Genomic DNA, 51996 nt, shown 5'->3' on the forward strand with positions numbered 1-51996 from the left:
TTTTACATACCTAGCCATACCAAGCAGCCATACTGAACATACTGGGCATTATTTTCAGTATAGTCCAGCATATCATTGACTAGAGTCATGCTCTCCTACGGCAGGTGGTTTTTACGGGGAAGAGGAGTCTTTTGCCAGTTCCGGCTGCAGCGGCTGGGGATCGGCAATGTTGGGCAGCTCCAGACAGTAGCCCGCCCCGTAGACAGTTTTGATGTACTGGGGGTGGCGCGGATCCGGCTCCAGCTTGGTGCGCAGATGGCGGATGTGGACGCGAATGGTCTCGATGTCGTCGTCGGGCTCGTAGCCCCACACTTCCTGCAGGATTTCGCTGGGGGAGACTGTCTGGCCGTGCCGCTGCATCAGGCAGTGGAGCAGGTCAAACTCCAGGTGGGTGAGCTTAATGGTTTTGCCAAACCACACCGCCTCGAAGCGCTCTGGCACCAGGGTGAGGGGGCCATAGGTGAGGATCTCGCCGTGTTTGGCCGTCTGGGGAATGCGATCGGCACGTCGCAGCAGGGCCCGCACCCGCACCAGCAGCTCCTGCACCTCAAAGGGTTTGGTCAGGTAGTCGTCGGCGCCAGCGTTGAAGCCCTCAATCTTGTCTTGGGTTTGGCCGAGGGCGGTGAGCATCAGGATCGGGATCTCGCTGGTGCGCTCCTCCCGCCGCAAGCGCTGGCAAACCGTCAGGCCGTCCACCTGGGGCAGCATCAGGTCGAGAATGATGAGATCCGGAAGAACCTGCAGAGCCAGTGCTTGTCCGCGTACCCCATCGGTGGCCTTCACGACCTCATAGCCCGCCAACTCCAGATTGATACGCAGAATATCCAGAATTGAAGGGTCGTCCTCAATGATGAGTATGCGAGCCATATCCGGTTGCAGTCCAAACTGCGGATAAAACGTTTTGTTAAATCAGCTAACAAGAGTCCAAAGCTTTACGACTCAAAGTTTACTTAATTCTAGCCTCATTGCAAATCTGGCCGGGAGGCGGGTGGGCGCGGCTCCAGGGGAGACCCTTCATCCGGCTTGGCGGGCACGCTTTTTCGGATCCCCTTTGGGAATGGCGGCGATGAGGCGGCGGGTATAGTCCTGCTGCGGGTTCCGGTAGATCTGAGCGGCAGGGCCAATTTCTTCGATGCGGCCTCGGTTCATGACCAGAATGCGGTCGCTCATGAACTTGACCACGCTTAGGTCGTGGGAGATGAACAGATAGGTCAGTCCCAGCTCCTCCTGCAGATCCTTGAGCAAGTTCAGCACCTGGGCCTGTACGGAGACATCCAGGGAAGACACTGCCTCGTCGCAGACGAGCAGGCGCGGCTCCGAAGCCAGGGCGCGGGCAATGCAAATCCGCTGCCGCTGCCCGCCGGAAAACTGGTGGGGCAGACGATCCAGCGCCTCGGGATCCAACCCGACTCGTTCAAACAGGCGTTGGGCTCGTGCTCGCCGCTCGGCGGCGTTTCTCCCCATCCCGTGCAGCACCATCGGCTCCATGACGCTGGCTCCCACACTCATGCGCGGATCCAAAGAGGCTGCCGGATCCTGAAAGATAAGCTGGATCTCGCGGCGCAAGCGGCGCAGGCGCCGAGGCGGCAGGCGGAGCCAGTCTTCTCCGTCGTAGATTACCTGGCCGGAACTGGCGCGGATTAGACGCAACAGGGTTCGCCCCAGGGTGGTTTTGCCGCAGCCGGACTCGCCCACCACCCCCAGGGTTTCGCCTGGATACAGGTCGAAGCTGATCCCGTCCACAGCTCGGATCTCGCCCACCTGGCGGCCCAATGGCCCGCGACGGACGGCATAGTGGGTGCGCAACTCCCGCACCTGCAACAGAGGGGGCTGGCTGCATATCTGGCGCAGCCGTTCTTCCTCTTCGGCGGCTGGGATCTCCAGTTGCTGCCACCGCTCCTCGAGGGATCCCCCCTTTTCCTGGAAATCCTGGACGGTGGGCAGCCGCCGCAACCGCCGCTCCAACGGTGGGCGACAGGCCAGCAGGCCGCGGGTGTAGGGGTGCTGGGGATCCCAAAAGATCTGTTTCACCGATCCTTGTTCCACGGCTTGGCCCCGGCACATCACCACCACCTGATCCGCCAATTCCGCCACCAAATTGAGGTCGTGGGTGATGAAGAGGATCGCCATCTGTCGCTGCTGCTGCAGATCCCGGAGCAGGCGCAAGATCTCGGCTTGCACCGTTACATCCAAGGCGGTAGTCGGCTCATCAGCAATCAACAGCTTGGGGTTAGAGGCGATGGCACAGGCGATGGCCGCCCGCTGGATCTGGCCGCCGGAGAGCTGATGGGGATAGCGCTCCAGCATCTGGGGAGAAAGCTGCACTTCCTCAAACAGGCGGATGGCTTGGGCGCGGAGCTCCGCTGGGGGGAGGGAGCTGTGGGCCCTCAGGGTTTCCCGCAACTGCTGGCCACAGGTGTAGAGGGGGTTGAGGGCGGTGCTCGGCTCTTGGAAGATCATGGCGATCTGGGAGCCGCGGTAGCGCCGCCGTTGCCGGGGATCCAGCCGCAGCCAGTCCACTGTTCCCTGGGGGCCCTGAAAGAGAATGGTGCCTTCCACCCGAGCGGAGCTGGGCAGCAAGTCCATCAGCGTCAGGGCGGTTATGGTCTTGCCGGATCCGGATTCCCCCACTAAGCCCAGGACTTGTCCGGCCCCCAGTTGAAAGGACAGCCCATCCACCACCGGGGATCCCAAGCATTCTGCCTGGCTGCCGGCAGTGCGGCTGGGCAAGAAAACCCGCAACCCCTGAACAGTCAGAAGGGCAGAAGTGACAACCGGAGCGACATCGGCCATGGCTGAGGGCGGCGATCGAGGGATTGGCAGGATTATAGACCACCGCTCCAGCTTCCCTTCTTTCCCCGCTGGGGCATCTCCAGGACTTCGGCAGCGTCGCTGAGGGAGTCTGGGTCTCAGCTACAAACTCAGCTCAGGATTGCCAAAACCTTAGCGGGCGGGCCGGAAGATCCCAAAGCAGGAGGTGTAGCCGTGCAAAAAGGTGGATCCCCCCACCGGGCCGATCTCGCCGTTGCAAAAAAAGCCCCCCAGGGGTAGCTCTCCCAGCAATTCCCGAAACCGTTGCGAGTCAAAGTTGGGGGTACCGTACAGCCCCTTGCCTCGTCCCAGGCAGGAGAACATCAGCGCCCCACAGGGATCCGGCTTGGGTTGAGAGGAGCGTTCTGCGGGGTAGCTTTGCTGTAGGTTGCGCTCGGCACAATAGCGGCTGAGGGCCCACCGCAGATCTTCCGCCGAAGTCTGGGCATCGCGCAGATGAAACTGCACCGTCTGGCCGGGGCGCACCCGATCCCCGATGGCGATCGCCCCCACCCGTGGATCGATGCCCAGGATCACGCGAATGAGAAAATCTCCCGACGTCGGCTCGGATTTGAACTCGTCCATCAGCAGGCCGATGAAGAGAGCTTGGCGGGCCAAGCGTTGATCCGATGGGCTGAGCCGTTCGGCCAAATCCTGTAAGACCGCCAAAGGAGGACGCCCCTCCAAGCTGAGGATCACATTCCCCTCCGCTTCGGTGACGCGCAAGGGATCCCCAATCGGGCGACATCCCTGAGCCACCACCGCATCTAGCACCACGTTGCCGGAGAGGGCCAGCCCCACCGTGCCTTCCCGATACAGCTCCCGCCGGGGTGTGGGGGTACGCGCATCCAGCAAAAACAGAGCATTGCCGCGAGGGCCGCGGCCGCCACTGGCCAATCCCCCCACCTTGACCGCCCCCGGATAGGCAAAATCCAGCCCTTGCAACAGCTCAGAGATTCGAGAGGAAAATCCATCCGCCAAGAGCAGAAAATGGGGCTTGCTCTGCGGCAAAACTCCAACCAAGTCTATCCAGGCCGAAGGAGGTGCATCCAAGTCGGGCAATTGGTTTCCCCGCAAATAAAAAGGGTGCAAGGCCACATCCGGCAGCACCGCCAAAGACAGCGACAGGGCCGGCCCCTCCTCAATTTCATGCCCCCCACCCACGATCCCGCCGCCGGAGCAGCCGATCAAAACGTCCACCTCCAACAGCTCCGACAACAGGGGCAGCACGCGAATGTACTCGCTGGCAAAGGCCGCCGACACAAACAGGATCCCCAAGTTGGGCCGCAGCGGCTGAGAGGGGACGTACCCGGTGAGCAGCCCCGGCAGGCTGCCGGATCCCACCGCCTGCACCTGTCGCGTCAGGGCGCTCTTCAGTTGGGCTACCTGGAGCTTAGCCTTAGCTTCCTCCACCACCTGCCGCAGAGCCGCTTCCAGAGAAGGGAGCTGGGAGAGCGCGTTCACCCACTGCATCGGCGTGTTCCTACGGTCTGGAGTTTGCTTTTTTAGGCTAGCAATTTATGCCCGGGACTGGCTGTTCTGCGCAGCCTCTTGTTTGAAACGTGTTTAGGGCAGATAGGGCCGCGGATCCACAGGCGCGCCCCCGCCGGGGCGGACTTCAAAGTGCAAGTGTGGCCCTGTGCTGCGGCCCGTATTGCCCCGGCTCATGATTACCTGGCCCTGCTGCACATACTGGCCCTTGGACACATAGATCCGGTGACCGTGGGCGTAGCGGGTAACGATCCCGTTGGGATGGCGAATATCGACGCGATTGCCGTAGCCATCCCCGGCATTGCCGGCAAAAATGACCTCCCCCTCCTGAACGGCTACAATGGGGGATCCCACCGGGCCGGGAATATCGACCCCCGCATGGAAGCGACCGCGACGGTAGCCAAAGCCGGAGGTGATTTGCCCCGCAACCGGCCAGATGAAGCCACTGCTGCGGGCCGGAGGAAGAGCTGGAGGAGGAGCTGCCGGCGCTGGCCGAGCTTGGGATTGGCTCCGGGCTCGTCGCCCGGGGGCCGGCGGGGCGGGCTGCGTGCCAGGCGCCGGAATTGTCAGGCGTTGGCCAATGCGTAGCCAGTGGGGATTGCGCAAGTGGTTAGCCTGGATGATCGACCGCTGCGTCACCCCATAGCGAGCGGCAATCCGCTCGATGGTGTCGCCAGCTCCCACCGTGTGGACCAGCGAGCCACCGGCCAAGAGGGCCTGTCGTTCTTGCTGCATCTGCTGGGCCTGGCGTTGCTGCTCGGCCTGTAATCGAGCTTGTTCCTGGGCTTCCTCTTCCTGGCGGCGGCGTTCTTCTGCCTCGCGGCGGGCGAGCATCTCGTTCTCGCGCCGGATCAGCTCGCCCACATCGCCGGGGATGAGCAGTCGTTGGCCAATGCGCAGATACTCAGGCCGATCCAGGGGAGTTGCCTCGATGATCCGCTGCTGCGGAACCCGGTAGCGGTTGGCAATGTCTTCCAGTGTATCTCCCGGCTTGACGCTGTAGATCAATCCCGGCTGGCTGGGGATCAGCAGCTTCTGCCCTGGCCGCAGCGGCGTACTGGCTTGAATGCCGTTGGAGACAGTGATGGCGGCGGCATCGAGCTGGTACATCTGGGTCAGATGCCAGAGGGTTTCCCCCGGCTGCACCTCATGCTCGAGAATGCCTCGGGGCCCTTCCCCAGTCGGGATCTGGCCCGCCTCGAAGGCTTGCCGCAGTTGGGCTTTTTTTTGCTCGTAGTTCTGCTGCAGGGCGCCGGACAGCGTGTGCACCGAGGGCGGAATCGGCTCCGCTAGCCGGGATCCCCAAGGGTGACGAGAAAGCTGGCGTTGATGCAGCGTGGCCACCCCCGCCAAGCCCAGCATGAGCAAGAGGCCGGTGGCCCACCTCGGGTAGCCCCGTCGCGCCGGAGCCAAGGTCGAGGGATCTGGATTTTCTAGCTCGGCTGGCTCATCGGAGGGGGCCGGCCCCGACTCTTCCAGGGCATCGGCGTGGGGATCGGCCTCCAGCTTCAGGAGCCACACCAGGCCCGTTAAGCTGAGAGAAAGGGCTAAGCCAGCCCACCGGAGTCTTGACGGGGCAGACAGAAGTGCCGGCTCTCCCCCCTCGGCAGCCCGCTCCTGAGCGGTCGGGATCCCTGCCGGATCCTTGGGCGGAGAAAGGGTGCTCACGGCAGCGCTATGGATGTCCAGCTCCCTCCCCTGGGCATCTGAGAACGTCAATCTTTGGGGCATCCTCACACCAACAGGCTGACACTAGAGTGAAAGAGAAGATGTCAAAATTGAGGCCAGCGGCCCCTTGCTGCAAGCTCCACCGAGGCCGGTGAAGCCCAAGCGCAGTTCGATAATGAATACGTTGGTTCGCACTCAGGTTAGAGTACCGTAGTTAATAAATCTAGACAAGTCTTTGCAGGTAACTTCAGCTAAAATGCTTGTCCCACAATGATTTCAGCCTTCGGCCTGTTGAGATTTTGTCGAGCCTTATCCGATGTAGAACAGAGTGTGCCACCGTGCCGATCTGGAAGATAAAGCCCGCTTTGCTGTAGCTGAAACTACAAACCAGGATTCTCCATGACTTTGGTTGTCTACAACACCTTGACTCGCCGTAAGGAAGTGTTTCAACCCTTCGGTGGCTCTGAGTCCATTTCTGCCGACGAGGCGGCGGGCGGGGAGAAGCCGCTGGTGCGGATGTACGTCTGCGGCGTCACGGTTTACGACCTCTGCCATCTCGGCCACGCGCGCACCTATGTGGTGTGGGATATGGTGCGTCGTTACCTGGAGTGCCGCGGCTACCGGGTGAAGTATGTGCAGAACTTTACCGACGTGGACGACAAGATCCTCAAGCGGGCCTTAGAGCGGGGCGAGTCGATGCAGGCGGTGGCGGAACGCTTCATCGCCGAGTATTTCCAAGATATGGATCGCCTCAACATCAAGCGGGCCGATCTCTACCCCAGGGCAACCCGATCGCTGCGGGCCATGTTCGAGCTGATCCAATCGCTGGAGCTCAAGGGCTTTGCCTACCGGGTACGGGATCCCCTCGCCCCTCAGGGGGAGACTCCTGCTTACGATGTCTACTATGCCGTCCGTAAGTTCCCGGATTACGGCCAGCTCTCCGGTCGCAAGCTGGAGGAGCTGGAGGCAGGGGCCAGCGGCCGGGTGGGAGAAGAGGGCGCTGGCAAACGGGATCCCTTTGACTTTGCCCTTTGGAAGGCGGCCCCCCCTTCCGAGCCGGGGTTTGAGTCCCCTTGGGGTTGGGGGCGACCGGGCTGGCACATCGAGTGTTCGGCCATGGTGCGAGAGACTCTGGGGGATCACATCGACATTCACGCTGGTGGGGCAGACCTCATTTTTCCCCACCACGAGAACGAGCTGGCCCAATCCGAGCCAATTACCGGCAAGCCGCTGGCCAAGTACTGGCTGCACAACGGCTTTGTCAACGTCAACGGCCAGAAGATGTCCAAATCTTTGGGCAACTTCACCACCCTACGACAGGCCCTTGCCCTCTATCACCCCATGGCCCTGCGGCTGTTCCTGCTGCAGACCCATTACCGCAGCCCGATTGACCTCACTGAAGCAGCAATGGAGGCGGCCAGCCACGGCTGGGAGACTCTCCAAAAAGGGATCCACTGCGCCCAGCAGTTTGGCCAAGGGGGATCCCCCGATTCCGAGGCGATGAGGGCTTTCCAGACGGCCATGGACGACGACTTCGGCACCCCTGGGGCGCTGGCTCTTGCCTTTGAGCTGGCCAAGGAACTGATCCGCGAGCACAACCTCTTGACCCACCAGGGCCACACCCACCTGCAGCCGCACTTGCTGAGGCAGAAGGGCGCCGCCCTGCTGGAGATCTTGGCCACGCTGGGCTTCTGCTGGCCCCAGCCTGCCCAGGGATCCGAGAAAGCTGCCGCCAACGGGGAACTGGCCAAGCTTCCACCCCTTGAAGACGCGCGGATTGAAGAGCTGGTGGCCCAACGCACGGCGGCCCGCAAGGCGAAAAACTTTGCCGAAGCCGATCGCATTCGGGAGCAGTTAAAGGCTCTGGGGATCACCCTTATCGACCAAAAAGACGGCACCACCCGTTGGCTGCGGCAGTAGGCAGGCGGGGTTGGGATTGCCCATCACGCAGGGATCCCCGAGCTGGAAACGGCCTTTCGGTAAAACTCAGCCATTTCGGCAAACCACTCGGCCCGCGAGGGATCCCAGGTGTAGAACATGTGGCCGCCGCGGTAGTGGCGCAGGGTGAGGTTGGCCTTGAGGCGGGGATCCAGCTTCATCAAATCCACCAGGTGGTTGGAGGCAAAGTAAGGGGTGACCAGGTCGTAGAAGCCGTGGTGAATGCTCACCCGCATGTGGGGGTTGAGGGCCATGCTGCTGCGCAGCTCGTCCATGGCGCCGATGAACCCTTGCTTGAGCTCCCCCTTGGGGGCGAAGCGCCAGGACTTGAACACCTCTAGGTTCAGGAGGTGATAGGTCAGCTCCGTGTCCACCTGCAGGGTCTCCCGCAGGTGGCTGTTGATGGCGGCAGTAAACAGGCGATCTACCCCATCTAAGGTGGGATCGGATCCCTCGAAGGTAGGCCGATCCGGAAAGGGATCCACGGTGGCTACAGAGGCGTCGTAGAGCCCCAGCACCAGCCGCTGGGAGCGCAACAGCTCGCGGGCAAAGCTGGCCGGGTCGATCCGCCCCCCCTTGTGGGCCACATACTCCGGCGAGAGTCCGATCCCTGCCGCCATCTCCGCGTAGATGGCCTGCCGCTCCGCTTCTGGCATCGCCTCTCCCATGGCCAAGAGGGGCAACAGCCGCTGGCGGGCAAAGCCTTCTGCTTTGGGCAGCAGGATCTGCAAATCCTCCCCCCAGCCACACCGCCCATGATAGGCTGCTGTGGCGACATAGGAGGGGAAAAGCATTGCCCAGGTGCTGAGGTTGTAATCGGTGGTCTCCAGCAGCCCGAACTCGATGGCCGGCGAGATGAGAATAGCCCCCGACAGGCCCACGCCAAACTTGGCTTGCAGCTCCTTGGCCAGCCGCGCCACCCGAAAGCCCCCGTAGCTCTCGCCGGCAATGAAAATGGGAGAGAGCCAGCGCTTGTAGCGCGAGAGGAAGCCCTGGATAAACTCGCCCAAGGATTGCAAATCCCGCTCCACGTCCCAAAAGGGAGCCTCCTTGGGGGGCTCGTCTTCCTTTTCCTCCGCCTGGGTGGGCTTGGCCGCCGGATCGGATTTTTCCTGAGAACTTTTGACGTCTTGAGACTCCTTGGGCAGGGCGCGGCTGAACCCCGTCCCCACCGGATCGACAAAGACCAAATCAGAAAACAGCAGCCAACTTTCGCCGTTATCCACCAGTTGCACTGGCGAGGGCGGCAAGCTGCCGTTGGGCCCAAAGCGGAGGCGTCTCGGCCCCAGGGATCCCATGTGCAAATAGGCAGAGGCCGCCCCCGGCCCGCCGTTGAAGACGAAGGTGAGAGGCCGCTGTCGGGAGTCAACCTCCTGCCTCAGATAGGCGACGTGGAAGATCTCGGCTACCGGCTTTTCCCGCCGGAAGAGGGTCTGCCAGCCGGCCACCGCCCTGTAGGGGAAGGACTTTCCCCCGGCGTTGAACGTGTGCTCCGTGGTGTGCAGGACAGGAGTGGACTTGGATTCTGCAGGCATAGAGACACGGGATCCACAACTTGCTGATCCAGTGAATCACAAGTTGCCGGATCTCCACCCCTGCCTTGGAACAGAAGCCGGGGATTACAGGGTGAGCGGCGCTTCCAAAGTCAGATTAAACGACTGGCCGGGGCGCAGCACCACCACCTGGGGAGCGGTTACATTGCCCACCACCACGCCAGCCACTGCCCCGCCTAGAACATTGCCCGCCGAGACGCCGCCGCTGATGGCTCCCAAAAGGGTGCCTGCGACTGCCCCGATGGCTGCATCCTGGGCGATGGCCTCAGCCGAATACTGGCGGGGATCCTTCTCGTCGTGGAGGATGCCGGAAGAGGCCTGCAGGCTATAGGTGCGACCGCCGAGGACGATGGAGGTGGCAACAAAGCGGGATCCGCCCGGTGCCGGTTCCATTTGCCCAAAAACGCGGCTGCCCGCCGGGATCACCAAACGCCCCTGGTTGTCGAAAATGTTTTGCGTGACGGCCACCTCCAGCGGGTAGATGGTGTCGGGGTAAAAGTATTGCGGCCCTTCGCTGCTGAGGCTGCCGACGGGAATAATCGTCCCCTGCTCAAGGCGGTAGGCACCCAATTGGAAAAGCGGCTGGGCCTCTCCTGGCAAGGGGGCCAGCAGAGGGATCCCTGCCAAACCGATCGCGGCTGCTGCTAAGATAGCTTTCATCCAGAAGTCTCCAATTCTCCGAAGTTCTGCACGTGCCCGCGGCCTTTTCGGGCCGAGGTTTGTCCTTTTGCGGTTTTCTCTACACTTCCAGGTTACCCAATCCCAGTTCCGGTTTCCTTTCCGACTCGAGTAGCTTGGTTTTCAACTTTGGGCAGTTTTGAGCGGCCTAGGTGGCCAGTGAGTTTTTCAGACAGGCTCAAAAGTGCTGGAAGGCCTGCTGGCGGCTGAGGATTTGCCCGTCCTGCAACCGCACCGTCCCCTGCGGATCCCAGCCGGTTACTTCCCCAATCCAGGCGGCTCCTGGCAACTTTTCCAACAGATGCTTGGCCACCGACACCTCGGCACTGAGAAGCAGCTCAAAGTCTTCGCCCCCATAAAGCGCCCACTCCAAAGCTTGGGCCGGGAACGCCTGGCGCAAAGCCACCGAAATCGGGATCCGCTCCGCCGCGATCCGCGCCGCTACCCCACTGCTCTGGCACACCTGCACCAGGGCGTCCGCCAAGCCATCGCTGGTGTCCATGCCGGCCAGGCGCAGAGGACCGGGGAGCGCTTCCAAAAGGGACAGAACATCCAAGCGCGGGCGCGGGTATTGGTGGGCTCTGATCAACTGCTGCCGCTGTGCTGCCGTGGCTGAGGATCCCTGTTCGGGATGGAGCAGCAGCTCCAGGCCGGCCCGCGCGTCGCCGTGGGGCCCTGTGACCACCAGCCAATCGCCCGGCTGAGCCCGTCTGCGCTCAATCGCCCGCCCCGGCTGCACCGATCCCAGGGCCGTGATCGCCACAAACCGCTGCGGCGACCGACACAGATCCCCCCCCACCAATTCTGCTCCCCAACGGGCACAGCAGGCCCGCATCCCTTCGTAGAGCTCCTCTACCCAAGCCACCGGCGTGGATCCCGGCAGGCCCAAGCCCACCACCAACGCCTGCGGACGGGATCCCATCGCTGCCAGATCCGAGAGATTGGCCGCCACCGCCCGCCAGCCCACCGCGTGGGCCGGGGTTGTCACGTCGCTAAAGTGAACCCCCTCCACCAAGACATCGGTGCTCACCACCAACTGCCCCTCAGGAGCGGGCAACACCGCCCCGTCGTCTCCCACCACCTGGGCAGGACAGTAGCGCTGCACGATCTGCAACAGCCCCGCCTCGCCGATGGCCGAGATGGGCGTGGGAGAAGAGCTGCTCTTGGGTTGAGGGAAAAAGTCGGGAAGATCGCTGAACAAAGGAGCCCCTGGCGGATGCACGCAGCCAAAAACCTATGGTTGCAAAATGTTAGGGGCAGTTGGCGCCGGTCAAGCCCAAGCCCCTACTCGTCCAAAGATTGGACATTTTGCACAATTCGAGAGAGCTCGTTCTTCTCATCCACATTGATGCGGGTCGGGGATCCGCTGATAATCCGCTCGTAGCCGCGGAAGGAATCGCGAATTTGAATCCCCGAATCCGAGATGAGGTACTCGCGGATGCCCTTGTCATGCCAGGATCCCCGCATTTTAAAGACGTTGAGCGCCCGTGCCATCTCGCCGCGAATCTCCACATACTGCAGCAGAATGATTGTGTCGGTGATGGTGGAGATGTGCGACTCGGTAATGGAATGGGATCCCATGAATTGATCGGTGGTGTTGGTGAAAAAGCCGGTGATCTCCTCCTGCTTGGCCAGGCCGGTTACGCCGATAACAAACTGTCGAAAAGCATTTTGGCTCACACCCCGCGCCAGCGCCGACAGCGAGTCGATGGCCATGCGGGAGGGCTTGAAGGCCATCATCTCGGTTTTGATCTTCTGCAGGTGGTCTTCCAGGCCGGCGGACTCGGGGTAGGCGCAGATGATCTTAAGGAGGCCTTGCCGCTCAAACTCCTCAAAGTCGATGCCCCAGGAAGAGGCATTGCGGGCAAGCTGGGCCCGCGACTCTTCGTAGGCAAACAGGATGCAGCGCTCCCCATTTAGGCAGCCTCGCTCGAGGAACTTGCTCACCAGCGAGGTCTTGCCTGTGCCGGTGGCGCCGGTAGCCAAGATAATCGAGTCTTTGAAAAAGCCACCGCCGCACATCTCGTCCAGCTTCTCGATGCCGGAAGAGACGCGCACGTTGGAAGAGCGCTGCGTCAGTTGCATCGCTCCCAGCGGGAAGATGTTGATCCCCTCGTTGGTGATGGTGAAGGGATATTCCCCCTTCATGTGGGTGGTGCCCCGCAGCTTCAGGATCTCGATGGTACGCCGCCGCTTCTCCCCCTCCAGGATGTTGCGCAGGATCACCACGTTGTCGGAGACGAACTCCTCCACCCCATAGCGGGCGATGGGGCCGTACTCCTCAGTGCGCTCGGTGGTCATGACCGTGGTGACGTTGGCCTGCTTGAGGCGGGCTGTCAGGCGAAACAGCTCCCGCCGCACCACGCCCGCCGGCTCATACTGCTGAAAGATGGCCGTTACCGAGTCGATGGCCACCCGCTTGGCTTTGTATTTGCGAATGGCATATTGGATGCGCTCGATGAGGGCCGACAAATCGAAATTGCCGCTTACCTCGTAGCCCTCCGGATCCGGCGAAGCATCCAGAATAAAGAGCTGCCCCTTGTCGATGAGGGCCTGCAGATCCCAGCCGAAGCTGGCGGCGTTGCGAATGATGTCGGCAGGGGTCTCCTCAAAAGTAACAAAGATCCCTGGCTCCTGGTACTTGACAATGCCGTTGTAGAGAAACTGCAGGGCAAACAGAGTTTTGCCGGTGCCGGAGGTACCGCTGACCAAGGTGGTGCGGCCCAGGGGCAGCCCGCCGTGGCTGATGTCTTCAAAACCCTCGATACCCGTCTGTTTTTTCGGGATCCCCCGCGGCTCGGGCCCGCCCAGGAAGTAGGTCGATGGGATCCCCTCCGCGGCGTTACCTTGCAGCTTTTCTGACTCAGAAGGTTCCAATGGTTGGTTCATGCCCCTCTCTCCCCTAAAACCTGTCCTAAGCCTCTTCGTCCAATTCTTCGTAGAGCAGATCTAGGCCGATGAGCACCTTCTCTCGGTTGGACAGATCGCCGATAATCTTCCGCACCGGCGGCGGCAGGATTTTGGCCAGGGTCGGTGTTGCCAGGATCTTATCTTCCTCTGCCAGTTGCGGATTTTTCAAGACGTCGATGACTTTCAGGCTGTACACGCCGCGGAACTCTTTTTCCAGAATGTCTTGCAAGGTGCTGAGGGCGCGCAGAGAATTGGGGGTATTGCCCGCCACGTAGAGCTTGAGGACATAGGCTTTGCGAGTGGACATAACCTAGGGATCCCTTGGGGCAGATTTGGGAATGGAGCGGCGGTACATTTCGCTCAGGTGGGCCATCACGTCGATGAGAGTGAGGCGGTAATCCAGCAGGATCTCTTCGCTGCGACCCTCCAGTTTTAGTTGTTTGGCAAAATCCTCCATTAGGTTCATGTGCAGCTCCAACAGTTGGGCGGCGCCGATGTCGGCAAAAAAGGCAAGGGCCACCAGCTCGTCGATGCGGGCATTGACGGTCTCAGGAGATTGAAAATACTCCAGGACAATAGCCTGGTAAAGGTTACGCAGCCGCCGCATGAGGGCCTGCTGCTCGTCGGGGGGCAGGTGGCGGTAGAACAGCTCCGGATCCCGATGGTAGTACACGCCGGCGTAGCCGAGGCGTTCCCGCAGCTTTTCCGCCAGCCGCCGCTGCTGCTGGTGCGTGTAGAGCAGGTAGGGCTGATCCTTGGGGTGAGGGTTTGCTGCAGGCAGGCTGCAGGTGGGGGAAATCTGGAGAAACAGGGCAATGGCTCGGTTGATCAGCAGCTCCAAGGGAGAAGCAGAAGGAGTGGCCTGGGATCCCTTTGGCGGCAACAGCTCTGACGGCGAGACGAGGCGAACCAGAGTGGCGTTGTGGTAGAAAAACCGCTCCCGCTTGAGCAGAGCTCTCGCCCCCGGAGGAACAGGGGGGGAGGACGCTTCGCCGGAGCGGCTGGCGCCGCCTTCCGGTTTGAGCTCTTCCGACACAATGGCCACCACTGTCGGCAGCAACAGTCCCTGCTTGCAAAGCTGACAGCCCAACGCCTCCAGCTTGTCCAGCCGCGTCGCTTCCACCAGCAGCACCAGGCAGTCCGGATGGTTTTCCTCCCCTCGCAGAGCCTCCAGAAAGGCTTCCGGATCCTGGAAGACCTCAGCCACAAAGCGTTCTGGCGACAACAAAGCCTCTGCCGCCAGCGGCTCTCCAGCAGGCGGCTCCCAGTCGAGCAAAAGGCTGATGTGCAGTGGGTGGGTGTCGGGCTTCAATAAGGATAGAAAACGATAAGAACCGCCTTCGATCTTAAATCTTCTTAAACCTGACCGGAATCTGCCTTGGCCTTCAGAGTCAGCCAAGGGAGACTCAAAGAGAGCATGACTCTAGTCAATAATAAGCTCAACTATACTGAAAATAATGTATAATATGTTCAGTACGGATTACTACCAGTTGATCTTTCTGTTTACTTTCGAGTCTGCCAACATGGTAGCCAAAGCAAAGCAGAAAATTGGTAGTAAGACGACACGGAAACTGCGCTTTGGGTATTCTACTCAAAGCTTTGCGGGATACCGCCATTCTGTTTGGACTCCGTCCCGCTAACGCGAATGGAAACAAGCAGAATGCTATCGCTGCATAGTTGAACAGTGATGTTCAGCAGTGTTCAGCGTAAATGTATCAGCGTGCCATTGCCGCCTACACTAGGGGTGAAAGGCCTCTGGGAGCCCTATGGTGCCCCTGATCATCGATTGCGACCCCGGCCAAGACGACGCGGTGGCCCTGCTCCTGGCGATGGCTTCGCCGGAGCTAGAGGTGCTGGGCATTACCACGGTGGCCGGCAATGTCTCTGTGGAAAAAACCAGCCGCAACGCCCGGCAGATCTGCGAGCTGGCCGGCTGCCCGCAGATGGCAGTCTATGCCGGCTGTCCCCGCCCGCTGTTGCGCCCGCTGCAGACTGCCGAAGAGGTGCATGGCAAAAGCGGGATCGACGGGGCCAACTTGCCGGAGCCCCAGATGCCGCTGGGATCCCTGCACGCCGTGCAGTACCTGATCGAGACCTTGATGGCGGCGCAGGAGCCGGTTACCCTGGCGCTGCTGGGCCCGATGACCAACTTGGCAGTAGCCCTGGTGCAGCAGCCCCGCATCGTGGAGCGCATCCGACGTCTGGTGTTCATGGGGGGATCTGCCTTTGAGGGAAACACCACCCCGGCCGCCGAGTTCAACATCTTCACCGATCCCCATGCTGCTCAGATCGTGCTCAGCGCCGGGATCCCCGAGGTGGTGATGCTGGGCCTGAACGTTACCCAGCAAGTCCTCAGTACGCCGGAGCGGATCGAGCGGATCCGCGCCCTCGGCACGCGGGTAGGCCAGACGGTGGCCGACATGCTCGCCTTCTACGGCAAGTTCGACATCCGGCGCTACGGCCTGCCGGGGGGGCCGCTGCACGATCCCTGTGTAGTCGCCTACCTGCTGCAGCCGCAGTTGTTCGAGCTCAAGCCCTGCTACGTGGAGGTGGAGACGGCTAGCCCCCTCAATCTGGGCCGGACGGTGGTGGATCGCTGGGGGCTGAGTGGCCGCCCCGCCAATGTGCAGGTAGCTTTTGGGGTGGATGCCGAGGAGTTTTACCGCCTGCTCACCGAGCGCTTAGGCCGCTATCGGTAGTCGAGGTCGTCAAGGAGGTCGAGGTGAACCCTACCAGCCCAGTCCTAGTTCCCAAGCCGGCGTGGCTCAACCTGCCCACCGCCATCACCTTGCTGCGCCTTGGAGGGATCCCTTTGATTCTGCTGGGGCTGGGCCTGGGATCCCCGCTGGGGCAAGGGCTGGCTTTCTGGGCGTTTTTGCTGGCGGCGGCAACTGATTGGCTGGACGGCCACTTGGCCCGCCGCTATGGGCTGGTGACCGATGTGGGCAAGGTTCTGGATCCCCTGGTGGACAAGCTGCTGGTGCTGGCCCCGCTGCTGAGCCTGCTGGAGCTGGGGCGGATCCCCGCTTGGGGAGTGTTTTTGTTGGTGGGGCGAGAGCTGGCCATCGCCGGCTGGCGGGCCAACCAAAGCCAAATCCGCGGCGCCAATCTCTGGGGCAAAGCCAAGACGGTCGCCCAAATCCTGGCCATTGCCCTGCTGATCCTGAACTGGCCTATCGGGATCCCCTGTTTTTGGGTGGCGGTGGCCCTCACTCTGATCTCGGGGTTGACCTATTTGTACACCGACCATGCCACGCCGGACGCCTCTGCCGGCAAGGAGAGACCCCCTGCCTGATCGCGTCAGCGGGACGGAGTCCTCTCGCGTCAGCGGGACGGAGTCCTCTCGCGTCAGCGGGACGGAGTCCTCTCGCGTCAGCGGGACGGAGTCCTCAGACCCCACCCCTGAGCAGCGTATCCTCGGCCTCGACCCGGGGTTGGGGACGGTGGGTTTTGGCTGCATCCTGGCAGGTGCCGGCGGACTTCGCTCCCTGGACTACGGAGTCATCAGCACCCCTGGGGAGCAATCAATCCCGGAACGGCTGCAAACCCTCTACGAGGATCTAAAGGAGCTGCTGCGCCAGTTTCAGCCCCATCAGGTGGGGTTGGAAAAGCTCTTCTTCTACAAAATGGGCAACACCATCCCCATCGCCCAGGCGCGGGGGGTGATCCTACTCGTCCTGGCCCAGTATCATCTGGTGCCGGTGGAGTTCACCCCTGCCCAGGTGAAGCAAAGCCTGACGGGCTACGGGCGCGCTGACAAACAGGCCGTGCAAGCCGCCGTGGCCCGCGAGCTCAATCTGCCCAGCCTGCCCCGCCCCGACGATGCTGCCGATGCCCTGGCCATCGCCATCACCCTTTGGCACCACCGCTTTGCTTAGGAATCGGTCGGTGTGGCTCCGTCGAGATCGCTAAACTAGACTCAGTAGCGCAAAAAGCAAAGCCTTATGCCTTCCTCTTCTGTGGACGTACGTGAGCTACCCCTGTTTCCCCTGCCAGAGGTGGTGTTGTTTCCGGGCCGCCCCCTGCCGCTGCACATTTTCGAGTACCGCTATCGCATGATGATCAACACCATCCTGGAGACGGATCGCCGTTTCGGGGTGCTGATGTTCGATCCCCAGACGGGATCCCCGGTGCGGGTGGGCTGTTGTGCCGAGGTGTTGCAGGTACAGCGGTTGCCGGATGACCGCATGGACATTTTGACCTTGGGGCAGCAGCGCTTCCGGGTGTTGAACTACGTGCGGGAAAAGCCCTTCCGGGTGGGGCTGGTGGAGTGGATTGAGGATGAGCCGACCACTGCGGATTTGCAGGGCTTGGTGCAGCAGGTTTCCACCCTACTTCAGGATGTGGTGCGCCTCTCCGGCAAGCTAATGGAGCGGGAGACGGAGCTGCCGGAGCGACTGCCCACTACCCCGATAGAGTTATCCTACTGGGTTGCCAGCCACTTTCACGGGGCTCCCCGGGAGCAGCAAGCGCTGCTGGAAATGGTCAGCACCGAAAATCGCCTGCGGCGGGAAGCCGAGATCCTCGAGTCCACCCGCAAGCACTTGGCCGCCCGCACTGCCCTCAAGGATTTGTTCTCCGAAATCTCCTAAAATTTCTTGGGATCGCTTGAAAGACGCAGGCCACGGGGGAGTTGTCAGCCGTTCTGGCGCTCGCGTTGCCACCCGTCTCAACGGCGGCTGCAAAAGCCGGCTGAGGTTCAGTGATTGTCCAGGGATCCGATGTCCTACCCTCGCCGTTATCTGCGCTTTGCCTCCCGGGTTCTGGGCCGAGAAATGGAGATGCTCCACTTTGGGCATCGCGGCTACCCGCTCATCTGCCTGCCCACCAGCAATGGGCGTTTTTTCGATCTGGAAGATCGCGGCATTATCGCCAGCCTCGGCCATCACTTGGAGCAGGGCTATTTGCAGGCCTTTTGCGTGGAAACCCTCGATTGGGAGGCCTTGTTCAACCGCGAGCTGGACGTGCCCCAGCGGCGGGATCGCTGGCTGTTGTTGGAGCAACACTGGGTAGAAGAGCTGATCCCCTACGCCAAAGCAGAAGCGCAAAATGACTTTCTGGTGGTGGCAGGCTTCTCTCTGGGGGCCACCCACGCCGTCAACCTCACCTGCCGGCACCCTGGCCTGGTGCGCCGTTGTCTGGCGCTGGGGGGGCCCTACGATGTGGCGGCCCTCGGCTCCGTCACCGGCTGGGATCCCCAACAGGCGGAACAGGAGCTGTATTTCATCAACCCCTTGGCCTACCTGTCCAACATGAGCCGACAACTCTGGGATCAGCTGGGCGGGCGCAACACCGAGCTAAAACTGCTCACCGCCCACCGCGACCACTGCCTCAACGACAATCTGCGCCTGGCAGAAGTCCTCCGCCGCAACGACATCCCCCATCACCTGGAGGTATGGGAAGGGGATCACGACTGGCCCACCTGGCAAGCGCAAATCCGCGCCTTCGCCTAGGATCCCTTGCAGAGGAGTCAGAGAGCTTTTGATGAGAGAGCCTGGATGATCGAAGACTACTGGGTTGGCAGCCTGCACTTCAGCGAGCCTTTTGGGGACGACACCCTGGCCCGTCTCAACGCCCTTCCCCCCATTCAAGCCCGCAACGGCCAAGCCTACAAGATCCGGGCGGAACATGTCACCATTCACGAGGTGAACCTGGATTACCGCACCAAGTACCGCCTCATCCTAGACCGCTTCAGCTACCTTTACCCCCAGGCCATCGGCCTGTTCATGGGCTTTGCCTTCAGGGGGGTGTACATCATCAACAACCCCTTCAGCTTTTACTACTACCTGCGCAACAAAGATGCCGCCTACATGGTGGTCAAAGAGCTGGGGATCTCCATCCCCAAAACTTACATTCTGCCCCCCAAGGAGGCCCCAGCTTTGAAAGCCGAAGATTTTAAGTATCACAAGTTCTTCGATTGGCAGGGGATGGCAGAAGATCTCGGCTGGCCAATCGTGATCAAGCCGGCAGAGGGACGGGAGGCCATCGGAGTCGAAATCGCCTACAACATGGAGCAGCTTCTCTACTTTTACGACCGCTCCGGATCCCAGGTGATGATGCTCCAGGAGAAGGTTAAAAGTCCTTATCCCTGGCAGATTCGCGCTCTCTGTATTGGCCGAAAGATCATCCCAATTAAATACATCTTTCGCAAGTTCGATGCCAGCGAATATCTGTTCGATCCAGAGTTTCTCACGCCGGAGATGGGCAAAAAAGTTATCGACACCTGCCGGATCATCAATCGGGCGTTGGGCTATGAAATGAACTCGGTGGAGCTGTTTATCGACGAACAAGGGGAGCTACAGGCCATTGACTTTAACAATCCGGTGCCCGATGGCCGCCTCAAGGCTTTGGGAGAAATTTTTTACAACGATTACCAGCAGGCCCTTTGCGATTTGGTCGTAGATATTGTGCGGGAACAGCGTCCTTTCGACTTCTTGCCCCCAGACGTCAACCGCTTTGCCCAGATCGCCCGGCGAGCCGACCTCACCCGTGAGCAGAAGTTTCAGATGGCTCTCGAGCTGGCCAACCGCTACTACGAGCCCAGGGATCCCGAATAAAATAACTTAACAAAAGCACGGTCTAGCGCTGGGAAAGCTTTGGGCTGGGCAAAGAGCAGTTGCCTGGCTTTCGTCTATGGGACCCTTGAGGCGCAGGGATTCCATCCTAGGTTGAGCTTAGAGGGGGGATCCCCTCCCAGCCGCGGCAGGGCAAGTTGGTCTATCCGGACAGGCAAATGTCAACCGGTTTGAAATTGCGCTGGTGCCACGATATTCGCGGGATCCCAGCATCTGCCTGGCAAGCGCTGCAGACGGAGCGCACCTCTCCTTTTTTGGAGTACGAGTGGCTGCACAGCCTAGAAGCCTCCGGCTGTGCCAGCCGCAACACGGGGTGGTTGCCCTGTCACCTGTTGGTGGAGTCGGATGGGCAACTCATCGCCGCTGCCCCCTTGTATTTGAAAAGCCATAGCCAGGGCGAATTTGTCTTCGACCAAGAGTGGGCTGCGGTTGCCAACCAACTGGGAGAACGCTACTACCCCAAGCTGATCGGCATGGCCCCTTTTACGCCGGCCACCGGCTATCGCATTCTCGTCCATCCCGACTACTCGGAAGCAGAGGTGTGGCCGTCGATGCTGGCTGCTATCGATCGCTTCTGCCAGGACAATGATATTTCGCTGTTCAGCCTGCTCTATGTGGACTTAGACTGGCGGGCCCAACTGGAGGCCGATGGATTGACTCCCCGAATTACCCACAACTACCAGTGGCACAATCCCGGCTATCGCTCTTACGAAGACTTTTTGAGCCAGTTCAACGCCAACCAGCGGCGCAACATCAAGCGAGAGCGGGCCGCCATGGAAAAAAGCGGCATAGAACTCAAGATCTACACCGGAGAGGAGATCACGCCGCGCCTTCTCTCTCTCATGTACGACTTTTACAGCAACACCTGCGCCCAATTTTGGAACTGGAGCAAATATCTCAACCGCCGCTTTTTCGAATCTCTCTATCCCAACTACCGGCAGCGGCTGGTGCTGGTGGCCGGGGAACGAAATACAGAAATTGTGGGGATGTCTTTTTGCGTCCGCAAAGGGGATCGCCTCTTTGGGCGCTACTGGGGCTGCCGAGAAGAGGTGAAGTTCTTGCACTTTAATGTGTGCTACTACGAGCCGATTGCCCTAGCCATCCGCGAAGGGATCCGCAACTTTGATCCCGGAGCTGGAGGATCCCACAAGATTCGGCGGGGATTTCCAGCCACTCCCGTGTATAGCTACCACCGTTTCTACCGCCCCAGGCTAAAGCAGGTGCTAATCCCCTATCTGAATCGCGTCAACCCTCTCATGTTGGCTGAGCTGGAGAGGGTAAATCAAAACGAGGTTCCCTTTCGAGAAGATATTCTACCCTCTCTGTCTACTCTTACGCGAGGTTAAATGAACTACCACTGGATAAGCTTTTTCTGAACGGCTGCCATACACATGGCAACGCGAGCGTTGATCTCATCTTCAGAGCCAAAGATATCCAGTTTCTCTTTGAGCCTTTGAATACAGTTTTGTACGGTTTTTTTGCTCGTGTGAATGCGGTCGGCGATGGCCTGGTCGGTGAGGGCCTCTTTGCAGAGCAGGTTCAAGACCTCGATTTCCCGCTCCGTCAGCTTTGTTAAGCCGCGCAACTCTCGCGGCATGCGCAATTCCCCATTGAGGGCACTTTTGGCTCCTTCCAAGAAGACACTGCGCCGCTCCATTTTGTTGACGGCGGCAAATCCGCCCTGGTGCTTGCTGATTAGGCCCACCAGGGGAGTTAGCAGCAGCGGCTCGCTGGAATAAACCATCACGTTCAGGGTGGGGTAGTTCTCGAAAATATGGCGCAAGAACTCTAGGCCCGGCTCGGCAGACTGTTCGCCGCTGGTTTGGCCGTAGAGCAAGTCGGCTACTACCAAGTCCGGCTGTTCCCGCTGCAGGCGCAGGATGGCGTCCATCGGGTTGGAGACTGCGATGCACTGAGCATCGGCTGCAAGCCGTTGCAGCCATTCGCAATTGTTTTGGGCGACCTCGGGATGATCCTCGACAATCAAGAACTTGAGCGGGGCAGTTCGGCTCTCGACCTCAAACATCGATCCACTCCTCCAAATCCAGCGTCGGCTGCGGGGGGACGGCCAAAACCCCTTTGCAGTTTAGGGATCCCACCGACAAACTACCCTAGTGTAGCCCCAAGTTGGGCCTGAGAAGGCGCAGCAGGGTAGGCTAGAGGGTGATGTTAACCGGATCCCGACTGTGGTACCCCTGCAAGATCGCAACCCAACCACCCGCACTGCCTACGTTACCTATGCTTTGGTGCTTATCAACATCCTGGTTTTTGTGTATGAGCTTACCCTATCACCGCAAGAGCTGGCGGCTTTCTTCCGAGAGTGGGCAGTGGTGCCAGCGGAACTGACGGCCAGCTTTCGGGGGGAGGCCACCTCTTCGCTGCGCCCCGAATGGGTAACGCTATTTACCTCGCAATTTTTGCACGGGGGCTTTTTGCATCTTGGCGGCAACATGCTCTTTTTGTGGGTTTTCGGCAACAATGTTGAGGATCGCTTGGGGCATGTGCGCTACCTCATTTTTTACCTGACTTGTGGAGCCTTGGCCGCCCTAACCCAGTGGTTTTTCGATATGGAATCCACCATTCCTTCGCTGGGGGCAAGTGGGGCCATTGCCGGGGTGTTGGGAGCTTATATCTTGCGTTTCCCGCGAGCTGAGATCCTGACTTTGGTACCCCTGGGCATTTTTATCACAACCGTCTACGTTCCCGCCTGGGTGTTTTTGGGTTTTTGGTTTGTACAGCAGGCGTTTTACGGCATCGCCAGCCTGCAGACGCCCACCAACATCGGCATGCAGGGGGGAGGGATCGCCTACTGGGCCCACGCGGGCGGCTTTGTGTTTGGGGCCATCTTGGGGCCGCTGATGGGGTTATTTTCTGGCAAAAGCCCTTATGACCGCCAAGCCGCTTGGCGACAGCCCGACAGGGACCTGTTCTGATTGAACCTCAATCCTTTTTGTGTCAGAGACCAACTTGAGAGGAGGAAATCATGGTTCGTCTGTCTGCCAAGCCCCTAACCCTGGAAGAGTTTCTGCAGCAGCCAGAAGCTCAACCCGCCAGTGAATTCATCGAGGGAGAGATCATCCAGAAGCCCATGCCACAGGGAAAGCACAGCCTACTCCAGGGGGAGCTAACTTCTTTTATCAACGCAAACCTCAAACCCAAACGCCTCGGGTGGGCATTTCCAGAGTTGCGCTGCACTTTTGCCGGCTATGCGATTGTGCCCGATATTTCTGTGATCGCCTGGGATCGGATCCCTGTGGATGAAGATGGCACCATTCAAAATCTCATTCCCTTTTGCCCAGATTGGATGATCGAGATTCTCTGTCCCGATCAAAATCAAATGAAGCTGGTCAAGAAAATTTTGATCGGCTTGGCCCACGGCTGCCAGATGGGGTGGATCGTAGCTCCCGAAGAAAGGCTCGTTTTCGCCTACCCTGCCGGACAGCAGCCAACCGTGCATGAGGATCCGCAAGAGCTGATCCCCGTTCCCGCGTTTGCCCAAGGGATCCAACTGACGGTCGAAACGTTGTTTGGTTGGATGCGGGTTCGAGCTGACGAGAGCGGCAAGCACAGCGGAGATACACAGGCGGGGCACTCGCCTAACCCCAGCCCTTCCGGTGCCCAGTGAGAAAAAAGCCGAGACCGGCTGGACCAGTGGCACGCCTTGCTGACAAGCTGCCCCAGCCTCCCTCGCCTCCATTTCAGTCGGCGCTGTAGAGAGCAGGAGCTTGGGCAACCGTCGCTCCAATAGAGGAGAGTTCTTGGCGCAGCAGCGCCACCAGGGCATTGGTGGACTGGTCGTAGAGGCTAGTGACCAGCTTGGGATAGAGCCCAATGCCGATGATGGGGATCAGCAGGCAGGCGATGATGAACACCTCCCGCGGCTCGGCATCCACCAGTTCCTCGTGTTCGGTCAGCTCTTTGTTTTCCGGGCCAAAGAAGATCTGCCGCAACATCGACAGCAGGTAGATAGGAGTCAGGATCACCCCAACCGCCGCCAGAAAGACCACCACCAGCCGGAAGGGGAGGGAGTAGGCATCGGTGGTGGCCATGCCGATGAACACCATCAGCTCCGCCACAAAGCCGCTCATCCCCGGCAGAGCCAGAGAGGCCAGCGAGCAAGCGGTGAACATGGAGAAAATCTTGGGCATCTTCAGGCCGACGCCGCCCATTTCCTCCAGCTCCAGCGTGTGGGTGCGGTCGTAGGTGGCCCCCACCAAGAAGAACAGGCTGGCCCCGATCAGCCCGTGGGAGATCATCTGCAGCATGGCGCCGCTCATGCCGATTTCGGTCAGGGATCCGATCCCGATGAGGACAAAGCCCATGTGGCTGATGGAAGAGTAGGCGATCTTGCGCTTGAGGTTGCGCTGGGCAAAGGAGGTGAGGGCGGCAAAGATGATGTTCACCACCCCCAGCACGATCAGCACCGGCGCAAAGTAGAGGTGGGCATCCGGCAGCATGCCCACATTCATGCGCATCAGGGCATAGCCCCCCATCTTAAGCAAGATCCCGGCCAGCAACATGTGAACCGGCGCCGTGGCTTCGCCGTGGGCATCGGGCAGCCAGGTGTGCAAAGGGAAGACGGGCAGCTTCACCCCGTAGGCGATGAGGAAGGCCCCATACAGCAGCAATTGGAAGCTCAGCGGATAGGCCTTGTGGGCCAGATCCGTCATGTCAAAGCTGATGGGATCCCCGTAGAAGGCCATGGCCAGGCCCGCCACCAGGATAAACAGGGAGCTGAGGGCGGTGTAGAGAATGAACTTGGTGGCCGCATAGAGGCGGTTGTACCCCCCCCAAATGGAGAGGAGCAAATACACCGGGATCAGCTCCAGCTCCCACATCAGGAAGAAGAGCAACATGTCCTGCACGGCGAACACCCCGATCTGCCCGCCGTACATGGCCAACATCAGAAAATAAAACAGGCGCGGCTTGAGGGTGACCGGCCAGGCGGCCAAGATGGCAAGCGTGGTCACAAAAGCCGTGAGCAGGATCAGCGGCATGGAAAGGCCATCGGCCCCCACCGACCAGCTCAGCCCCACCTGCGGCACCCAGGTGTAGCGCTCCAGCAGTTGTAAGCTTGTCTGGCTGGGGTCATAGCCGACATAGAAGCCAGCCAGCAAAATGAGCAGGTCGGTAACCGCGATGAAGAGGGCAAACCAGCGAACCCGTTCTGCCAACTTTTGCGCGTAGACGCGGGTAGTGGGATCCCCAGCGGGCGCCGGGATCAAGGGGATGAAGAGGGCGGCCACCACCGGATAGACGATGACCGTGGTCAGCCAGGGAAACTCGTGCAAGCTGGGCAGCGCCATGAAGATAACCTCGTTACGCTAAGTTCATACCACACCCTTCCAGGGGGATTGCCGTCGGCTACAGCCAACAGCCTTTTACCAGAATCGCTCCTGAGTATCTCTGCTCAGCAAACCTCCAGAACTATCTTAAGGCTCTTTACCTAGTTTGCCGGGATCCCTGGCCGGGCTCGACCAGGACTCAAGCATTGACCTGGTCATCAAACCTGGCTATTAGAAACCTCATCACCTGGCCCCCGGCTAGCCGACCCTGCGCAATTGCGCCTGGACAGGACTGCCGCTGTTGGATAACAGTAGAAATAGTACTTAACAACCAAGCCAGGTCCGCCCTTGGCGGGCGGTGAGGGGAGCCTCTGGGGGAAGCTTTGAAGTATGGCACTGCATGCGGAGTTACACCGCCACCTAGGCGGTTCGGTCGTTCCTAGGATTTTGTGGCGCTACCTGCATCGCCAGGGATCCCCTCTGGCAGCACGCTTTCCTGACTACGCCGAGTTTGAGGAGTTCTACACCCGCCCGCGCAACACCCTTGAAGATTACTTGGAGCTGCACACGCTAGTGGAACAGGTGCAAACCCTGGAAAGCTTACCTTATTTCATCTACCGTCTGCTGCGGGGGGCCTATGTTTTTGAGGATTTGGCCTATCTAGAGATTCGCTACACCCCCTATCTGCGCACAGATCCCAGCTTGGACGAGGCGGATCGCCTCAAGCAGATGCGCCAAGTTATCGAAACGGTAGGGCAAGCCAGCCAGCAGCGGGAATATCCCATCGTCACCACCCAGATTGTGTGTTTGCACTCTCGCCTGCCCAGCCATATCAACCGCGCCATGGTGGAGGCCGCCGCCGAGTCCGAATACGTGTCTGCCATCGACCTGGCGGGGGGAGATAAGGCCTACGGCGAACGCATGGACGAGTGGATTGAGCTGTTCAAATATGCCCTGGCCCGTGGCCTCAAAACCACTGCCCATCTCTATGAGACTTTGGATGGCTGTTACCCAGAGCTGCTGCCCTATGTCTCGCGGATTGGCCACGGGATCCAGATCCCTCTCCACTACCCAGAGCTGCTGCCAGAGCTGGCGCGGCGCGGCCAATGCCTGGAGGTCTGTCCCACCACTTACCTGAAGACGGGGACGCTGCCCAGCTTGGAGCCCCTCAAAATCGTCTTCGACCGCTGCTTTGACGCGGGGGTAGATATCGCCATCTGCACCGACAACGCCGGCCTGCACAACGTGCGCCTGCCGTTTGAGTACGAAAACTTGCTCACGCACGACATTATCGATTTCGACCAGCTCAAGCGCTGTCAGGAGGCGGCTTTTCGTCACGCTTTTGCCTGGCCCTACAAGGAGCACCCCGCCTCGTTGCTGTCGGAGCTGCAGCAGTCAGCCTCGAAGTCCCTAGTTCCCCTCTGAGAGGGGCAAACAGGACTTTGCTTGACATTTCCGCCGCCAGACTTGGTCGCGCTTGCCCGGCGAGGGCTGGCGCAGGTCAAAACGACATCCCCCTGAGTCGGACAGCGGCCTCCTGTAGGCTGCTCTCGGAGAGGTCAGGCAGCTCAAGGCGAGCGCGGATACGGTTAAAGTGTTGCTGCAGGCCGTGGCGATAGGTGGGATCGTAGTGCTGCTGCAGTAGCTCCCGCACAAATTGCGGCCAGTCTTGGGCGTCGATGAGCTCAAACCAGCGCTGCAAACAGGCCTGGCCGTAGCGGGACTTCAAAGACAGCAATTTTTCCTTTAGCGCCTGGGGGTGGGCTATCCAGTGGGGATAGTGGGCGATCAACCCCTTCACCCGTTCTTCTAGAGGCAACTGCACCTCTACGCAGTCGGCTTGGGTGATGGCCTGCCAAAGAGCAGGGGGCAAATGAAGCTGGCCCACTTTGGCACTCTCAGCCTCCACCCAGACTGGCTTGGCGGGATCCCACCGGAGAAAAACCTGCACCAGTTGACTCTCAAAGCTCTTCTGGCTGGGCTGTGGCACCCCCCACTCGGCCCCCAGGAGGGATCCCCGGTGACAGGCCAGCTTTTCCAGATCGAGAACTTGGGATCCCTGTTGGCGCAGATGGTGAAGCAACTGGGTTTTGCCGCTCCCTGTTGGTCCGCAGAGCACTCGGTAGGTAAATTCCTGGGGCAAGATCTGCAGCTGTCGGCGCACCCAGGCCCGGTAGGTTTTGTAGCCACCTTGCAAAACCGTAACCTGCCAGCCCACCTGGGACAACACCAACGCCAAGCTGGCAGAGCGCTGCCCTCCCCGCCAGCAGTAGATTAGGGGCCGGTAATCGCGATCTTTATCGGCAAAATGGGTTTGCAAGTGGCGACTGATGTTCTGGGCCACCAGGCTGGCCCCCCGCTTGCGGGCTGTAAAGGGATCCACTTGCCTGTAGAGGGTGCCCACCTCTGCCCGTTCTGCATCGTCGAGCACGGGCAAGTTGATGGCCCCCGGCCAATGGTCTTCGGCAAACTCTGCCGGCGAGCGCACATCGATAATCTCGCTGTAGGTGTGCAGCCAGGGCTCTGCAGTGAAGTGAATCGGAGGAGACACAAACCTGTGGATGGAAATGGTAAGCTGTGTTCTATCTTGGCAGGGTTCTGGCCAAGGCTCACCGCCCCAGCTTTAACTTGGGAGAGCCGAGGTCAAGCGCAGGGTGACCCGAAGGCTTGGGTTGGATATCCCTCTTGATTGGGCTTTTGCTCTTTCTTTGCTCTTTATTGAATTGATTTGCCAGAGGTGCTATGGGATCCTATATTGCGGCAGAACCTTACCCCTATCCCTACAACGGTGACTTACGGCCTGAGAACACCGCCCTGATCGTCATCGATATGCAGACCGATTTCTGCGGGGTAGGTGGCTATGTAGACAAAATGGGCTACGACATTTCCCTCACCCGTGCCCCCATAGAGCCGATCCGACGGGTTTTGGCGGCAATGCGAGCCCTGGGTTTTTTCATCGTGCATACCCGCGAAGGCCATCGCCCCGATCTATCAGATTTGCCGGAAAACAAGCGCTGGCGCAGTCAACGCATTGGGGCAGGCATTGGGGATCCCGGTCCCTGTGGGCGCATCCTGGTGCGAGGAGAACCCGGCTGGGAAATTATCCCGGAACTGGCTCCTCTGCCAGGGGAGGTGATCATCGACAAGCCGGGCAAAGGCGCTTTCTATGCCACCGATCTGGACTTAATCCTGAGGCGCAAAGGCATCCAAAACCTGATCTTGACGGGCATCACCACCGATGTATGCGTCCACACCACCATGCGAGAAGCCAACGACCGGGGCTATGAATGTTTGTTGCTATCCGATTGCACAGGTGCCACAGACTACGGAAATTATCTCGCTGCTCTGAAGATGATCCAGATGCAAGGCGGGGTTTTCGGGGCAGTTGCCGATTCAGGTGCCTTGATAGCAGTACTTCAGGAACTCAAAACCGACTAGACCTCGATTTCTTTACGTGAGACACCCAAACCAGGAGATCTTGACCAACCATGACTACCACTGCCCAAACTGAAATCTCAACAGCACGGAAAGCCCCCCCGGAACTGGAGGTCGTCAACCTCACCAAGCGATTTGGATCCCTGTTGGCCCTAGACCACGTCTCGATGAAACTCAAGCCGGGATCCTTTCATGCCTTACTTGGGGAAAACGGAGCCGGGAAAAGCACCCTCGTCAAGTGCGTGATGGGCTTTTATCATGCTGACTCTGGCGATGTTTGCATTGATAAACGAGCTCGTGCCATCCACAGCCCACGGGATGCCTATCACTACGGCATTGGCATGGTGTACCAACATTTCACCTCTGTACCCGCCATGACTGTGGCGGAAAACTTGGTCTTGGCCCGCCCAGATTTGCCTTTGGTGATTGACTGGAAAGAAGAGGAAAAAAAGCTGGCAGATTTTATGGAAACAGCCCCTTTCCAAGTCAACTTGCGGGCTTTTGTTTCCGAACTATCGGCAGGAGAAAAGCAGAAGGTCGAGATCCTCAAGCAGCTTTATTTGAACACCAAGATCCTGATCTTGGACGAGCCTACTTCTGTGCTCACGCCAGAGGAAGCCGACGAAGTCTTGGGCCTTCTGCGTCGTTCGGTGGAAGCTGGCGACCTGAGTGTATTGCTCATTACCCACAAGTTTCGCGAGGTGAATGCCTTTGCCGATGAGGTGACGGTGTTGCGACGTGGGAAGGTGGCCGGCCATGGACAAGTGAAAGATTTATCCACAGCAGAAATGGCCGAAATGATGCTGGGCCGGCAACAGGTGCAGATCCAGTTGGAGAAAGCCTTGGTCAAAGGGGGATCCCCTCTGCTGGAAATTGAAGGGATCCAGGCTGACAAGGACAATGGCTTGCCCGCTGTGCGGGGGGTGACCCTGACTGTTCATGGAGGTGAGATTGTGGGAATTGCCGGCGTTTCCGGCAACGGCCAGCGGGAGTTGATGGAAGTCTTGGCCGGGCAGCGGATGGCTACAGCCGGGCAGATCAAGATCAACGGGCAACTGTACAGGGCCACCCGCGCAGAAATGGTGCGCCACCGGGTTTGCTGTTTGCCGGAGGAACCTCTGAGAAATGCCTCGATCCCCAACATGAGCGTTGGCGAAAACTTGGCCCTGCGTCGTTATGACCGGGATCCTATGGCCAAAGGTTGGATGTTGATCTGGCAAGAGATTTGGCGCTATGCCCGCGCGTTAATCGAGCAATTTAAGGTGAAAACGCCTTCAGCCCAAACTCCCATCAGCCACCTGTCGGGGGGTAATGTCCAGCGAGCCATTTTGGCACGGGAACTCGCCGGAGATCCACAAATTTTGATCGCCGCCAATCCTTGTTTTGGTCTGGACTTTGCGGCAGTAGATTACATTCACTCGCAGATTGTGGATGCTCGTAACCGAGGAGTTGCCGTCTTGCTGATCAGCGAAGATCTGGACGAGCTTCTCAAGCTCTCCGATCGTTTGCTGGTGATGGCGGGCGGTCGGATCGTCTATGAAAGTCCTATCAGCAGCGTGGATCTCAAAGAAGTTGGCCACAAGATGGGCGGACATTAAGCATTAAGTGATTTGGTAAGTAATCAGCAGTGAATATGACATGGCTTCCCCTCAAATGGAGAGGTGAGCCCGAACTTTTTCTTCATCCATCTGGTTGGTCGGCCCCTCCATGATAAGGGATCCATTTTCCATAAGATAAAAGTAATCGGCCAGACTTTGGGCAAACTCAAAATACTGCTCCACCAGCAACACCGAAACGCCCCGCTCCTTTTGAATACGGGTGATGGCTTCTTCAATCTCGATGATGATGGAGGGTTGGATCCCTTCTGTAGGCTCATCCAGGAGCAAAAGTTTGGGCTCTGCCACCAAAGCTCTGGCGATGGCCAGTTGCTGCTGCTGCCCACCGCTCAAATCCCCACCCAGCCGTTTAAGAAAAGAACGCAGAATTGGGAATAGGTCATAGACAAACTCAGGTATGATCCGTTCTCTGTCCGGTGCCGCTTCTAGCCCCACCAGCAGGTTTTCCTCAACCGTTAGGCGGGGAAATATCTCTCGACCTTGGGGTACATAGCCAATACCGGCGCGGGCTCGCCAATTGGGAGGGTAATGGTTGATAGGACGGCCCTCAAAAGCAATTTTGCCTGTGCAGTCTTTCAGAAGTCCCATCAGGGCTTTAAGTGTGGTGGTTTTGCCCATACCATTGCGGCCCAGAAGGCAAACCGCTTGGCCGGGAAAGATCTTAAAAGAGAGATCCTTCACAATTAAACTCTGACCATAGTAAACCCTCAAGTTGGAGACCTCCAGGAGAGGCCCGGATCCATCTCGGGATAAGTTTTGTGTTGCGGTCGCGTTTTCCGTATTCATAGGCCTGCGCATGAGTCGATTAGATACAGAACTATAGCCTCTTTGCTTAGTTTTTCCCCTTGTGGGATCCGAGATAGACCTCAATCACTCGCGGGTCGTTTTTCACATCCTCAAAGGTACCTTCGCACAGCACCGAGCCTTGGTGTAAAACGGTAACCTTGCGGGCAATTTGTCGGACAAACACCATGTCATGTTCGATCACCAAAATGGTGTGGCTTTGGGCTAAGGATTGAATTAACTCTCCTGTAGCTTCTGTTTCTTTGTCCGTCATCCCGGCCACGCATTCATCCAGCAGCAGCAAATCCGGATCTTGAGCAATCACCATGCCGATCTCCAGCCATTGCTTTTCTCCGTGGGAAAGCAGCCCTGCCGGAACCCGATCCTTACGGCTGAGGCCAATGGTTTCCAAAAGAGCATCCGTTTTTTCTCGCAGATGCTTTTTGCCCAATAGGGCGGAAAAAACCCTTTTGTCAGGGTTGAGGGATAGCTCCAAGTTTTCTCGCACGCTCAAGTTTTGATAGACCCGCGGCGTCTGAAACTTGCGCCCAACACCCAAAATCGAGATCTCGTGTTCCTTGAGCTTGGCCAGATCCTTTCCTTTGAACAGCACCCGTCCTCGGGTGGGCTTAACCTTGCCCGTCAGCACATCGAGAAACGTAGTCTTACCCGCCCCATTGGGACCGATGACCACCCGCAGCTCCCCTTCCTCCAGAGAGAAGTTCAGCCTGTCTAAAGCCTTGAAGCCATCAAAGCTGACGGTGAGATCCTGAGTTTGTAAAATTTGTCGGGTGGCGGTGGGAGCTGCAGTGAGCATAGGGATCACATCCAAGAACGGAAAGGCCAAAGGTCAAACCGGATTCTCAACCCATCAAATAAACCCATCAAATAGGAGAGGAAACTTGGCATCGCTGGCTCACCCATGGGATCCTCTTACCTTAAACTTATATCTTGCACATAACTGACATCCTCAAGAGAAAGCCAGATTTAGGCTGGAGAAGTATTTGCCAAACGCCTGCGCCAAAGCTGGACAGTGACCCAAAGCTGCCTGCCTTGGGTGCGCACCCAACCCACCAGTCCATCCGGCAACACCAGCACCACCAGCAGGAACAATCCCCCTTGGAAAAACAACCAAATTTCGGGAAAATTTTCGCTCAGCAAGCTCTTGGCAAAGTTAACCAACAGAGCCCCCAGCACCGCTCCCACCAAACTGGCCCGACCGCCCACCGCCACCCAGATTACCATCTCAATGGAAAAGGGAACGGCCATCGCATTGGGAGAGATGATCCCAGTTTGCAAGGTAAACAAAGCTCCGGCAATGCCTGCCAGGGCAGCAGACACGGCAAACACCAGAACTTTAAAGCCGGTGGGATCGTAGCCGGAAAAACGAACCCGCGGCTCGTCATCTCGAATGGCTACCAGGATCCGACCGAATAAGCCGCTGGTGAGCCAACGACAGAGAAGGTAAGCCAAAACCACCGCCAGAACTGTAGTGACATAGACAGCAAAGCGCATCTCGGACGAGTTGACATCCAGGCCAAACAAAGTCTGGAAGTTGGTCAGGCCGTTGGTGCCGTTGATTAAGCGCTGTTGGCCGTTGAAGAAGTTAAAGAAAATGATCGTGGTGGCCTGAGTTAAAATGGAAAAATAAACCCCTCGAATGCGATTTCTCACCACCAAATATCCCAGGGCTGCTGCCACCAAAGCCGGGATCAAGACAACAGCAACAGCCGTAAACGGAAACGAATAAAAGGGATACCAAAACCAGGGCAATTCCGTTACCCCGTAGAGGCTGAAAAACTCCGGTATCTGACCTTCCGGCAATTGCAATTTCAGGTGCATCCCCAGAGCGTAGCCCCCCAAGGCGAAGAACACCCCATGTCCCAGACTGAGCATGCCGGTATAGCCCCAGATGAGGTCGATTCCCAAAGCTACAATGCTGAGGGCCAGAAACCGCCCCAACAAGTTGAGCCGAAAGCCAGACAGCACAGTTGGGGCCACAAAGATCAAGGCCAGCACCAAAACGATGAGGATCCCGGCCTCCCACAGAAGCTTGCGAGAAGAATTGGGATCCCCACCCGCGGCGGGAGCAGCCACTTCATGATCAGCACGGGGGGAATGAACCAGTTTCATGGGCTTTGTGAGGGAGTAGAAGATGGAGAGTCTGGTCCTAGAGTTTTCGCCAAGCGAGATCATTCCCTAGGCATCCACCATACGACCTTTTTCGGGGAAAAGGCCCCGAGGTCGCACCTGCAAAAAGGCCACGATCAAAGCAAAGACCATCACCTTGGCCATGCTCGTGGTGGCAAAAAAGTTGAGGGTATCGGTCAGGATGGGCACGTTGGGAAAAATCAAAGCCAGCGTCCCGGAACCGATGACAAAGTTGGCAATCCCGATCCCAAGCGCTGCCACAATGCTGCCCAAAAGCTTACCGACACCCCCCACGACGACCACCATAAAGGTATCCACGATGTAGTTTTGGCCGGTGTTCGGCCCCACGGATCCCAGCAGGCTGACCGCTACGCCGGCCACTCCCGCCAGACCCGAGCCGACGGCAAAGGTGAGGGCATCCACCTTTTGCGTAGGGATCCCTACACAGGCACTCATGGCCCGATTCTGGGTAACCGCCCGGATGCGCAGCCCCCAGCGGGTGCGCTGCAAGAAGAAGTACAGCCCTAGGATGCAGAAGACAGTGAGGGCGATGATAAACAGGCGGGTATTGGGCAAAAACAGGCTGCCCACCGGGATCCCACCCCCCAGCCAACGGGGAGCCGTCACGTCTTTGTTCTGGGCGCCGAACCAAGGCTGGGTAACCGCCAAAGCATAGGTTTGCGCCAGCACCCGCCCCCCCACCGCTGCAATTGCCGTGGAAAGCACCAGTAGCAGCGCCAGTGTCCACCCTTTGAGGCGCGGCCAATCCGTTCGCCTGGACAAGAGCCACCAGCCGCCGAAAAAGAGCACCGCGAAGGCCCCCAAGCGGAAAGCCAGCACCCAATTGACGCTGCGCACAAACTGCTGCAGGATCAGGCTCACACCCCAAGTGGCCAAAAGGGTCTCCAAGGGTCGGCCATACAAAAAGCGGATCACCCCCCGCTCCAGGGCTAGTCCCACCAGAGCCGTGACGGCAAAGGCAGCTACCAAAGCCGGGAAGATGTACAGATCCCGCCAGGGATCCCCCAGTGGCCGGAAAGCATTTTGCACGACGAAGGTGGTGTAGGCCCCCAACATCATCAGCTCCCCATGGGCCATGTTGATGACCCCCATGAGGCCGAAAACAATGGCCAAGCCCAGAGCGGCTATCAGCAAGACGGTGCCGATGCTAAGGCCGTTAAACAAGCTATCCAAGAGCAAGGTCATCGGCAGGGGATCCTCCTTCCAACTAAACTAGGGAGGCTAACCGAGCATCTAGGCGGGATCCCCGACCCTATCCAAACGGCAAGGGATCCCAGCCCTGGCCAGGACTAGCTGACTTTGTAGCGACCGCCCTTGGCCGGATCTGACCAATCGCAGGCAAAGCCCTTGGTCTCTGCCACAAACTGGTTCCAGGGCTGCGGCTCCACGGCATCCGTAGAAAAGATGACATCAAACAAACCGTCAGAGCGCACCTGGCCGATCCGCACATACTTGGTCAGGTGGTGATTGGTGTTCATGGTTACCAAGCCTTCAGGGGCATCGAAGGTCTGGCCGTAGGCTGCCTGCCGCACGGCGTCGATTTCTACTGTTCCCGCTTTTTCCACTGCCTGCTTCCAGATGTAAACCATGATGTAGGCGGCTTCCATCGGGTCGTTGGTGACGCGGTTTTGGCCGTATTCTGCCTTGAAAGCCTCCACAAACTTCTTGTTGGCAGGCGTATCCACCGTCATAAAGTAGTTCCAGGCGGCAAAGTGCCCTTCCAAAAATTCGGGGCCAATGGCCTGCACCTCTTCTTCGGCAATGCTGACGGACATGGAAGGATAACGATCCGGCCCCAGCCCTGCCCCTTTCAGTTGTTTGAAAAAGGCCACGTTGCTGTCGCCGTTCAAGCTGTTGTAGATCACACCGCCATTGGGAAGAGCGGCCCGGATCTTGCTGATGATGGGGGTAACTTCTGTGTTGCCCAAAGGCAGATAGTCTTCACCCACCACTTTGCCCCCCAGGGCTTCCAACTGGGCCTTGATGATGGTGTTGGCCGTGCGGGGGAACACGTAGTCGGATCCCACCAGGAAGAACTCTTTGCCCTTGTTCTTGAGCAGCCATTCCACCGAAGGCTCGATCTGCTGGTTGGGGGCAGCGCCGGTGTAGAAGATGTTTTTGGAGCACTCTTGTCCTTCGTACTGCACGGGATACCAGAGCAGGTGCTGCTTGGATTCAAACACCGGCAACACGGCTTTGCGACTGGCCGAAGTCCAGCAGCCGAATACCGTTGCCACCTTGTCCACATCGATCAATTTGGTGGCTTTCTCGGCAAAGGTTGGCCAATCGGAAGCCCCATCCTCGATAATCGGCTCGATCTGCTTGCCCAAAACCCCACCGGCGGCATTGATCTCTTTGATAGCCAGCTTTTCCGCATCCACCACGCTGGTTTCCGAAATGGCCATGGTGCCGCTGAGGGAGTGCAAAATGCCAACGCGAATGGTCTCTCCCTGGGCGTAGGCGGGCACAGACCGCTTCACCCAGATCTGCGGCCCTAGGGCAGCCCCGGCTCCAGCCAGAGCACCCATTTTCAGCACTTGACGACGATTAAATGATAGAGCCATCGGTGATCTCCGAAACGAAGTGAGTGCAAAGGGTATTAAGAAGTCCAGTTGTTGCAGCAGCCCGGCCAACGGGGGGAAGCACTTAGCTCATCACCTCGCCCATGTGTTGAACCTGCCCAACTGCAGTCGGCTGAGGCTTTCACCGAATGCCTTCCCAACGTCAACAGGGGAAAGGCTAATCCTGCAGTCGAGAAAGCGTTGTGCATCCCTGTTGCCTTAACGTGTTCCATCAAACCCATTCGGCCCGGAGAGAATTGTATCGTGGGATACCTTTTCCCAGAATCCGAGCCCTTTCCCCGCAGGCTGTAGGCAAAGGCAGGGATCCCTTGCTGCCGGCATAATAGGGGTTCTGGGGTCGAGAATTAGTTGAGAGTTAGCAGCTTATGGTGCAACAGGCTGGCTATGGATCTTGGCGATCCCCGATTACCGCTGACCTGGTGGTGACGGGATCCCTGCACTTGGGACAGATGGTTTGGGATCAGGGGGATCTCTACTGGACGGAGGGTCGCCCCCAGGAAAAGGGGCGCAACGTGCTGAGGCGGCAAGCTGCCGGTGGGGCGGTGCAGGAGCTGACGCCGGCCCCTTTTAACGTGCGCACCCGCGTGCACGAGTACGGCGGCGGGGCCTACTGGGTCTCTGAGGGGGTGGTGTATTTCTGCAACTTTGCCGATCAACGGCTCTACCGCCTGTTGCCGGGTTCGGATCCCCAGCCCCTCACCGAGCCAGGCCCCTACCGCTATGCCGACGGGGTGGTGGACAGGGCATTCCGACGCATCCTCTGCGTGCGCGAGGATCACAGCCGTCAGAGAGAGCCGGAAAATACGCTGGTCGCCATCGATCTAGAAAGCGGATCCCAGCAGGTTCTGGCCAGGGGCCACGACTTCTATGCCAGCCCGCGGCTGAGCCCCGATGGCCGCACGCTGGTCTGGCTGAGCTGGGATCACCCCCAAATGCCCTGGGACGGCACAGAGCTGTGGCGGTCTGAGGTGAACCCTGACGGCAGCTTGGGAGAACCTCAAAAGCTGGCCGGTGGCCCTGCCGAGTCGATCTTCCAGCCCCAGTGGTCACCGCAAGGGGATCTCTACTTTGTTTCCGATTGCAGCGGCTGGTGGAACCTCTATCGCTGGGATCCCCAGGGCCCCATTCCCCTCTGCCCTATGGAAGCGGAGTTTGGAGAGCCGCAGTGGGTGTTTGGCCTGAGCACCTACGGCTTCTGTGGCGATGGGCGCATCCTGGCCTGCTACCAACAGGGGGGTCTGTGCCATTTGGCCTACCTGGATCCCCAGTCGGGGCAACAGGAAGAGATCCCTTTGCCCTACACCGAGATCCACAATCTGCAGGTAAGTGGGGAAAAAGCCGCTTTCCTGGCCGGATCCCCGACGGAAGCCACTGCCTTGGTCTGCCTAGACTTACCCTCCAGCCAAGTGGAGGTGGTGGCCCGTTCTAGCAGCGTGGCGGTAGAGCCGGAGTACTTGTCGATCCCCGAACCCATCGCCTTTCCCACCTCAGGCGGGGCAGTGGCCTACGGTTTCTTCTATCCCCCCAAAAACCGCGACTTCGTGGCCCCTGCCGGCGAAAAACCGCCCCTGCTCGTGAAAAGCCACGGTGGGCCCACAGGGGCGACGGCAGCCGTGCTCGACCTGGGGATCCAATACTGGACCAGCCGCGGGATTGCCGTTTTGGATGTCAACTACCGCGGCAGCAGCGGCTATGGGCGGGCCTACCGGGAGGCCCTCAAGGGCCGCTGGGGCCTTGTGGACGTGGAAGATTGCATCGCTGGGGCCCAATTCTTGGCAGCCCAGGGCAAGGTGGACGGGGAGCGGCTGCTCATTCGCGGCGGCAGCGCCGGCGGCTACACCACCCTGGCGGCCCTGACGTTTCACACCGTCTTCAAGGCCGGCGCCAGCTACTACGGGGTGAGCGATCTAGAGGCCCTAGCCCAGGAGACCCACAAGTTTGAGTCCCACTACTTGGACAGCTTAATTGGCCCCTACCCGGAGCGGCGGGATCTCTACCGGGAGCGCTCTCCCATCCACCACCTGGAGGGTCTCAACTGCCCCGTTATCTTCTTTCAAGGCCTGGAGGACGCCATCGTCCCTCCCAACCAAGCAGAGAGGATGGTGGCTGCCCTGCAGGCCAAGGGGATCCCGGTGGCCTATGTCCCTTTTGCCGGTGAGCAGCACGGCTTTCGCCAGGCAGCCAACCTCAAACGGGCCCTGGAGGCAGAGCTTTATTTCTACGCCCAGATCCTAGGGTTTCCCTTGGCGGAGCTTATCGAGCCGGTTCCCATTGCCAACTGGCCTCCTCCTCGTTGAGGTTACTTGTCCTGGCTCAGCGCCTCCCCATTGGGTATCCTAGTCAAGGACGCTGGGGAAGGGAGGCATGCAGAGCAGAACAAGCCACCGGCAACTCTGGAGGCGATGGCTTGCCGCGACCTTAGCAGCAGGCGGAGTACTGGGCGGCGTCCTGTGGGGCTTTTACGCCTCCTCCTGGGCAGAACCTGTCGAGATGGCGGCGGCGCCTCCAGCACCCCTGAGCTCGACTTCTGGCGCCGCCTTTTTGCGCGCCTACAAAGCCCTGCAGGCCGGCCAAGCGCAAGCGGCCCTGGAGCACCTGCAGGGCTTGGAAGAAAAGCTGCCAGTTCTCACCGACGAGATCTGGAAGCTCAGGGCTCAGGCTTATGAAAAGCTGGGGGATCGAGAAACAGCCCGCCAGATCTGGTGGCCCAAGATCTTGCAGGAGTATCCCCACAGCCCGGTGGCCGCCTACGCCCTCTGGGGAATGGGCCAGGTGGATCAGTTGCGGCGGCAATTTCCCACCCACCCCCTGACGGCCCGCGCCCTCAAGCACCTGCTGGAGCTGGATCCTGACCGGTATGACCTGCTGCGGGATCTGGCCTTGCACCACCCGCAAACCCCTGGGTTAACGCCGCTGCTGGATCGCTGGCGGCAAGCCCAAGAGGGATCCCTCACGGCCTCCGATTGGCAGATCCTGGCCGATGCCTATTGGGAGCAGCGGGAGTACGGCAAAGCCGCCCGCGCCTACGGGCGTGCCCCCACCACCTCTCGCAATCTCTACCGCCAGGGGCGCAGCCACCAGATCTCGCGGGAGTTGCCCCAGGCGAGAGCGGCTTACCAAGCGCTGCTGGCACAGTTTCCCGATGGGCCAGAGGCTTCTCTCACCCGCCGCCGTTTGGCGGAACTGAGCGACCTGCCGACGGCGATCGACTTGCTTCGCCAGGTGGGATCCGGCTCGGATAGAGAAGCTCCAGAAGCGTTGCTCAGCCTCAGCCAACTGTATGACCGCAACGGCAGCCCGCAATCGGCCCAGGCGGTGCGGCAGACCCTTTGGGAGCGCTTCCCAGTCAGCGAAGCCGCGGCCACCGCCGCCTGGACGGTGGCTTGGCGCCAGGCGCAAACGGGCAATCTCAGCCAAGCCATTGCTCTAGCCCAGCAGATTGGCTTGGCCCAGCGGGATACGGAAATGGGGGCGCAACTGCTCTACTGGGCCGGCAAATGGCGGGAACGGCTGGGGGAGGTGGCTGCGGCGCGGCAAACCTATCAGCAGGTGCTGCGGCAGTTTCCCCACACCTACTACGCCTGGCGGGCGGCGGCGCAACTGGGCTGGCCAGTAGGAGATTTCTCCAGCGGCCGCCAAAGGGTTGAGGTGGATTTTCAGCCCGTTCGCCAACCTTTGCCCGCCGTTTCCGAGGCTACCCAGACCCTGCATCTCATTGGCGCTGGCCAACTGGCCTGGGAGCGCTGGCAGGGGGAAATGGCTCTGCTGCAACGGGATCCCGGCCAGATGAGCGTGGCCGAGCGCTTTGCCAGCGGCATTTTGCGCAACAACGCCGGCGAGCACCTGCGGGGCATCAACCAGGTGGCTGCCCTGCGCTTTAGCGCCGAGCCCGACCCGCTGCTGCCGACCCTGAGACAGCGCCAGGATTTCTGGCAGGCCATCTACCCGCTGCACTACTACGCCAGCCCAGAAAACACCTGGGAAAGGGATCCCTACGCCCAGCCCGGCCTGGCCCGCTGGTCGCGGCAATTTAACCTCAATCCCTTGATGGTGGCGGCCCTGATCCGCCAGGAATCCCGCTTTGAGCCAGAGATCGTCTCGGCCTCGGGAGCGCTGGGCCTGATGCAGGTGATGCCTGCCACCGGCCGCTGGATTGCCCAAAAAATCGGCCTAGCCCAGTACAGCCTCACCAACCCCGCCGACAATCTTCACCTGGGATCCTGGTACTTCGACTACACCCACCGCACCTACCAAGACAACACCCTCCTGGCCCTGGCCAGCTACAACGGCGGCCCCGGCAACGTGGCCAGGTGGCTGAGCCGCTTCGGCTTTGAGGATCCCGATGAATTTGTGGAGCAGATCCCCTTCGCCGAAACCCGTGGCTATGTCAAGTCTGTCTTTGGCAACTACTGGAACTACTGGCAGCTCTACACCCAAGAGGGGCGCACCTTGGTCAGCCAGCGCCTGCAACCGCACCTGTCAAATGATTGACGTTCTCCCCAGCCCCAAGGGGCGGGAATTCTTTCTTGCTCATCGCGAGCTACGCAGACGTACCGGTGAGATTGCCACCGCACGCCTCCTTCTTTCCCCCCCGTATACGGAGGGATGAAAGAGGGCGCGGGGCCTGCGCCGCCAAGGTTTTGGTCAAACTAGTGTCCAACCTGAGCGAGAGGCTGGAGGGTAGCCTCCGGCGCGATCTGTTGGCCAGCAGGCTCACAGCTCTTCTAGAGCTAGCGTCGGGAGGAGGTCAGCCTTTCCCCCAGCAACTGCACCGAGTAGGCCGCCAGCCCCAAGCCCACCATGAAAAACATGAAGGCGATCAGGGAAACGGATCCCACCAGCAGGTAGCGCACCAGAATGCTGATCCCCCGCGCCAGGGATCCGCTTTCCAGGTCGATGGGCGGCAACTTGGCCAGCATCGAGAGCAGCAATTGTAGGAACCCATAGCCCAAACTGGCAGCAAAGGCAGCCCCCAAGAGGGCGCTGAGGGGATGGGGGGAGGACGGCATGGGGCAGCACCGGAAAACTCACCCTTATTGTAGGCTCCAGGTACAATATGAGCGTTTGTCCTGAGAACGAAATGATGGGGAGCGGGTCTGAAGCAGTTTCCCACTACGAAGTGTTGGGGGTTTCGGTGCTGGCGACGGCAGCGGAGATCAAGTCTGCCTATCGCCGTTTGGTCAAGTACCACCATCCCGACAGCCTGCTGGCCAAAAAAGACGGGGCTGCTGCTGAACGCATTCGCCAGATCAACGCCGCCTACGCGGTGCTCAAGGATCCGCAAGCCCGCCGCGAGTACGACCGACAACTGCGCGCTAGCTGGGCCTCGCGCCACCCTCAGCCGACGGGCTCCCCCTCGGAGACGGTCAGCCAGGAGGCTATTGCCCGCGAAGCCTGGATTCGGCAGGTCTACACTCCTCTGAACCGAGTTTTGGGGCCTTTACTGTCTTCTCTCAAGCCGCAGTTAAATGCCTTAGCGGCAGATCCTTTTGATCCCGATTTGCTGGAGGCCTTTGGCCTGTATCTGGAGGAGTGTACGCAGAAACTGGCCCAAGCTCAGCAGATCTTTCGCCGCCTTCCCAATCCCAGCAGCCTAGGGGGGGTGGCTTCTCGCCTCTACTATGCCCTCAACCACTTGGAAGATGCCCTGGAGGAGCTGAGCTATTTCCCGCTGAACTTTGACGATCGCCACCTGCACACTGGGCAAGAGCTGTTTCGGCGGGCGGAAGGGTTGCGTCGAGAAGCCATAGACACCTACGCCCAGAGTTCGCCCTAGCGAGACCCGCCGCCGGGTGGAGAGGGGCGGGAATCGTAGGGGGTGGGAATGTACTGCACGGAAGGACGGCCCATGCTGGCCTGGGGGTACAAGTCCATCAGGGCGTAGATCTGGGGCGGCAACTCGGTGGAGATGGGCAGGCCCAGCTCCCGCGCTTCTTCAGCCGTAATCGGGTAGTCGTGGGTCACCCGCCCGCTGGTCAGGGCCTGGATGAGGGGCTCGATGCGTTCGGGGGCAATTTTGCGCTTGGGCACATCGTCCTTGAGCAGCTCCCGCACAAAGTTCTGCACCTGGTGCATCGCCTTGCGGGCCAGATCTGCCAGGATCAGAGTCTGGTCGTCGATCTCGGCAATGGGCTTTTCCGCCACCACCTGCAGAATACTGGCCGCAGCATAGCCGCCCAACTGGGGATCCACCGGCCCCAGCACCGCATTGGCATCCATGACGATTTCATCGGCGGCCAGGGCCAGCATCGTCCCCCCCGACATGGCGTAGTGGGGCACAAACACCGTCACCTTGGCCGGGTGCCGGATCAGGGCGCGGGCAATTTGCTCGGTGGCCAGCACCAGGCCGCCAGAGGTGTGCAGAATCAAATCAATGGGGGTGTTGGGCGGGGTGAGGCGGATCGCCCGCAAAACCTGCTCCGAGTCCTCGATGCTGATGTAGCGGGAAACCGAGATCCCCAAAAAACTAATCGACTCCTGGCGGTGGATGAGCAAAATCACCCGGCTGCCCCGCTTCTGCTCCAACTCCCGGATCGCCAACAAACGGCGAAACTCCTGGGCGCGACGGTTCAACAGGGGTTGCAACGAGCTGAAGATCAAAAAAATCCAAAATAGGCTGCCCCAGTCCACTTTCGCGCCTCAAGCGGGATCCCTTTGCCTCCAGCATAGAGGATACGGAACCTCTGGTGATCTGCAGGCCTCACGCGTTGGGTTCAGACGCCGCAAAAAAGCGATCCAAGGCCCGCAGCAAATCCGGTACAGAAGTTTGGTTAATCCAGGAGCGAATGTAAGCCCGCTGCTCCGCCAAGTTTTCAAGACGGCCCAGCTTTTGCATGGCCAAAAGGCGGCTTTCTGCCTCGGCGCGGTTGATTTGTAAGTCCAGCCGCTGCTCCGGGGTGAGGGGATGCTCTGTCTGGGCCAACAGGTGATCGGCCACCATCAGGAACACCAGAGGCCCCGCCAGCTCCACCTGAGACTCGGCTTCCGGCTCAGAATCGGCCCCGGCGAGATCCTGGAGATCTTGAAAGAGATCCTGCCCCAGTTGCAGCAGCTCTTCTGCTGAGGCAGCCCGCAGCGCTGTCTCCGCAGCAGCCCGCAGCGGCTCTGGGGAAACCTTGTGGCGAGCGGCCAATTCTGCCAGGGCCTGTTCCCATTGATCCCGTTGGGCTTGCAACACAGCTTTCTCTTGCGGAGAAAAATCCAGCCGCTCCAGCAACACCTGCAAAGCCACAGCCCCCACCAACAGGGGCGGAAAGCGCAACAGGGTAGAGCCGGATCCCGCCTGCTCCAAAAAGGCTTCCAAATCGGGGCCGGATCCCCTGTCCAACAAATCCTGCAGGTAGGCCAGCACCTGCGGCGGCGAAGTCAGCCTCAGGATCCCTCGGGCCTGCGCCCGCAACTCTGCCGGGATCCCAAGGGTTTGCAATTGGGCTTCCGCCCGCGCTTGCGCTTCCGCAATCACCTCTGGCAAATCCGCCGTCGCCTGACCGGCCTGTAAGAGAACCTGGCTGGTGTCCTGCAGCAAGCTGGCCGCCTCCACAAACAGCAGCAACTGAGGGATCCGCAGCGTCGGCAAGACCATGTTAACTAAGCCTCAGATCCGCAGCGGATCCCGCAGATTCTGGATCGGCTGGCGCAGCGGAACGGGTTGGCCCGTTGGGCTTGTGCCAGTGCAGGCCAATCAGCGCGTCGTACAAAAAGCTCCAAAACTCCCCTCTCTCCCAGATCCCCAGCGTTTGCTGGCAGTTACGCGCGTCCAGCTCAGGTTTGGCCGCCCAGTAGGCCGCCTGATACTTGTACCAGGGAACCGAGGGCCAGAGATGGTGGATCAAGTGATAGTTTTGCCCCAGCAGCAGAATATTGGTCAGCCAGCCAGGGTAAACCCTGGCGTTGTACCACCGCTCTTGGGATTGAAAAGGGCGATGGGGCAGATAGTCGAAAAACAGGCCCAACAAGAAGCCCATAATAAAGGCGGGGGGCAGCCAATAGTTCATGATGTAGTCGGTGTAGCCAAAGTGAATGGCCAGCGCAAACGTTAGGATCACCACCAGCCGACTCAGCCCCCATTGCAGCAGATCCCAGCGACCTTTGCGCCAGAGCTGCCGCTTGAAGAAAAACACCTCATGGTAGAAAAAGCGCGGCGCAATTAGCCACAGCGGCCCGCCCGTAGACACATAGTGATCGGGATCGTCTTCGGGATGGTTGACGTGGGCATGGTGTTGCATGTGCACCCGCTTAAAGACCGGATAGACAAAGCCCTGTAACAGGGCAGAGCCATGGCCCAGCGCCTCGTTTAAAAAGCGGTTGCGGTGGGCCGAGCCGTGCGAGGCATCGTGGATCACTGTGCCCAGAACATACAGGGCGACAAAATTCAGCCAAAACACCAGCCAGCGGGGCCAATGCCAAAAGGCGTACCCGCCAAAGCAAGAGGCCGAAAGCGCCACCGCCGCCAAAAACATCAGCAGGGTGGGATTCCAAAATTCTGGCGGCGGCCCCAACAGCTCACGGGGTAACGCAAAAGGCTTGGGATCCGGTTGCGGAGTCGCAGCAGCAGTCATCGGCAGCCATCCTTGGGTGTGCACAGCGCAGACGGTGAGGATGGATTAAGGCAACAAAGCCAGGTCATCACCTCAAAAGCGGGGGAAGAGAACAATTTGTTAACTTTCGTTAGTATACGGCAGAGAGCTGCTCCCCTCGTTGGCCCAGGCCGGATTTTTCTTGCCAACTCCAGCCCGTCTCGACCGTTCCCGGCGAGGGGTAGATCGGCCATGAGGCCAGAAGAAGCCACAGTGTGAGGTTTTGTTGCGGCCTCTGTTGCAATTCATGTGGGGAGCCCTTTGGGAGTTGCGGAATGGGGGTAATCTAGGGGGCGGTTAACCTGAGCTGAGGAGGAAAACCATGCTGCCCATTGTTGCGCCGTTGGCTATGACTGCCCAAACCAGCCCTTGGTCTCCCCTGAGCGCGGTGATTATCCTGCTCTGCACAGGGCTGGCCTACCTAAGCTTCAAGTCCTCTTCGGGTGTGGCTTCAGAAACCGGGCCTGTGTTGGGGATGACCTGGCCGGAAGTGCTGGGGGTCGCCAGCTTCGGCCATCTGCTGGGCGTGGGGGTGATCTTGGGCCTCTCCAATATGGGGGTTCTCTGAGGCATTTTCCGTTTACATTTCTTGACCTTAGCGGGAATCTCCGCCCGGCAATGTTAAACTCTCTATCAATCCTGAAAAAGAGCAGTTTCTCCAGCTCCACTTCCTTCTTGTCGAGGTTTGTTGTCATGCCTGCGATGATGCTCCTGGCGGCTTTGCCAGAAGGCTATGAGTTGTTCGATCCCCTGATCGACATTTTGCCGATTATCCCCGTTTTGTTTTTCCTGCTGGCTTTTGTTTGGCAGGCGGCGGTGGGCTTTAAGTGAAGCCCTCGGAATCTGCGATTGGCAACTACGGACTTTGGGACTGCTTTTGCTTACCCCTCTTGTTCTGGCGGGGGGGTAGTTTTAGTTGGGGCAGGTTTGGGGCAGGCCGCTGCGCCGCAGGCCTGATTCTCTGCCTTGCAAAGCTGAGACTGGCTGGCTGGGGTTCAGGGCTCGCGGTCGAGGGCGCCGGTAATCCAGAGCACCCCTGCCAAGCAGACGAAGTGGGCAAAGGTAACGTTGATATTGGCAGCCAGCAGCAGCACTCCTGCCGTCTGGGTGCTCAGCGTGCGGGTAAACAGCCGCACCAGCAGCTCTCCCACCTGCGCCTCCATAGCGATGAGGGCCAAGAAAGCGCCGGTCAGGCTGACATAGGTAACCCATTGCAACTGCTTGGGCAGATCCAACTGGCTTGGGGTAGCGGCGGATACTGAGCGGCGCTCCGCCTGGAGCAGGTAGCGCCAGTTAAAGAAGAGACCGGCTGCCAGGGTTAGAAGGGTAAACAGGGTAAACCAGAAGGCGATAAAGGCCCCCGTCGAGTCGTCGCGATAGAGGGTATTCTGGCCAACCAAAAATCCCAGCCAGAGCAGCAGAGCTGTTGCCCCCAGAACCGCCTGAAACCAGAACCCGAAGCGGCGCGTCAGGCGCAAGCGAGACTTCATGCGCTCGACAGCCACCCGTACTGACGGCGACATAGGCTCGTTCATCGCTCTCCCCCCGCTCTCTACGGACGAGCACTGACCTCCGCTTCCAGCCTACCGCTATCTTCCGTCCTCCGTCACATCCAGGCCAAAGCGCTGCAGGGGATCCAAGGGGGGTTAGGGTTTGGGGCTAGGGCTCACGCTGGGATCCCCGCTTTGCAGGCGCAGGATTTCGGCTTCGATGCGATGTCGGAGGGTTTTGCCTTCTTCGGAGCGAATCCACAAGGTAATGCGGTTGTATTCGGGCACGGTCATGCCGTGGCGGGTGATGATCTCGGTGGCGGTGCGAATGAACTCCCGCCGGATTTGATCTTTGCTGGCCGGATCCGCGGTGGCCTGGGAGCGCTGCTGGGCCTGTTGTCGGTGGGGCTCCATCTCCAGGACGATGCGGGCGTACTTGGCGACCTGTTCATCGGTCAAAACCAGAGAGGTGGCCGGGGTTTGGGCTACGGCAAGGGAAATGCCCAAGACAGGGATCCAAGTACAGGCCCAGATCAGGCCCACCAGCCCTTTTTGGGCCAAGTTGGGCATGGAGAATGCTGTCCACCGTCTCCGACTTGCTTGACCTGACACCGCTGCTATCTCCCCACCCGATAACTGGTCTTCAACAGGGTTGCTGGCGCTTTTGGGATCCTCCCTACTTTGGTGTAGCTCTCGCCTTTACCCAGCTTCAACCCACTCCGGGTATAGGCTCTGATGCTATCTGTCTGTTTTTCCCGGCAAAAGGCCAGGGATCCCAGAGCCTGCTTTTTATTTGACCGAAAAGCGGCCTTGAGGTTCCTGGTGCGGCCTTTCCATCTCTTTCCTGCCCATCTCGACGGCCCAGGGGGAGTGGCCTCTGGGATAATGGGGGTAGATGCTCGTTGTTGCCTCTATGAACTTGGAACGTCGCCCGGTTTTCCCGTTTACCGCCATTGTCGGCCAGGAGGAGATGAAGTTGGCCCTGCTCCTCAACGTCATCGATCCCCGCATCGGCGGGGTGCTGATCATGGGGGATCGCGGCACGGGCAAGTCCACCACCATCCGCGCCTTGGCCGATCTGCTGCCCCAGATCGAGGTTGTCAAGGGGGATCCGTTCAACAGCCACCCGCGGCAGCGGGATCTGATGAGCGACCAGGTGTGGGAGCGCCTGCAGGCGGGGGAAACCCTGGAAACCACCTGGATCCAGGTGCCGATGGTGGATCTGCCCCTGGGAGCCACGGAAGACCGGGTCTGCGGCACTCTCGACATCGAGCGCGCCTTGTCTCAGGGGGTGAAGGCTTTTGAGCCGGGGCTCTTGGCCAAGGCCAACCGCGGCATCCTCTACGTGGACGAGGTCAACCTCCTGGACGACCACCTGGTGGATGTCTTGCTGGATGCGGCGGCCTCTGGCTGGAACACGGTGGAGCGGGAAGGGATTTCCATTCGCCACCCGGCCCGCTTTGTCCTGGTGGGATCCGGCAACCCTGAAGAGGGAGAATTGCGGCCCCAACTCTTGGATCGCTTCGGCATGTTTGTCCGCATCGAGACGGTGCGGGATCCGGCCCTGCGAGTGCAGATCGTGGAGGAGCGCAGCCAGTTCGACGCCGACCCCCAGGCTTTTCTGGCCAAATACGCCGAGGCCCAGCAGCGCCTGCGGGAGCGCATTGAAAAGGCCCAGCACCTCTTGCCGACTGTGATGGTGGATCCTGAGTTGCGCCTGAAGATCTCCGGCGTGTGTGCGGCGCTGGAGGTGGATGGGCTGCGGGGCGATATCGTCACCAACCGGGCAGCCAAGGCGTTGGCAGCTCTGGAGGGGCGCAGCGAGGTCACCGTTGCCGATATTCGCCGGGTCATCAGCTTGTGTTTGCGCCACCGCCTGCGCAAGGATCCGCTGGAAACCATCGACTCCGGCTACAAGGTCGAGAAGGCCTTTAGCGAGGTGTTTCAGGTGAGCCTGGAGAGCGCCGCTTAGCTCTCACCCCCAGCCCCTCTCCCCCTGGGAGAGGCGCCCATATTAGGATGATTGAGATGGGTAACCAATCTGAGCGGAGGATCCCGGCATGTCAGCAGCACAAGGTGGGCATCTTGCCCGATTCGGACAGCGGCTCTCTGGGGTGTTGTTACTGCTCTGTGTTTGCCTCAGCTTGCTCACCGGTGCCTGCTCCGCAGGCTCTAACTTGCGCGCCTACAGGGATCCTGGCGGAGCCTTTGCCTTTGCCTATCCCAACGGCATGGTGGCAGTGAACTTGGGGCCAGGGAAAGGGCCAGCGGTGCTTCTGCGCGACTTGGTCTACGAGACGGAGAACGTCAGCCTGATGATTGCCCCCTTTGATAAGGGAGAGACGATTGCCGATCTGGGTGGCCCGGACGAGGTGGGGCAATTGGTGGCGGAGAAGATCATCGCCCCGGAAGGCTCTGGTCGCTCGACCAAGCTGTTGGCCGCCGAAGCTTTTGAGCGGCAAGGCCGGCCCTACTACCTGTTTGAGTACCAAACCGATATCGGATCCCAGCTCCGCCACGAGGTAGTGACGGTAACCGTGCGCCACCATCGCCTCTATACTCTGACTGCCTCCACCCAAGAATCCCGCTGGCCGCAGGTGCAGGCTGCCTTCAGGAATGTGGGCCATTCTTTGAATGTCTCTTAAGACTTTTCTCCAAGATTTTTTGAGAATCTTAGCTGCTCTAGGAAGCCTCAGCCAAGGCAGGCCTGATTGCAGAAATTGCATCAATGCCCAATCCATATAAAGGTTGTACCAATTGAGATCGATTTGGCTCTTCAGATCCCAGGCGAGACATCTGCTGCTAAAACGGTAATGTTTTAAATCTGCAGAGATGGGCTTCTATCCCCCTTCAGTCTGGTCTATGACCGTATACGTGGTTCAGATCAGCGACCTGCATCTGTTTGCCAAGCCGCACCAGCGGCTGTTGGGGGTGGACACGGAGACCTCTTTCCTGCAGGTGCAAAAGGCCATTGCCGCCTTGGATCCCTTGCCCGATCTGCTGCTGCTCACCGGGGATCTCGCCCAGGATGGCAGCGCCGCCGCCTATGCCCGTTTGCGGGAGCATCTGCGAGCTCTTCCCATCGACACCTATTGGCTGGCGGGAAACCACGATCGCCTTCATAACATGAACTCAGAGCTCTGCGCCGAGCGAGTACACCGGGAGAAAAGCTTCAGCCGAGAGAACTGGAGCTTTATTTTGTTGAACTCTCTGGTGCCGGGCAAAGACAGCGGCTACCTAACGGATGGCGCCTTGCTGTGGCTCCGCCAGGAGCTGCAGCGCAGCCAGGCTGCCCAGAACCATGTTCTCTTGGCCCTGCATCACCCCCCCTTCTCGGTGGATTCCGACTGGCTGGATCAGAGTGCCCTGCAGCAGCCGGAGCGGCTGTTTCAGGTTTTGGACGAGTTCGACCACATTCGCCTGGTGATCTTCGGCCACATCCACCAAGACCTGCACCGCCGCCGGCAGGGGGTCGATTACTTTGCCTGTCCCTCCACCTGTGTGCAATTTCGCCCCAAAAGCTCTCGGTTTAGCCTGGACGTGATCCCCCCGGCCCTGAGGCAGATATGGCTGGAGCAGGATGGCAGCTTCAAAACCCAGGTGCAACGGGTGGAAGCCGCCCTGCAAATGCCCAACCTAGCTCTGAAAGGGTACTGAAAGATCCCCCTCTCAGCCGACGGCAACCCTCCCCCCTCGAGCGCCTTTGGGCTCTCTAAGCTATTGATATTGATTGGCGCTGTGGCCCCTCTGGGAGGGAGATCTGCCCAGACCCTTGCCATCTTTTGAAGGCGATGGAAAGAACTCTAGAAGAAATTAACCGGCGCATTGCCAAAGGCCAGGTGCGGGTGTGGACGGCCCTGGAAGCCAAGGCCAAGCTGGCCACCCTCAGCCTTGAGGAGGCCTTTGAGCAGGTGGATGTGGTAACCACGGGCACCTTTGAGCCGATGGAGTCGTCGGGGGCCATCCTCAACCTGGGCCATACGGATCCGCCGATCAAGATTCGCCAGGCTTGGCTAAATGGGGTGCCCGCCTATGCCGGCTTTGGCGCCGTGGATCTTTACCTAGGGGCAGCCCAGCCCAGCGAGCAAGCCGATCACCCCTACGGGGGCGGCCACGTTATCGCCGATCTGGTGGCCGGCAAGCGGGTGCACCTGCGGGCTGTTGGCCAGGTAACCGACTGCTATCCCCGCGCTGACTACGAGACCACCCTGACGCGGGATCAGCTCAACCAGTTCTACCTGTTCAACCCCCGCAACGCCTACCAAAACTTCATTGTCGGCGTCAACGGCGGGGATCGGCCCCTGTACACCTATTTGGGCCTGCTGGAGCCGCACCTGGGCAATGCCGTCTATTCCAATCCAGGTGAGCTCTCCCCCCTCCTCAACGACCCCCTCCTGCGCCGGGTGGGGATCGGCAGCCGCATCTTTCTGGGGGGCAGCATCGGCTACATCGCCTGGGAAGGCACCCAACACTTCCCGCGGCAAAAACGGCTGCCCAACCAAACCCCCATCGGCCCTGCCGCCACCTTGGCCCTCATTGGCGACGCCAAACAGATGCAAGCCGAATGGGTGCGGGGCTGCTACTTCCGCAACTACGGCCCCAGCTTGATGTTGGGGGTTGGGATCCCCATCCCCATCCTTTCCCCCGCCGATCTGGAGCCCATCGCCATCCGGGATGAGGAGCTGGTGGCGCCGGTGATCGACTTTTCCATCCCCCGGCGGGTGCGCCCCACCTTTGGCCTGGTGAGCTATGCCCAGCTCAAATCCGGCCACATCACCCTCAACGGCCGCAAGGTGCGCACCGCTCCCCTGGCCAGCCTGCGCCGCTCGATGCAAGTTGCTGAGATCCTCAAACAATGGATTGTAAGCGGTCAGTTTACGCTCACCCAGCCGGTTGCTCCCCTATCCTTGGATCGGGAGTTTCTCGCCCAGAACCCCCACCCATAGTAGGAATCCCCATCTCCCAAACCGGCCATCGGATCCCTGGCAAGGGGTTGTCTTCCAGGCAGTTGCCGCTACCATTACGACTTAGGTGTTGCCGACAAACGCTCCCTGGGGGAGGGGAGCCGCTATCCGCAAGGGGGAAAGACATGTTCCGGCGTATTGCTGTTGGCTCTGCGGTGTTGGGATGGCTCTTGGCCCTGCCCGGCCACGGCTTTGGGGAGCGGCGGGTCGTGCCCGATACCCCCTTCTACTTCGACAACCACTACTTTGATCGCTACCCGGATGCAGTGGTGGTGAGCGTGGTCAACGGTGACACGCTGGTGGTGCAGGTCGAAGGGGAACAGAAATTGCGCCTCATCCGCCTGGCCGGGATCCAAGGTCTTAGCCCGGAGGAGGATCCCTTTTACCAGCAAGCAATTGAGCTGATGCGGGAGCGCATCCTGCACCGCACCGTCAAGCTGGAAGGGGATAAGCTGCTGCGCAATGTGGATGCCACCGGCTTGGTGGAGGCCTACGTCTGGCTGGAGGGCCAGCAGATGAACGCTATGCTGGTGCGCAACGGCCTGGCCCGCATCGCTCCCTACAGCCACAACATCAAATACGACAGCTACTTCGGTGGCCTGCAAAAAAGAGCCCGCCAAGAGCGCCTCGGCATCTGGAGCCGCCTCTGACGCCTTGGATAGCTCTAGACTGGGTTTACTGGGCACTCTGAGAGACGTCTGCCTGCTTTGAGGGTTAAATCCACTCCGGCTTCCCGGGATCCCAATCGCTGGCTGAGGCGGCTGCCTTTGGTGACCGGCCTTCTGGGCAGCGTCCTTGTGCTGGCCAATCGCCTGCTGTTTACGCCGGAGTTGCTGGCCAGCCAGTCCCGCTCCGACGCCTTGGGGATCCTCCTCAGCGCTGTTTTGATCTTGACCGGCCTGCTGTGGCAGCAGATCCAGCCGCGTCCTCCCCAGGCTGCCCCCCTGCAGGGAAGTCCAGGTTGCGACTGGCACCCGGATCTGTCCGAGAGGGAAAAACTGGAGCTGGCCTGGGCTTCCCACACCCTGCTCAGCACCACCGCCGCCCGCACCGTGGTGATCTGGGTGGAGGGGCGCACCCTGCTGCAGCGGGGGATCCTGGCCAGCCCCGGCCACTTGCCCTCCCTGCAGCTTCAGGGCACCCTGCAGCAGGTATTGGAGACACGTCAGCCCCTCTACCTGGGGGATCTGAGATTTTTCCCCGCCCGCGCCGAGTTCGACGGCCTGTTGCCCCCCGGATCCCAGGCAGTTCTCTGCCAGCCCATCGGCCAGAGGGGATGCCTCATTTTGGGCAGCGACAGGCCGCGCAGCTTCAGCCGCCAGGAGCGGGCCTGGGTTGCCGCCATCGCCGACAAACTGGAAGCCCTATTTGCCTAGCTGATACATTTACGCTGAACACTGCTGAGCATTACTGCTCAGCGGTGAAGCGATAGCATTCTGTCCGTTTCCGTTGTCACTACGCGATGCTGA

General features: G+C 59.7%; 48 protein-coding genes. 24 read left to right on the forward strand and 24 right to left on the reverse strand.

Annotation, left to right across the window (positions count from 1 at the left end; translation table 11 throughout):
- Window positions 1-111 precede the first annotated feature (111 nt).
- The 4 genes from ACVWXC_RS07370 to ACVWXC_RS07385 all read right to left on the reverse strand — a co-directional run bounded on the left by ACVWXC_RS07370 (window position 112) and on the right by ACVWXC_RS07385 (window position 6021).
- The gene (locus tag ACVWXC_RS07370; RefSeq protein WP_011430714.1) at window positions 112-867 is read right to left on the reverse strand and encodes a response regulator transcription factor; all 756 of its coding nucleotides are present in this window, start codon (window positions 865-867) and stop codon (window positions 112-114) included.
- A gap of 147 nt (window positions 868-1014) precedes the next feature.
- A complete protein-coding gene (locus tag ACVWXC_RS07375; protein ID WP_457391900.1) occupies window positions 1015-2793 on the reverse strand; it encodes an ABC transporter ATP-binding protein in 1779 nt (592 codons plus the stop codon).
- Between the two features lie 150 nt (window positions 2794-2943).
- Window positions 2944-4284 (reverse strand): FIST signal transduction protein, encoded by a 1341-nt coding sequence (locus tag ACVWXC_RS07380; protein ID WP_011430716.1) that lies wholly within the window; start codon window positions 4282-4284, stop codon window positions 2944-2946.
- Window positions 4285-4377: 93 nt separating this feature from the next.
- A complete protein-coding gene (locus ACVWXC_RS07385) occupies window positions 4378-6021 on the reverse strand; it encodes a LysM peptidoglycan-binding domain-containing M23 family metallopeptidase (protein WP_228375256.1) in 1644 nt (547 codons plus the stop codon).
- Between the two features lie 348 nt (window positions 6022-6369).
- Between ACVWXC_RS07385 and cysS the strand changes: the two genes are divergently transcribed.
- On the forward strand, window positions 6370-7890 hold the full coding sequence (gene cysS / locus ACVWXC_RS07390) for a cysteine--tRNA ligase (RefSeq protein WP_011430718.1): 1521 nt from the start codon (window positions 6370-6372) through the stop codon (window positions 7888-7890).
- A gap of 23 nt (window positions 7891-7913) precedes the next feature.
- Here the strand turns inward: cysS and ACVWXC_RS07395 are convergent, their stop codons facing one another.
- From ACVWXC_RS07395 to ACVWXC_RS07420, 6 genes are all read right to left on the reverse strand, one after another.
- Window positions 7914-9443 carry a S10 family peptidase gene (locus ACVWXC_RS07395; RefSeq protein WP_457391897.1) on the reverse strand — a complete coding sequence of 510 codons (1530 nt, stop codon included), beginning with the start codon at window positions 9441-9443 and terminating at the stop codon, window positions 7914-7916.
- 84 nt (window positions 9444-9527) lie between these two features.
- Window positions 9528-10121, reverse strand: coding sequence for a hypothetical protein (locus ACVWXC_RS07400; RefSeq protein WP_011430720.1), 594 nt, complete (start codon window positions 10119-10121; stop codon window positions 9528-9530).
- 196 nt (window positions 10122-10317) lie between these two features.
- Window positions 10318-11340: a thiamine-phosphate kinase gene (thiL, locus tag ACVWXC_RS07405; protein ID WP_457391895.1), complete on the reverse strand. Its 1023-nt coding sequence runs from the start codon at window positions 11338-11340 to the stop codon at window positions 10318-10320.
- A gap of 83 nt (window positions 11341-11423) precedes the next feature.
- Window positions 11424-13028 (reverse strand): circadian clock protein KaiC, encoded by a 1605-nt coding sequence (kaiC, locus tag ACVWXC_RS07410; RefSeq protein ID WP_011430722.1) that lies wholly within the window; start codon window positions 13026-13028, stop codon window positions 11424-11426.
- Between the two features lie 25 nt (window positions 13029-13053).
- Window positions 13054-13356 carry a circadian clock protein KaiB gene (gene kaiB, locus ACVWXC_RS07415; RefSeq protein ID WP_011430723.1) on the reverse strand — a complete coding sequence of 101 codons (303 nt, stop codon included), beginning with the start codon at window positions 13354-13356 and terminating at the stop codon, window positions 13054-13056.
- A 3-nt stretch (window positions 13357-13359) separates the two neighbouring features.
- Complete coding sequence (locus ACVWXC_RS07420) at window positions 13360-14361, reverse strand: circadian clock protein KaiA (RefSeq protein WP_240527350.1); 1002 nt, start codon at window positions 14359-14361, stop codon at window positions 13360-13362.
- Between the two features lie 454 nt (window positions 14362-14815).
- On the opposite strand from ACVWXC_RS07420, the gene ACVWXC_RS07425 reads away from it, so the two are divergent.
- From ACVWXC_RS07425 to ACVWXC_RS07455, 7 genes are all read left to right on the forward strand, one after another.
- Window positions 14816-15748, forward strand: coding sequence for a nucleoside hydrolase (locus ACVWXC_RS07425; RefSeq protein ID WP_011430725.1), 933 nt, complete (start codon window positions 14816-14818; stop codon window positions 15746-15748).
- Between the two features lie 23 nt (window positions 15749-15771).
- Window positions 15772-16344, forward strand: a complete 573-nt coding sequence (gene pgsA / locus ACVWXC_RS07430) for a CDP-diacylglycerol--glycerol-3-phosphate 3-phosphatidyltransferase (protein ID WP_099813062.1) — start codon at window positions 15772-15774, stop codon at window positions 16342-16344.
- Between the two features lie 118 nt (window positions 16345-16462).
- Window positions 16463-16927 (forward strand): crossover junction endodeoxyribonuclease RuvC, encoded by a 465-nt coding sequence (ruvC, locus tag ACVWXC_RS07435; RefSeq protein WP_041439100.1) that lies wholly within the window; start codon window positions 16463-16465, stop codon window positions 16925-16927.
- A gap of 66 nt (window positions 16928-16993) precedes the next feature.
- Window positions 16994-17641: an LON peptidase substrate-binding domain-containing protein gene (locus ACVWXC_RS07440; protein WP_011430728.1), complete on the forward strand. Its 648-nt coding sequence runs from the start codon at window positions 16994-16996 to the stop codon at window positions 17639-17641.
- A 129-nt stretch (window positions 17642-17770) separates the two neighbouring features.
- Window positions 17771-18502, forward strand: a complete 732-nt coding sequence (locus tag ACVWXC_RS07445) for an alpha/beta hydrolase-fold protein (RefSeq protein ID WP_457391892.1) — start codon at window positions 17771-17773, stop codon at window positions 18500-18502.
- Window positions 18503-18547: 45 nt separating this feature from the next.
- Window positions 18548-19606, forward strand: a complete 1059-nt coding sequence (locus tag ACVWXC_RS07450) for an ATP-grasp domain-containing protein (RefSeq protein WP_011430730.1) — start codon at window positions 18548-18550, stop codon at window positions 19604-19606.
- A gap of 176 nt (window positions 19607-19782) precedes the next feature.
- Window positions 19783-20970, forward strand: coding sequence for a GNAT family N-acetyltransferase (locus ACVWXC_RS07455; protein ID WP_011430731.1), 1188 nt, complete (start codon window positions 19783-19785; stop codon window positions 20968-20970).
- A gap of 5 nt (window positions 20971-20975) precedes the next feature.
- On the opposite strand, the gene ACVWXC_RS07460 is transcribed toward ACVWXC_RS07455, so the two are convergent.
- Window positions 20976-21650: a LuxR C-terminal-related transcriptional regulator gene (locus ACVWXC_RS07460; protein WP_457391889.1), complete on the reverse strand. Its 675-nt coding sequence runs from the start codon at window positions 21648-21650 to the stop codon at window positions 20976-20978.
- 160 nt (window positions 21651-21810) lie between these two features.
- On the opposite strand from ACVWXC_RS07460, the gene ACVWXC_RS07465 reads away from it, so the two are divergent.
- Window positions 21811-22557 (forward strand): rhomboid family intramembrane serine protease, encoded by a 747-nt coding sequence (locus ACVWXC_RS07465; protein WP_011430733.1) that lies wholly within the window; start codon window positions 21811-21813, stop codon window positions 22555-22557.
- A 50-nt stretch (window positions 22558-22607) separates the two neighbouring features.
- Window positions 22608-23249 carry a Uma2 family endonuclease gene (locus ACVWXC_RS07470; RefSeq protein WP_457391887.1) on the forward strand — a complete coding sequence of 214 codons (642 nt, stop codon included), beginning with the start codon at window positions 22608-22610 and terminating at the stop codon, window positions 23247-23249.
- A 73-nt stretch (window positions 23250-23322) separates the two neighbouring features.
- On the opposite strand, the gene ACVWXC_RS07475 is transcribed toward ACVWXC_RS07470, so the two are convergent.
- Window positions 23323-24930: an NAD(P)H-quinone oxidoreductase subunit 4 gene (locus ACVWXC_RS07475; RefSeq protein ID WP_011430735.1), complete on the reverse strand. Its 1608-nt coding sequence runs from the start codon at window positions 24928-24930 to the stop codon at window positions 23323-23325.
- Window positions 24931-25299: 369 nt separating this feature from the next.
- Between ACVWXC_RS07475 and ACVWXC_RS07480 the strand changes: the two genes are divergently transcribed.
- Complete coding sequence (locus ACVWXC_RS07480) at window positions 25300-26334, forward strand: amidohydrolase family protein (protein ID WP_011430736.1); 1035 nt, start codon at window positions 25300-25302, stop codon at window positions 26332-26334.
- Between the two features lie 76 nt (window positions 26335-26410).
- Here ACVWXC_RS07480 and mnmH read toward each other — a convergent pair whose 3' ends face one another.
- Window positions 26411-27460, reverse strand: a complete 1050-nt coding sequence (gene mnmH, locus ACVWXC_RS07485; RefSeq protein ID WP_457391884.1) for a tRNA 2-selenouridine(34) synthase MnmH — start codon at window positions 27458-27460, stop codon at window positions 26411-26413.
- A gap of 191 nt (window positions 27461-27651) precedes the next feature.
- Between mnmH and biuH the strand changes: the two genes are divergently transcribed.
- Both biuH and ACVWXC_RS07495 read left to right on the forward strand, forming a co-directional pair.
- A complete protein-coding gene (biuH, locus tag ACVWXC_RS07490) occupies window positions 27652-28347 on the forward strand; it encodes a biuret amidohydrolase (protein ID WP_011430738.1) in 696 nt (231 codons plus the stop codon).
- Window positions 28348-28397: 50 nt separating this feature from the next.
- Window positions 28398-29942 (forward strand): ABC transporter ATP-binding protein, encoded by a 1545-nt coding sequence (locus ACVWXC_RS07495; protein WP_457391882.1) that lies wholly within the window; start codon window positions 28398-28400, stop codon window positions 29940-29942.
- A gap of 51 nt (window positions 29943-29993) precedes the next feature.
- Here ACVWXC_RS07495 and urtE read toward each other — a convergent pair whose 3' ends face one another.
- From urtE to urtA, 5 genes are all read right to left on the reverse strand, one after another.
- The gene (gene urtE, locus ACVWXC_RS07500; protein WP_414374660.1) at window positions 29994-30758 is read right to left on the reverse strand and encodes an urea ABC transporter ATP-binding subunit UrtE; all 765 of its coding nucleotides are present in this window, start codon (window positions 30756-30758) and stop codon (window positions 29994-29996) included.
- Between the two features lie 34 nt (window positions 30759-30792).
- The gene (gene urtD / locus ACVWXC_RS07505) at window positions 30793-31560 is read right to left on the reverse strand and encodes an urea ABC transporter ATP-binding protein UrtD (protein ID WP_457391880.1); all 768 of its coding nucleotides are present in this window, start codon (window positions 31558-31560) and stop codon (window positions 30793-30795) included.
- A gap of 170 nt (window positions 31561-31730) precedes the next feature.
- Window positions 31731-32939: an urea ABC transporter permease subunit UrtC gene (urtC, locus tag ACVWXC_RS07510; RefSeq protein ID WP_414342394.1), complete on the reverse strand. Its 1209-nt coding sequence runs from the start codon at window positions 32937-32939 to the stop codon at window positions 31731-31733.
- A gap of 3 nt (window positions 32940-32942) precedes the next feature.
- On the reverse strand, window positions 32943-34100 hold the full coding sequence (gene urtB / locus ACVWXC_RS07515) for an urea ABC transporter permease subunit UrtB (RefSeq protein WP_414419418.1): 1158 nt from the start codon (window positions 34098-34100) through the stop codon (window positions 32943-32945).
- A 104-nt stretch (window positions 34101-34204) separates the two neighbouring features.
- Complete coding sequence (gene urtA, locus ACVWXC_RS07520) at window positions 34205-35479, reverse strand: urea ABC transporter substrate-binding protein (protein WP_414374653.1); 1275 nt, start codon at window positions 35477-35479, stop codon at window positions 34205-34207.
- Between the two features lie 383 nt (window positions 35480-35862).
- On the opposite strand from urtA, the gene ACVWXC_RS07525 reads away from it, so the two are divergent.
- A complete protein-coding gene (locus ACVWXC_RS07525; RefSeq protein WP_457391877.1) occupies window positions 35863-37794 on the forward strand; it encodes a S9 family peptidase in 1932 nt (643 codons plus the stop codon).
- 193 nt (window positions 37795-37987) lie between these two features.
- The gene (locus ACVWXC_RS07530) at window positions 37988-39988 is read left to right on the forward strand and encodes a lytic transglycosylase domain-containing protein (protein WP_457391875.1); all 2001 of its coding nucleotides are present in this window, start codon (window positions 37988-37990) and stop codon (window positions 39986-39988) included.
- 239 nt (window positions 39989-40227) lie between these two features.
- Here the strand turns inward: ACVWXC_RS07530 and ACVWXC_RS07535 are convergent, their stop codons facing one another.
- The gene (locus ACVWXC_RS07535; RefSeq protein WP_011430747.1) at window positions 40228-40506 is read right to left on the reverse strand and encodes a DUF3082 domain-containing protein; all 279 of its coding nucleotides are present in this window, start codon (window positions 40504-40506) and stop codon (window positions 40228-40230) included.
- 47 nt (window positions 40507-40553) lie between these two features.
- Here ACVWXC_RS07535 and ACVWXC_RS07540 point away from each other — a divergent pair, with 47 nt between their 5' ends.
- Complete coding sequence (locus ACVWXC_RS07540) at window positions 40554-41273, forward strand: J domain-containing protein (RefSeq protein WP_240527848.1); 720 nt, start codon at window positions 40554-40556, stop codon at window positions 41271-41273.
- Here ACVWXC_RS07540 and ACVWXC_RS07545 read toward each other — a convergent pair.
- The 3 genes from ACVWXC_RS07545 to ACVWXC_RS07555 all read right to left on the reverse strand — a co-directional run bounded on the left by ACVWXC_RS07545 (window position 41270) and on the right by ACVWXC_RS07555 (window position 44055).
- The gene (locus ACVWXC_RS07545) at window positions 41270-42127 is read right to left on the reverse strand and encodes an SDH family Clp fold serine proteinase (RefSeq protein ID WP_457391873.1); all 858 of its coding nucleotides are present in this window, start codon (window positions 42125-42127) and stop codon (window positions 41270-41272) included. The genes ACVWXC_RS07540 and ACVWXC_RS07545 overlap by 4 nt on opposite strands.
- Window positions 42128-42197: 70 nt before the next feature.
- Window positions 42198-43079: a hypothetical protein gene (locus ACVWXC_RS07550; RefSeq protein ID WP_099813051.1), complete on the reverse strand. Its 882-nt coding sequence runs from the start codon at window positions 43077-43079 to the stop codon at window positions 42198-42200.
- A 1-nt stretch (window position 43080) separates the two neighbouring features.
- Window positions 43081-44055: a fatty acid desaturase gene (locus tag ACVWXC_RS07555; protein ID WP_011430751.1), complete on the reverse strand. Its 975-nt coding sequence runs from the start codon at window positions 44053-44055 to the stop codon at window positions 43081-43083.
- 340 nt (window positions 44056-44395) lie between these two features.
- Here ACVWXC_RS07555 and psaK point away from each other — a divergent pair, with 340 nt between their 5' ends.
- Together psaK and ACVWXC_RS07565 are read left to right on the forward strand one after the other, a co-directional pair.
- Window positions 44396-44641, forward strand: a complete 246-nt coding sequence (gene psaK / locus ACVWXC_RS07560) for a photosystem I reaction center subunit PsaK (RefSeq protein ID WP_011430752.1) — start codon at window positions 44396-44398, stop codon at window positions 44639-44641.
- Window positions 44642-44766: 125 nt separating this feature from the next.
- Window positions 44767-44904 (forward strand): photosystem II reaction center protein K, encoded by a 138-nt coding sequence (locus tag ACVWXC_RS07565; protein WP_011430753.1) that lies wholly within the window; start codon window positions 44767-44769, stop codon window positions 44902-44904.
- A gap of 164 nt (window positions 44905-45068) precedes the next feature.
- Here the strand turns inward: ACVWXC_RS07565 and ACVWXC_RS07570 are convergent, their stop codons facing one another.
- Both ACVWXC_RS07570 and ACVWXC_RS07575 read right to left on the reverse strand, forming a co-directional pair.
- The gene (locus tag ACVWXC_RS07570) at window positions 45069-45608 is read right to left on the reverse strand and encodes a DUF3611 family protein (protein ID WP_099813050.1); all 540 of its coding nucleotides are present in this window, start codon (window positions 45606-45608) and stop codon (window positions 45069-45071) included.
- A 111-nt stretch (window positions 45609-45719) separates the two neighbouring features.
- A complete protein-coding gene (locus ACVWXC_RS07575; protein ID WP_011430755.1) occupies window positions 45720-46133 on the reverse strand; it encodes a DUF4168 domain-containing protein in 414 nt (137 codons plus the stop codon).
- A gap of 343 nt (window positions 46134-46476) precedes the next feature.
- Here ACVWXC_RS07575 and bchI point away from each other — a divergent pair, with 343 nt between their 5' ends.
- The 6 genes from bchI to ACVWXC_RS07605 all read left to right on the forward strand — a co-directional run bounded on the left by bchI (window position 46477) and on the right by ACVWXC_RS07605 (window position 51903).
- Window positions 46477-47535, forward strand: coding sequence for a magnesium chelatase ATPase subunit I (gene bchI, locus ACVWXC_RS07580; RefSeq protein ID WP_011430756.1), 1059 nt, complete (start codon window positions 46477-46479; stop codon window positions 47533-47535).
- 88 nt (window positions 47536-47623) lie between these two features.
- Window positions 47624-48208, forward strand: coding sequence for a photosystem II reaction center PsbP (gene psbP / locus ACVWXC_RS07585; protein WP_071813523.1), 585 nt, complete (start codon window positions 47624-47626; stop codon window positions 48206-48208).
- Window positions 48209-48425: 217 nt separating this feature from the next.
- Window positions 48426-49220, forward strand: coding sequence for a 3',5'-cyclic-AMP phosphodiesterase (cpdA, locus tag ACVWXC_RS07590; protein ID WP_041438436.1), 795 nt, complete (start codon window positions 48426-48428; stop codon window positions 49218-49220).
- A 134-nt stretch (window positions 49221-49354) separates the two neighbouring features.
- Window positions 49355-50509 carry a homocysteine biosynthesis protein gene (locus ACVWXC_RS07595; protein WP_457391869.1) on the forward strand — a complete coding sequence of 385 codons (1155 nt, stop codon included), beginning with the start codon at window positions 49355-49357 and terminating at the stop codon, window positions 50507-50509.
- A gap of 143 nt (window positions 50510-50652) precedes the next feature.
- Window positions 50653-51177, forward strand: coding sequence for a thermonuclease family protein (locus tag ACVWXC_RS07600; RefSeq protein WP_011430760.1), 525 nt, complete (start codon window positions 50653-50655; stop codon window positions 51175-51177).
- Between the two features lie 57 nt (window positions 51178-51234).
- On the forward strand, window positions 51235-51903 hold the full coding sequence (locus ACVWXC_RS07605; RefSeq protein ID WP_011430759.1) for a cofactor assembly of complex C subunit B: 669 nt from the start codon (window positions 51235-51237) through the stop codon (window positions 51901-51903).
- Window positions 51904-51996: the final 93 nt, after the last annotated feature.

It is taken from the genome of Thermostichus sp. OS-CIW-20, from assembly GCF_054061455.1.

What these genes read in the sequence shown, in the direction of transcription:
- ACVWXC_RS07470 (WP_457391887.1), top strand. Translation starts at nt 22,608, where the DNA reads ATGGTTCGTCTGTCTGCCAAGCCCCTAACCCTGGAAGAGTTTCTGCAG.
- ACVWXC_RS07565 (WP_011430753.1), top strand. Translation starts at nt 44,767, where the DNA reads ATGCCTGCGATGATGCTCCTGGCGGCTTTGCCAGAAGGCTATGAGTTG.
- ACVWXC_RS07475 (WP_011430735.1), bottom strand. Translation starts at nt 24,930, where the DNA reads ATGGCGCTGCCCAGCTTGCACGAGTTTCCCTGGCTGACCACGGTCATC.
- cysS (WP_011430718.1), top strand. Translation starts at nt 6,370, where the DNA reads ATGACTTTGGTTGTCTACAACACCTTGACTCGCCGTAAGGAAGTGTTT.
- ACVWXC_RS07380 (WP_011430716.1), bottom strand. Translation starts at nt 4,284, where the DNA reads ATGCAGTGGGTGAACGCGCTCTCCCAGCTCCCTTCTCTGGAAGCGGCT.
- ACVWXC_RS07480 (WP_011430736.1), top strand. Translation starts at nt 25,300, where the DNA reads ATGGCACTGCATGCGGAGTTACACCGCCACCTAGGCGGTTCGGTCGTT.
- ACVWXC_RS07425 (WP_011430725.1), top strand. Translation starts at nt 14,816, where the DNA reads ATGGTGCCCCTGATCATCGATTGCGACCCCGGCCAAGACGACGCGGTG.
- ACVWXC_RS07535 (WP_011430747.1), bottom strand. Translation starts at nt 40,506, where the DNA reads ATGCCGTCCTCCCCCCATCCCCTCAGCGCCCTCTTGGGGGCTGCCTTT.
- ACVWXC_RS07455 (WP_011430731.1), top strand. Translation starts at nt 19,783, where the DNA reads ATGTCAACCGGTTTGAAATTGCGCTGGTGCCACGATATTCGCGGGATC.
- biuH (WP_011430738.1), top strand. Translation starts at nt 27,652, where the DNA reads ATGGGATCCTATATTGCGGCAGAACCTTACCCCTATCCCTACAACGGT.
- urtB (WP_414419418.1), bottom strand. Translation starts at nt 34,100, where the DNA reads ATGACCTTGCTCTTGGATAGCTTGTTTAACGGCCTTAGCATCGGCACC.
- psaK (WP_011430752.1), top strand. Translation starts at nt 44,396, where the DNA reads ATGCTGCCCATTGTTGCGCCGTTGGCTATGACTGCCCAAACCAGCCCT.
- ACVWXC_RS07525 (WP_457391877.1), top strand. Translation starts at nt 35,863, where the DNA reads ATGGTGCAACAGGCTGGCTATGGATCTTGGCGATCCCCGATTACCGCT.
- ACVWXC_RS07575 (WP_011430755.1), bottom strand. Translation starts at nt 46,133, where the DNA reads ATGCCCAACTTGGCCCAAAAAGGGCTGGTGGGCCTGATCTGGGCCTGT.
- ACVWXC_RS07570 (WP_099813050.1), bottom strand. Translation starts at nt 45,608, where the DNA reads ATGAACGAGCCTATGTCGCCGTCAGTACGGGTGGCTGTCGAGCGCATG.
- urtC (WP_414342394.1), bottom strand. Translation starts at nt 32,939, where the DNA reads ATGATCTCGCTTGGCGAAAACTCTAGGACCAGACTCTCCATCTTCTAC.
- urtA (WP_414374653.1), bottom strand. Translation starts at nt 35,479, where the DNA reads ATGGCTCTATCATTTAATCGTCGTCAAGTGCTGAAAATGGGTGCTCTG.
- kaiC (WP_011430722.1), bottom strand. Translation starts at nt 13,028, where the DNA reads ATGAACCAACCATTGGAACCTTCTGAGTCAGAAAAGCTGCAAGGTAAC.
- ACVWXC_RS07460 (WP_457391889.1), bottom strand. Translation starts at nt 21,650, where the DNA reads ATGTTTGAGGTCGAGAGCCGAACTGCCCCGCTCAAGTTCTTGATTGTC.
- ACVWXC_RS07440 (WP_011430728.1), top strand. Translation starts at nt 16,994, where the DNA reads ATGCCTTCCTCTTCTGTGGACGTACGTGAGCTACCCCTGTTTCCCCTG.
- urtE (WP_414374660.1), bottom strand. Translation starts at nt 30,758, where the DNA reads ATGCGCAGGCCTATGAATACGGAAAACGCGACCGCAACACAAAACTTA.
- ACVWXC_RS07600 (WP_011430760.1), top strand. Translation starts at nt 50,653, where the DNA reads ATGTTCCGGCGTATTGCTGTTGGCTCTGCGGTGTTGGGATGGCTCTTG.
- ACVWXC_RS07595 (WP_457391869.1), top strand. Translation starts at nt 49,355, where the DNA reads ATGGAAAGAACTCTAGAAGAAATTAACCGGCGCATTGCCAAAGGCCAG.
- bchI (WP_011430756.1), top strand. Translation starts at nt 46,477, where the DNA reads ATGAACTTGGAACGTCGCCCGGTTTTCCCGTTTACCGCCATTGTCGGC.
- ACVWXC_RS07555 (WP_011430751.1), bottom strand. Translation starts at nt 44,055, where the DNA reads ATGACTGCTGCTGCGACTCCGCAACCGGATCCCAAGCCTTTTGCGTTA.
- ACVWXC_RS07445 (WP_457391892.1), top strand. Translation starts at nt 17,771, where the DNA reads ATGTCCTACCCTCGCCGTTATCTGCGCTTTGCCTCCCGGGTTCTGGGC.
- ACVWXC_RS07400 (WP_011430720.1), bottom strand. Translation starts at nt 10,121, where the DNA reads ATGAAAGCTATCTTAGCAGCAGCCGCGATCGGTTTGGCAGGGATCCCT.
- urtD (WP_457391880.1), bottom strand. Translation starts at nt 31,560, where the DNA reads ATGCTCACTGCAGCTCCCACCGCCACCCGACAAATTTTACAAACTCAG.
- ACVWXC_RS07370 (WP_011430714.1), bottom strand. Translation starts at nt 867, where the DNA reads ATGGCTCGCATACTCATCATTGAGGACGACCCTTCAATTCTGGATATT.
- ACVWXC_RS07395 (WP_457391897.1), bottom strand. Translation starts at nt 9,443, where the DNA reads ATGCCTGCAGAATCCAAGTCCACTCCTGTCCTGCACACCACGGAGCAC.
- ACVWXC_RS07530 (WP_457391875.1), top strand. Translation starts at nt 37,988, where the DNA reads ATGGCGGCGGCGCCTCCAGCACCCCTGAGCTCGACTTCTGGCGCCGCC.
- ACVWXC_RS07375 (WP_457391900.1), bottom strand. Translation starts at nt 2,793, where the DNA reads ATGGCCGATGTCGCTCCGGTTGTCACTTCTGCCCTTCTGACTGTTCAG.
- psbP (WP_071813523.1), top strand. Translation starts at nt 47,624, where the DNA reads ATGTCAGCAGCACAAGGTGGGCATCTTGCCCGATTCGGACAGCGGCTC.
- kaiB (WP_011430723.1), bottom strand. Translation starts at nt 13,356, where the DNA reads ATGTCCACTCGCAAAGCCTATGTCCTCAAGCTCTACGTGGCGGGCAAT.
- ACVWXC_RS07450 (WP_011430730.1), top strand. Translation starts at nt 18,548, where the DNA reads ATGATCGAAGACTACTGGGTTGGCAGCCTGCACTTCAGCGAGCCTTTT.
- ACVWXC_RS07495 (WP_457391882.1), top strand. Translation starts at nt 28,398, where the DNA reads ATGACTACCACTGCCCAAACTGAAATCTCAACAGCACGGAAAGCCCCC.
- ACVWXC_RS07540 (WP_240527848.1), top strand. Translation starts at nt 40,554, where the DNA reads ATGAGCGTTTGTCCTGAGAACGAAATGATGGGGAGCGGGTCTGAAGCA.
- cpdA (WP_041438436.1), top strand. Translation starts at nt 48,426, where the DNA reads ATGACCGTATACGTGGTTCAGATCAGCGACCTGCATCTGTTTGCCAAG.
- ACVWXC_RS07550 (WP_099813051.1), bottom strand. Translation starts at nt 43,079, where the DNA reads ATGGTCTTGCCGACGCTGCGGATCCCTCAGTTGCTGCTGTTTGTGGAG.